The sequence below is a fragment of the Corynebacterium sp. MSK195 genome (assembly GCF_030228885.1).
Taxonomy (GTDB): Bacteria; Actinomycetota; Actinomycetes; order Mycobacteriales; family Mycobacteriaceae; genus Corynebacterium.
This window is the reverse complement of the sequence record NZ_JASPGT010000008.1, coordinates 56,152-102,937: the sequence shown is the minus strand read 5'-3', so window position 1 is coordinate 102,937 and position 46,786 is coordinate 56,152. Positions and strand designations below refer to the sequence as shown.

The window sequence follows — 46,786 nt, the reverse complement described above, 5'->3', positions numbered from 1 at the left end:
CATGCGCTAAACCCCACCAACACAAAATGTCGTTTAGCCCGACACGCCGCAAAACAACACATTCTGTCGTTTAGGCCGGACTGGAGTAAGTGGAAAACGAAAAATCGCCCACCTGAACGATGGGCGAAAAATGGAGGGAATGACGGGAATCGAACCCGCGTCTTCAGCTTGGAAGGCTGAGGTATTAGCCACTATACGACATTCCCACAGCGCGCTATTGAACGCTGCGCCATACTTTAGCGCACGCGGGGGCAAAAATGAAAATAGGGAACTAGGGTGGCGCTTGAGCCGTTGTTATAAGAGGAATGGCCCTACCAATAGAAAGCGATGATCGTAGTGGAAATTTTGCTCCTTGTGCTGGCAGTGGGCGGAGGCGCGTGGTTTATGTCTTCGCGCAACTCCCAAAAACGCCGCGAGGAACGAGAAGCGCAGCAATTGGCTGATGCACAAGCTGACGCTCGCCGGTGGATTGAACGCCTGGGTGGCCAAGTAATGCAGATTTCAGGCACAGACTCTGCCTCCCAACAGGCAATGGCCGATGCGTCCGAGCGTTTCACGGCAGCTAACTCGGCGATTTCACGCGCCACCACCGCAAAGCAGGCGAACCTAGCGCGTGAGTCCGCTTTGGAAGGCATGCATTATGTGAATGCCGCGCGCGAGATTATGGGCATGAACCCGGGCCCAGAGCTGCCACCGCTCGAGGGGCAGCGCGCCGCCGGCAAGGTGACGGAAAAGCGCACGGTGGAAGCGAATGGCCAGCAGATCACTGCTTCGCCGTACGCCTCCGCGGATACCCCGAACTACTACCCAGGCGGAACCGTGGCCGGCCGTCCGGTTCCGGCGGGTTGGTATTCCCGTCCGTGGTGGGCGGATGCTTTGCAGACCGGCGTGTGGATGGTGGGCTACTCCATGATGTTTAATGCCCTATTCTCCGGTATGTCTGGCATTGGCTATTCCGCGGCCGCTGCTGAAAGCGGCGACTGGGGTGGCGGTGAAGGCATGGGCGATGCTGGCGACATGGGTGGTGACGCTGGCGATGCTGGCGGCGCCGGTGACATGGGCGGCGGCGATGACGGCGGCGGCCTGTTTGATGGCCTTGGCGATGGTGATGGCGGCGGATTCTTTGACGGAATGTTTGATTTCGATTTCTAGCCGCATGGCTGTCAAAAGTGGCCTCTGTGCTGCGTTGATTCCATTAGGTGGGGGTCCGTTTAGGAGATTTAAAACGGACACGGTACACTGTCTCAGGTATGCAACGCAGCCAAGGCAACTTGGTGGCCTACATACGGGGCGTGGCGCAGTTTGGTAGCGCACCTGCTTTGGGAGCAGGGGGTCGCAGGTTCAAATCCTGTCGCCCCGACGTATGGGGGTCTGGAAATGCCCTAATAAGGATTTCCGGACCCCCTTTAAGTTTATGTACGTAAAACAATGAAGCCAGGGAGATTCACTCGTGAAGACCACCGTAGACAAGCTGAGCGATACCCGCGTTAAGCTCACCGTCAACGTTCCGTTTGCGGAGCTGGACCAGGAAATCGATCAAGCTTACGCGGCAATCGCGCAGCAGGTTTCTATTCCAGGTTTCCGTAAGGGCAAGGCACCGCGCCAGCTTATTGATGCTCGCTTCGGCCGCGGCCCCATCCTGGAGCAGGTTGTCAATGACATGCTGCCTTCCCGCTACGAGCAGGCAGTCAAGGAAAACGATCTGAAGGTCATCGGCCAGCCGGACGTTGACATTTCCAAGATCGAGGACAAGGACTTCGTGGAGTTCACCGCAGAGGTTGATATCCGCCCTGAGTTTGAGATTCCGGACTTCTCCAAGATCTCCGTTACCGTCCCAGCCCTAAAGTCTGACGAAGAGGACGTCGACAAGGCTCTGGAGGAGCTGGCAGAGCGCTTTGGTGAGCTCAAGGACACCAAGCGCAAGATGAAGACCGGCGACTACGCCATCATCGACATCACCGCTGAAATTGACGGCGAGAAGATCGAAGACGCTTCCACCGAGGGCCTGTCCTACCGCATTGGCGACGATGACCTTATCAAGGGTCTGGATACCGCCCTGCGCGGCATGAAGACCGGTGAAGATAACGAGTTCACCTCCACCATCCAGTCCGGTGAGCACAAGGACGAAGAGGCCACCATCAAGGTCCATGTCCAGCAGTCCAAGGAGCGCAAGCTGCCGGCTATGGACGATGAGTTCGCTCAGATGGCTTCTGAGTTCGACACCATGGACGAGCTGCGTGAATCCACCAAGACCCAGGTGGAGGAGACCAAGAAGGCTGAGCAGGCTGCACAGATCCGCGATGAGGTTCTGAAGTCCGCACTGTCCGAGGTTGAATTCGAACTCCCGCAGTCCGTAGTGGACGAGCAGGCTCACTCCCAGCTGCACCAGATCCTGGGCCAGCTGGCTCACGATGAGAAGGCACTGGCTCAGCTCCTTGAGGCACAGGGCACCTCCCGCGAAGAGTTTGATAAGCAGACTCGCGAGCAAGCAGAAGAGTCCGTCCGCACCCAGCTGTTCCTTGACGCCGTAGCCGAGAAGGAAGAGCCGGAAGTTTCCCAGCAGGAGCTGACCGACCACATCCTGTTCACCGCTCAGTCCTACGGCATGGACCCGAACCAGTTCATCCAGCAGCTGCAGTCCAACGGCCAGATCGCAAACCTCTTCTCTGACGTGCGCCGTGGCAAGGCACTGGCTGCCGCTATCTGCCGCACCACCGTCAAGGATGAAGAGGGCAATGACGTAGACGTTGACCAGTACTTCGGTGAAATCGAAGAAGAGGACGCTGCAGAAGCTTCCGAGGAGAAGTAATCTCCCACTTGTAACGCGCTGCTGCCACATGTGTGGTGGCGAGCGCGCATGAAACCCCGGATTCAGGTAACTCAAGGATGAGCCTGAATCCGGGGTTTGTGTCATTGTGGACGCCCTCTAGGAGTCTTTGAGTACTTCGAAGAGGGCGTGATGTGATGTGTGTTGGCTGGGGATACCGCTAGCCGTTCTTGGCTCTAAAGGCCTCGTCGGTCAACTGCAGGAAGCGCATAACGTAATCCTTGACAAAGTCTGCGGTACGTTGATTGAGATGTCCGGACTCTTCGAAAAGGGTGGGGGATTGGCCCAGAAATACTTCGGGCTGACCAGGGAGCGGCATGTCGAAGTAGGACAGAGCGAGGCGAAGGTTCTTCTGTGAACTGTAGCCGCCCATGCGGCCTACAGAGTGGCTAATGATACCTGCGGGAAGGTTCTTCCACGCCACATCTGAGTTGGGTTTAGAGCCGATGTCCACTGCGTTTTTGAGGCAGGCAGGGATAGTGCGGTTGTTCTCTGGCGTAATGAAGAGGATCCCGCTCGAGTTCTTGATGGTCTCGCGAAAGGTGGTGTACTCAGCCGGAGTGGGCTTGTCCGTGACGGCGGGGTCATCGTAGTCGAAGTCATAGAGCGGCAAGTCACGGATTTCCACGATGTTTGCCTCGTAGCCTTCAGGGATCATCGTGAGCACCTCGTGTGCAATCTTGCGTGCAAATGACTCTCGGCGCAGGCTGCCGACGATAACGCTGATACGTGGGGTGGTCATGGTAAACCTTCTTTCTTAGTTGGGTGTAGGGAGACGTGGTCAAGGGAGAAAAGGCTTGCAGCCAAAGGCCGGTGGTGGGCCGGCAGCGTGGGCGGCGGTGAGGAAGCCATCTACTTTGTTTCCTTCTTCATGGCGGAAGTACAGTTCGATGAGTCCTAGAAGCCCCCCGAGGACGGCCTCTCGTGCGGCGGATGTATTCAACAGCCGCATGGCTGCGGGTTGGTTTCCTTCGCGGATGGCTTCAAACAGCGCGATGGTCTCAAGCCAGCTTCCTTGGTCCGGTCGCGGAAAAGGTTTAGAAATCCCAGTCATCATCACTCGTTTCTTCAGCAGTACCAATGACATAGGAGGAACCAGATCCGGAGAAGAAGTCATGGTTCTCATCTGCTCCGGGGGCTAGGGCCGCGAGGATTTCTGGGTTCACTTCCGTTTCTTCGGGCGGGAAATAATCCGGGTAGCCCAAATTCATGAGTGCCTTATTGGCGTTATAGCGAACGAACACGGCTACATCATCCATGAGTCCCAAAGGCTCATATAGCTCGCCGGAATAGTCCAGCTCTAGTGCATAAAGCTCTTCGAGCAAAGAAATGGTGAAATCATGCATCTCCTTCTGCCGTAGCGGGGTCGTGGATTCCAGACCGCGCTGATATTTGTAACCCGAGTAGTAGCCGTGCACTGCCTTGTCACGCAGAATGAGGCGGATCATGTCTGCCGTATTTGTCAGGGTGGCGTGGACAGAAAAGTGCAAGGGAAGATAGAAACCCGCGTAGAGAAGCAGCGAGGAAAGCAACGTCGATGACACCTTGCGTTTGAGTGGATCCGGCCCAAAATAGTGCGCGAGAACTTTCTTAGCGCGTGCCTGGAGAAGGTCATTATTCACCGCCCAGCGGTATGCTTCATCAATTTCCTTTGTACTGCTCAGGGTAGAAAACACTGAAGAGTATGAACGGGCATGGACTGACTGCATGAAGGCGATGTTGGTATACACGGCCTCCTCGTGTTCGGTGCGGGCATCTTGAATCTGACAGATTTCACCCACGGTGGCCTGGACAGTATCCAGGGTGGTGAGTCCCGTGAACACCCGCATGGTGAGGTTGCGTTCCTCGGGTGTCATCTTCTGCCACGCCGGGAGATCATTAGAAAGCGGGACCTTCTCTGGCAACCAAAAGTTGGCGGTTAGACGGTTCCACACTTCAAGATCCTTGTCATCGCTCACCCGGTTCCAATTGATGGCGCGGATGCGGGCTGAAGGATCATGCCGGTAGCTCGGCGGAGTAACTGAAATGCTGGTTAGTTCAGCACTATTCGATGTTGACGACATAGCTTCTTTCTTTCTGAGTGAATGGTTGTGGACAAGGGGGAGGACCGTGCTCCTACAAAGCACAGGAGACGCAGCCTTCGACCTCGGTTCCTTGGAGCGCGGATTGGCGTAAACGGATGTAGTAGAGGGTCTTGATTCCGGCTTTCCAGGCATAGATTTGTGCCTTGTTGATGTCCCGCGTGGTGGTATCAGCGGTAAAGAACAAGGTCAGGGAAAGCCCTTGGTCCACGTGTTGGGTGGCCATGGCGTAGGTGTCGATGATTTTTTCGTATCCCACGGCGTAGGAGTCATCGAAATACTCCAGGTTGTCGTTGGTCATTTCCGGCGCGGGGTAGTACACGCGCCCCAAGCGGCCTTCCTTGCGTATTTCAATTTTGGAGGCAATTGGGTGGATGGACGCGGTGGAGTCATTGATGTAGGAAATTGATCCAGTGGGTGGAACTGCCTGCAAGTAGGCGTTGTAGATGCCGTCTTGCATCACTTGATTCTTGAGCCGTAGCCAATCCTCGCGTTGAGGGATCTGCACGCCTGCTTCGTGGAAGAGCTGTTTTACGTGTTCAGTGGCTGGCGCCCAGTCTTGGTCGATGTATTTGTCAAAGTAGGCGCCAGTGGCATAGGTGGATTCTTCGAAGCCTGTGAATCGTTGACCTTTTTCAACCGCGAGTGCATGGGATGCGCGGAGCGCATGGTAGGTCACCGTGAGGAAATAGATATTTGTAAAGTCCAGTGCCTCGGCGCAGCCATAAGGAATACGCTGTGAAGCAAGGAAGCCGTGGAGATTCATTTGGCCCAGACCAATGGCATGCATGGAAGCATTTCCGTGAGCGATGGAGGGAACAGCTTCGATATTCGTCAGGTCTGAAACCTTCGTGAGGGCACGCACTGCGGTTTCGACGGTCTCCCCGAAGTCCGGCGATTCAAAAGCCTTCGCAATGTTGAGCGAACCTAGATTGCAGGAAATATCCTGGCCAACGGTGGTGTAGTCACCCGAAGCTCCGTAGGTCGATGGCGTGTTGACCTGGAGGATTTCGCTACACAGGTTGGACATATTGATATGTCCTTTGAGGGGATTAGCGCGGTTGACCGTATCCTCAAAGAGGATGTAGGGGTATCCGGATTCAAACTGAAGCTCAGCCAGCGTGGTGAAAAACTCGCGGGCCTTAATGGTCGTGTGAGAGATTCGCGGATTGGCAACCAGCTCGTCGTAGTACTCGGTGATGGACATGTCAGACATGGCTACGCCGTACTCGCGAGCGATGTCATACGGGCTAAAAAGATGCATATCCTTGTTCTCTTTGGCCAGACGGAAGGTTATATCTGGAATAACAACCCCCAGCGAAAGAGTCTTGATGCGGACTTTCTCATCGGCATTTTCCCGCTTGGTATCCAGGAAGCGAAGAATATCTGGATGGTGCGCATGCAGGTAGACGGCTCCAGCGCCCTGCCGGGAGCCCAATTGGTTGGCATAGCTGAAGCTATCTTCGAGAATCTTCATGACTGGGACTACGCCGGAAGCCTGGTTCTCAATCTTTTTGATCGGGGCTCCGGATTCGCGCAGATTGCTCAGCAACAGGGCCACTCCACCACCGCGCTTTGATAGTTGCAGTGCAGAGTTCACGCAGCGGCCAATGCTCTCCAAATTGTCTTCGATTCGCAGGAGGAAGCAGGAGACCATTTCGCCGCGCTGGGCTTTGCCTGCGTTGAGAAAAGTAGGGGTGGCGGGCTGGAAGCGTCCGGTCATGATGTCATCCACCAGCTTTTCTGCGAGCTCTTCGTCGCCCTGTGCAAGGTATAAAGCTGTGGTGGCGACGCGTTCTTCGTAGCCTTCTAGGAATCGGGAGCCATCAAAGGTTTTCAGTGCATATGAAGTGAAGAACTTAAATGCGCCGAGGAAGGTGCGGAACTGATGCTTAACTCGATGTGCTCTGTCGTACATGGCGCACAGAAAGGCGTCATCATAAAGCTCAAGGAAATCCCGCTCGTAGTACTCGTTATCAACCAACCATTCCAAGCGTTGCTTGGTGGAATCGAACTGATGCATGCGGGGAGCGACATGGTGCGTGACATAGTCTTGTGCTGCCTGAATGTCCTTGTCAAACTGGATTTTTCCAGAAGCGTCGAACAAGTTCAGCTGCGCGTTGAGTGCGTGGTAGCTCTTGCGCTTGCCGACACCGCCGGCATTGTCTGCTGAAGCGGTGCGGGGCGTAGCGCCAATAGTCTGTGTGGGGGTGGCATCAAGAGGCCACATTGTGTTTTCCAATCTGTGTGATGCGGATGTGTTCTTCATCTTGTGGGGGATTAATGGGGTGTCATCGTTAGCTGCTTTTGCTGCTCCCAAAACTTCTGAAGGCCCTGCTTTACGGCGGCGATGTCCTTCTGGGTGCCGAGAAGCTCGAAGTGATACAGCTCCGGTACGTGGCACTTGGCGGAAATGATGCGTCCGGCGACGCAGTAAGCACTTCCGAAGTTGGTATTCCCTGAGGTAATAACGCCCCGGATAAAGGAGCGGTTGATTGGGTCATTGAGGAAGTCGATGACCTGTTTGGGGACTGCGCGTTTGAGCGAGCCGCCGCCGTAGGTGGGAACGATGAGTACGTACGGGTGTGAAACCTGGATCATCCCGGTTTTCTTGGGGCGCAGTGGAATGCGCACCGCGGGTCTATCTAAGCGTTCGACGAATCTTTTCGTGTTCTCTGAAACGCTGGAAAAGTACACCAAATCTGGTGAGTCTGACATGGCAATCCTGCTCATCCTGGCCTTAGCCATAAGTGGGGTAGGTGATATTCGAAAAGACTAACTACGCAATGCCGTAGTTGCAACTACGGTCTAACGTAGTTTTGAAAAGGGCAGGTGAGAGCAGGATTAATGCAAAGGGGAATGTCTAAAGGTTGTGGTGTGCTACAAACACTGCGTCGGTAGCTGGGCGTCCAAGTACTACCCACTGAGTGCCGCCGGCCACCTGTATTTCGAGAGAATCTGAAAAGGGCGCTCCCTCGCGCGTGCTAAGAACAGCCCCAGTGACAATGCCGCGCTCTTCAAGGAACTTCAGCAGTTGTGGGTCGGAATCAGAAATGCGTTCCACGGTCACCTGCGATTGTGCACCGCTGTCGGTGAGGCGATGCGCACTGGGGATGGTGATCTGTCCATCAACCGTAGGGATAGGATCGCCGTGCGGATCCCTAGTGGGGTAATCAAGGAACTTATCCACACGTTCTATGAGCATGTCAGACACCGCGTGTTCGAGATTTTCGGCTTCATTATGGACTTCGTCCCAGGTGTAGCCCAATGCTTGAACCAAAAAAGACTCAAGCAATCGGTGACGGCGCACCATGACCAATGCGTACTGCCTGCCAAGTTCGGTTAACTCCACAGAGCCATAGGGCGTGTGTGACACGAGCCCTTGCTTCGCCATTTTGCGCACTGCATCGGAAACCGAGGAGAGCTTGAGTCCCAGCTGTTTCGCTATAAGCGTGGCGGTAACGGGCTCGGATGACCATTCCTTTAGCCCCCAGATAGCTTTCAAATAGTTCTGGGTACTGGTGGACAGCTCGGAAACAGACATGAGTAAATGTTAACCCAGCTTCCGTGTGCGCCTTTGGCGCTGTGGCCCAACGCTCATAGCGAACAGAGGCCAAGTTTGAGAGGAATGCCGGTAAGGTGGGGCCAGTTAAAGCATTCTTCACTTGAAGGAGAACCACTAATGTCTGAGAAGATTTCAATGAACTCGTCGTCTACGGGTATGAATCTGAGCGATAGCGTGTACGAGCGCCTGTTGCGCGAGCGCATTATCTTCCTGGGAACCCAGGTCGATGATGAGATTGCGAACAAGCTGTGCGCCCAGATCCTCCTGCTGTCCGCCGAGGACCCCACTCGCGACATTTCGCTCTACATCAACTCCCCGGGTGGCTCTGTCACTGCGGGCATGGCTATTTATGACACCATGAAGTACTCGCCGTGCGATATTGCCACGTACGGCATGGGCCTGGCTGCCTCCATGGGTCAGTTCCTGCTTTCCGGCGGCACCAAGGGCAAGCGCTTCGCGCTGCCGCACGCACGCATCATGATGCACCAGCCTTCTGCCGGTGTTGGCGGTACCGCTGCGGATATCGCCATTCAGGCTGAGCAATTTGCTCAGACCAAGCGCGAGATGGCCGAGCTCATTGCCGAGCACACCGGACAGACCTTTGAGCAGATCACCAAGGACTCCGACCGTGACCGTTGGATGACCGCCCAGCAGGCCAAGGACTACGGCATTGTTGACCACGTCATTGAGTCCGTCAACGGCCCGCTGAGTAACTAGGGAATAAGGAGAAAATCACTATGAATCAGTCCCAGATGCCAAGTTCCCGCTACGTTCTGCCGTCCTTCATTGAGCAGTCCGCACAGGGCACTAAGGAAACCAATCCATATTCCAAGCTTTTTGAAGAGCGCATTATCTTCTTGGGCACCCAGGTGGATGACACTTCCGCAAATGACATTATGGCCCAGCTGCTGGTTCTGGAGAGCCAGGACCCAGACCGCGATATCACCATGTACATCAACTCGCCCGGTGGTTCCTTCACCGCGTTGATGGCTATCTATGACACCATGCGCTACGTTCGTCCCGATGTGCAGACCGTGTGCCTGGGTCAGGCTGCTTCCGCCGCCGCTGTGCTCTTGGCTGCGGGTGCGCCGGGTAAGCGTGCCGCGCTACCTAACTCCCGTGTGCTCATTCACCAGCCGGCAACTCAGGGTACTCAGGGTCAGGTTTCTGATCTGGAGATTCAGGCCGCCGAGATTGAGCGCATGCGCAAGCTGATGGAAACCACCCTGTCTGAGCACACCGGTCGTACCGCTGAGCAGATCCGCATTGATACGGATCGCGATAAGATTCTGACCGCTCAGGAAGCCGTTGAATATGGCATCATCGATACGGTCTTTGATTACCGCAAGCTCAACGCTTAATTTGGAATAACTCATTCTAGGTAGCCCCTGCCGCTCAACCGAATTCCGGTTGTGAGGCAGGGGCTTTCAGCATTGTAGGGCAGGGAAGGGGCAATGCCCGGTAATTCTTGCTGCACCCGAATGGGGTAAGTCTCTCTGCGCAATATCTGCAGGTCGTTAGGTTTATTTCTATCGTGCGACACTAAACTTATAATGACTGATTTGTGATTTAGGCCTCCAAGTGGTCAGATATTTTTATGGAGAAACACACATCTGACGCGGTGGCCCAGGCTGCTACGCCCACGCCGCAGAGCGGCGAACGTACATTCTTTGGCCACCCATGGGGCTTGGCCAACCTCTTTGGCGTGGAAATGTGGGAGCGATTTAGCTTCTATGGCATGCAAGCTCTTGTCTTGCTTTACATGTATTACTCCACTACCGATGGTGGTCTCGGCCTCGACCGAGCGGACGCGACGTCTATTGTGGGAGCCTACGGTGGCTTGGTCTACATGGCCTGCTTATTGGCTTCTCTTGTTGCTGACCGTGTCTTGGGTGCAGAACGCACACTGTTTTACTCGGCCAGCATGGTGATGCTTGGCCACATTGCTTTGGCATTTGTTCCCGAAATAACTGGTTTGGCTATTGGCCTCGTCCTTATTGCCATCGGCTCCGGCGGTGTTAAGACCACCGCGCAGGTCGTGCTTGGTGCTATGTACAGTCGCGATGACCCGCGCCGCGATGGTGGCTTCTCCATCTTCTATATGGGCGTTAATATCGGCGCGCTTGTTGGTCCGCTGCTCACCACCGCGCTGTGGGGCTGGCAGGGTTTCCATTGGGGTTTCGGTATTGCAGCAATTGGCATGGCGCTCGGCCTGATCCAGTATTCGCTCATGCGCAAGACCACCATTAAGGATGCGGGGCACGAGGTTCCAAACCCGGCTAGCCGGAAGCAATTGCTCATGGGTGTGGTGGTAGTTGCAGCCATCATCGTGGTTATGGTGGTGGCATTGGCTACCGGCGCTATTCAGGTTGATTGGCTGTCCAATATTGTCACCACGGTTGCTCTGGTTGCAGCAATCTATCTGTGGGCACAGATGTATACCTCGAAGTTGGTGACCCGGGAGGAAAAGAACCGCCTGTTGGGGTTTATTCCGATGTTTATTTCCGGTGTTTTGTTCTTCGGAATCTTCCAGCAGCAGTTTACGGTGATGACGATTTATTCGGATGTGCGCCTGGACCGCCACATGTTTGGCTGGGAAATCCCGCCATCACTGGTACAGTCCATTAACCCGATCTTTATTGTTATTTTCTCCGCTGTCTTCGCAACGATGTGGACGAAGCTAGGGGATAGGCAGTGGTCCACCCCAGTAAAGTTCGGCGTAGCCAATATCGTCATCGGCATCTCCTTGTTCTTCTTCCTTCCTTTCTCGGGTGCGGAAGCGAACTCCACCCCGATGTTTGTCATCGTTTTCATCCTCTTCCTTTTCACCATGGCGGAGCTCCTTCTTTCGCCGGTGGGCAATGCGCTTGCCACCAAGGTGGCGCCGGTGGCATTCCCGTCCCGCATGATGGCGGTGTGGATGATGGCGGTGGCTATGGGTACCTCGCTGGCCGGCTCCTTGGCTAGCTTCTATAACCCGGATGATGCAGGCGCGGAGAATACCTTCTTCATCTCCCTTGGTGTTGTATCCATCGTGTTGGGTGCCATCCTGCTTGTTCTAAGCCGCTGGGTGGTAAAGAAGTTCTCTACCTTCCGCTAGATGCTGTAAAACACCCTTAAATGGGAGGTATGTCGGCGTGATGTTGGCATAACTCCCTAAGTGGTTTTTATCACTCGGGTTAAGCAGGGGAGGTGGGGGCATTTAATTGGCATTAGCTGGGGAAATTTTATCCCTTTGGAATTCTCTTGGGCTCGATTCTGAGCCCCAGCAGGTTAACAAAAGGTTAACCAAAGGAAATGTTAAAGAAAAGCAATTGTCTGCGGATAGGTGCAGGAGTAATCTGCATTTCGTCCGCGACGTGTGAAGGCGCCGCAGATGCGTACCGTGTTCATCTTTTCTTTCCAAGGGGCCAACGCTGTGACAGCGACTCTGATTATCCTCGGCATTGTGGTGGTGACCGCCCTTGCCTTTGACTTTACGAACGGATTTCATGACACTGCCAACGCGATGGCTACGTCCATTGCCACTGGTGCTTTGAAGCCTTTTACCGCGGTAGCCATCTCCGCAGCGCTTAACCTTGTGGGTGCCTTCCTTTCGGTCAATGTTGCTGCGACCGTGGCAAAGGGCATTGTTAACCTTGATTCCTACGACCTGTCTGGCGCCGCCGCTGATACCGACGGCCAGGCACTGTTGATGGTCGTCTTCACTGGCCTTATCGGCGGCATCATCTGGAACCTGTTCACCTGGTTGCTGGGTATGCCGTCCAGTTCCTCCCACGCCTTGTTCGGTGGCCTTATTGGTGCCGCCTTCGCTGCGATGGGCTCGGCTGGCGTGGAGTGGTCCTCCATTGCCGGCAAGATCATTATCCCGGCCGTTGCCTCGCCTATCATCGCGGCGCTGGTTTCGGCGTGTGCCACGTTCCTTATCTACTGGGTAACCAACACCATCCCGAATAAGGCTAAGAACGAGCACTTCCGCCACGGTCAGATCGTCACTGCGTGCCTGGTGTCCCTGGCGCACGGCGCTGGCGATGCACAGAAGACCATGGGCGTTATCTTCCTGGCGCTGGTTGCCTCTGGGCATGCGGTTGCAGACGCCCGCATTCCAACCTGGGTTATCGTTTCTTGTGCTGTGGCTATCGCGGCCGGCACTCTGTCCGGCGGCTGGCGCGTTATCCGCACCCTGGGCAAGGGTCTGGTGGAGATTGAGTCCCCACAGGGCATGGCCGCTGAAGCTACTTCTGCAGCCATCATCCTCACCTCTGCTACCGGTGGTATGGCACTGTCCACCACCCACGTGTCCACCGGTTCCATTCTGGGTACCGGCCTGGGGCGCCGCGGTGCTGAGGTTCGCTGGGGTGTTGCCATGCGCATGGTGTCCGCATGGCTCATCACCTTGCCGTGCGCTGCGTTCGTGGGCTTTGCTACCTGGTGGTTGGCACACGGCGTCTCCTCCTTCACCAACGTCGCAACCGGTGCCATCGTGGACTTCGTCTTGCTGCTGGCAATGGCCGCGCTCATTGTCATCCGTTCCCGCATGAACCCGGTGGATGCTTCCAACGTCAACAACGACTGGGAACCAAACTCCGAGTCCGTGGATTCTTCCATGGGTGCGGGCTCTGACCGCAAGGAGCCAGTTGCTGCCGGCGCCGCACCAGTGTCCGCTACCAATGCGGAGGATGCCTCCGCGCCGTCTACTGTTCAAGAGGAGCGCTAAACCATGACTGCTGCAGAAATCTTCCAGTCCCTCATTCACGTTGCAGGCTTGGCGTTGGTCTTCGGCGCTGGCATTCCGCTACTTTTCTCCTTGGGCATGCGGTGTATGACCGGTGACCCCATTCGCGACGACAACGGCGTCGTTGTTGGCGATACCCCTGCAAGCCCTCAGATGAAGGTGCTTGGCTGGACTGTCTATGCGGTGCTGGCCGTAGTTATCCTGGTGGCCATCATGTGGATTGCCCGCGATACGCTGGACCACTACTTTGGCTTCACGCCGTTTGGTGACCTCTAAGTCATTGTCCTTCCTTGGGGGTAAACCTCTAATGTGGCGTGCGACACACTTTCTTTAAGTTAACAAAAGGTTAACTTAAAGCGACCAAAGGGTTGCCTAACGAGGGTATGTCGCGTATATTCCTCTGTATCAAACAGAGAGAAAGCCACATGGAGGTGTGAGAAATGAACATGATGCGTTCTTTGATGGACGGCATCGCTGATGCGTTCAAGAGCTCCACCACTGGTACCGGCCTGGACACCATTTCGGAAGCTCCAGTTCGTGCTTTGGTGGCAGAAACCCTGCTTGACGCTGATAAGACTCCTGCTACGACCAAAGACGTTGCAGAGGCACTAGAAACCGTTACCGGTCATGCACCGGATGAACTTGAGATGCTCGATGCAGAACTTTTCCTGCTCGACTTCGACTGGCTGCAGTAAGCAGCAAATGAATGAAATCCCCACGAGGCCCCTTGCCGCACACTGTGTAGCAAGGGGTCTCGTGCTTTGTGTACATGGGGGCGTCGGCAAGCGCGGCTAATCGCGCGGCGGCAGTATGGCCTCGGGGGTCTCGGGCAGGATCTGGCCGCCATCGATGACCAGGGTTTGGCCGGTGATGTAGCCTGCCTCTTCCGAGGCCAGGAAGGCTGCCGCAGTGCCAATATCGCGCGGGGTGCCCAGGCGGTGCAGCGGTACTGACCGCGTCATTTGATCGAGGTACTCCTGGCCTTGGGCCGCGAGGCCCTCGGTGAGGATATTGCCTGGGAGGACGCCGTTAATGGTGATGCCATCGCGGGCCACTTCCAGCGCGGCTGAACGCATAAACCCCTGCTGGGCGGCCTTGGAGGCGCCGTAGTGGGCCCAACCCGGAAAGCCCGTGTGTGAGCCGGTGATAGATGTGGTGATGACGATGCGCCCATAGCGGCGTTGCTTGAGGTAGGGGAGTGCCTCTTGGACCACCTTGAAGGTGCCGTGGGTGTTGATGGCAAACATCGCCTCCCACTTTTCATCGGTCATCTCTGCCAGCGGACAGTTGGGAAAGACCCCGGCATTGGAGCACACAATGTCGAAGCCGCCGTGCTCGGCAGTGACCTGGCGATACAGGTCCTTAACCGAAGCGCGGTCGGTGACGTCCACACGAATGGCGCTGGCACCCAACTCCTTAGCGGTAGCGGTGGCGTGGTCGAGGTCTATATCGGCGATGACAACGGTGGCGCCGGCCTCACGCAGCGAGGCGACGATGCCGCGGCCAATGCCGGAGGCGCCGCCGGTGACGATGGCTACCCGGCCTGTGAGATCGAACATGATCCTCCTGTTCCTAAAAGGGGTGGGATGAGGGTGATTTCACCTTCTAGTTTAGGCCGCAGGAGCAGGAAAGGCCTGGGAAATTCGCCACGCGGGAGGGAATGAATGAAGGGCCTGTCGGGTTGATTTACTAAGGTAGAAACAGATGAAGATTAAGCCGCTCGGAAGGGTAGAATCGTCCTTCCAACTGTGGATAGCGGTACGAAAAGCGAGTGTGAAAGAACTTAATGGCACGTATGCAAGAAAGCGCTGACCTGCTCAAGTGTTCCTTTTGTGGCAAGAGTCAGAAGCAGGTGAAAAAGCTCATCGCCGGCGGCGGTGTCTACATCTGCGATGAGTGCATCGAGCTATGCAATGAGATCATCGAAGAGGAACTGGGCCAAGAGCAGGCGCAGGAATCCTCCGATGCGGAGGTGCGCCTGCCTCGGCCCTCGCAGATTTCCGCCTTCCTTGATAAGTACGTCATCGGCCAAGACAAGGCCAAGCGCGTCTTGTCTGTGGCAGTGTATAACCACTACAAGCGCATCAAGGCCGAAGAGTCGGCCGCATTGGAGGCCCGCCGCAAGAAGGCCGAGGGCGATGAGGTGGAGATTTCTAAGTCCAATATCTTGATGTTGGGCCCCACCGGTTCCGGTAAGACCTACCTAGCGCAGACCTTGGCCCGGCTTCTCGATGTCCCCTTTGCCATCGCCGATGCCACCAGCCTCACCGAGGCCGGCTACGTGGGTGAAGACGTGGAAAATATCCTTCTGAAGCTGCTGCAAGCCGCGGATTTTGACGTGGAGCGTGCCCAGCGCGGCATCATCTACGTCGATGAGGTGGACAAGATTTCCCGCAAGTCCGAGAACCCGTCCATTACCCGCGATGTCTCCGGTGAGGGCGTGCAGCAGGCGCTGCTGAAGATCCTAGAAGGTACCGTGGCGGCCATCCCGCCGCAAGGTGGCCGCAAGCACCCGAATCAGGAGTTTATCCAGCTGGATACCTCCAATATCTTGTTCATTGTTGCCGGCGCATTCGCGGGCTTGGATCAGGTCATTGCGGATCGCGTGGGCAGGAAGGGCGTGGGTTTCGGCGCCAACTTGGATACCAAGGACGAGCGCGAAAAGGTTGACCTCTTCTCCCAGGTACGCCCCGAGGATCTGGTGAAGTTCGGTCTTATCCCAGAGTTCATCGGCCGCCTGCCGGTCGTGGCCACGGTGGATAACCTGGACCGTAAATCTTTGGTCAAGGTGCTCACCGAGCCCAAGAACTCCCTGGTTAAGCAGTACAGCCGCCTCTTCGAGATGGATGACTGCGAATTGGACATCGAGCCGGCGGCATTAGACGCCATCGCGGAGCTCGCCTTGGAGCGCAAGACGGGTGCGCGTGGCCTGCGCGCCATCATGGAAGAGCTTTTAGTCCCGGTCATGTACGACCTGCCGGACCGCGAGGATATTGCCACGGTGCACATCACGCCGGAGTGCGTGACCGAGGGAGCGGATCCGCAGTTTAGCTATACGGATGAGGCAAAAGAATCTGCCTAGGCCTTAGCTGCCACAGCGCCTACTGGCGGGCTGTGGCAGGGTAGGGCGTGGACCGGAAGGCCCGCGCTATTACTCCTCGTTGTAGATATCCTGCGGGGAGGCCTCGTCGCCTTCCTCTGTATCGAACGAGGACGAGGTGAGGTAAGACTCGTGGCCAGAGTCCGGAATATTGGCGGTCAAAAAAGCCAGCACAGCATCGACGGTGAGCCTATGCATGCCATCGATATTTTCTTGGGTATTGAAGTTCACACCCAGCATGTTTTCCACCATCACCTGGTTGGTCACGCGGTAGACCGTCAACGAGGAAATCAGGGTGAAGATGTCATTGGCGGAAATGCCCGGGCGGAAGGCGCCGGCGTCTTGGCCCAAGAGCAGCAAGCGGTCAAGGTGGAGGGCCACCCCGGCGACGTCGGCAATAGCCTGCTGTGCTGGGTCCACAATCTGCTGGTTAGTTTCCCATACCAGCATGCGGATGGCCTCCGGGTTGGCTACGCGCTCGCGGAAAAGCCAATCCACCAACTTGCGCACGCCTTCGACCGGAACTGCGGTATCGATTTCCAGGGCATCCTCAGGCGGATTGAGGCGCTGCGCGGCGGTGCTCAGCGCACGCAGGTACAAGCCCTTCTTATCGCCAAAGTGGTAGTGAATCATGCGCTTGGACATGCCGGATTCTTGGGCGATGGTCTCTAGCTTGGTTTCTGTAAAGCCGAAACGGGAAAACTGCTTGATCGCAACGTCCACCACGGAGTCAATGCTGACGGATTCCGCGTGGGCAGCGTGAGGAGAATCCGCCTGTTCTGCAGCCTGCAGTGGGTCAGTATTCTCAGTGCTCATTGCGTAAGTCCTTAATCCTTGCGGCGCGGCGGTGGCGCGGTGAACTGATGTCTAATAGTGCGGGAGTAGGCAATCCCTCTGCATTCTGGGTGTGCAGCGCGGGGGAGTATCCCGCATTTCCTTTTCCCATCATGCCCGATTAATCACCCCGTGCGGGAGTTTCTGGCCCATTGGGGGCGCTAATTTGGAGGTAAATGGGGGTATTTTAACGCAAGTGTCCTAGATTTTCCCTCCAAAAGAGGGGGCCAGATTCACAGCGCGGATGCTGGCGGTGGGGCTAAGCTCGGTGGTGGATTACATTCCGTGGCGGTGCGAGCAATCTGGCTCGCGTGTGCCGCCCATGTCGCAGCCATTGAGGAGGCTTTACATCATGACTCAGCCCGTCAAGATCACTGTCACCGGCGCCGCCGGCAACATCGCGTATTCGCTGCTGTGGCGCATCGCTGCCGGCGATGTGTACGGAAAAGACACCCCGGTAGACCTAGCATTGCTGGAAATTCCCGCTGCGGTGGACAAGGCCCAAGGCGTAGCCATGGAGCTCAATGACTCCGCCCTGCCGTTGGTTAACTCCATTACGGTTACTGATGATCTCAAAGAAGCCTTCGAGAACACCTCCGCCGCCTTTCTTGTAGGTGCTCGCCCGCGCAGCAAGGGAATGGAGCGCGCCGACCTGCTGGAGGCTAATGGCGCCATCTTCACCAAGCAGGGCAAGGCCATCAATGACTACGCCGCGCGCGATGTCCGCGTGCTCGTAGTGGGTAACCCGGCTAATACCAATGCCCTCATCGCTGCGAATAATGCGCCGGATTTGGATGATTCCCAGTTCAACGCTTTGATGCGCTTGGACCACAACCGCACCCTGAGCCAGCTAGCACTGAAGACCGGAAAGTCCACTACCGATTTCACCAAGGTGGCGGTCTGGGGCAACCATTCTGCTAGCCAGTTCCCGGATATCACCTACTCCAACGCCGAGGTGGACCAGGACTGGTACCGCGAGGAAATGATCCCCAAGGTGGCCAAGCGCGGTGCGGAGATTATTGAGGTTCGCGGCAGCTCCTCGGCTGCTTCGGCGGCGTCGGCAGCCGTGGACCACATGCATGACTGGATTCATGGCACCGAGGAGTGGCGCACCGCGGCGGTGCCATCGGACGGATCCTACGGCGTCGACAAGGGTCTTATCTGCGGATTCCCCACAGTCAGCCGTAATGGCCAGTGGGAGATCGTGCAGGGACTCGAGCTCACTGAGTTCCAAAAGGAGCGCATCGAGGCCTCCGTGGCCGAGCTGCGTGAGGAGCGCAAGGCCGTGGCGGACCTGCTCTAGAACCTGCTCGGTGCGCACCTCATACTCGGTGCGCACCCTGCCTGGCTGAGCCGGTTGACGTGCAAGGTAGAATCGGCCAGGTGACTGAGCAAAATAATGAGCAATTAGTTGGTACCAACCGCGCCGATGCGCTGCCTAAGTCCTGGGAGCCGCAGGCCGTAGAGAAGGACCTCTATGAGGGCTGGGTAGAAAAGGGCTACTTCACCCCGGATGCGAATTCGGAGGCCGAGCCTTATTCCATCGTGCTGCCGCCGCCAAATGTGACCGGCCAGCTGCACATGGGCCACGCCCTGGACCACACGCTGATTGATTCCATTATCCGCCGCAAGCGCATGCAGGGCTACGCCACCCTGTGGCTGCCCGGTGCCGATCACGCCGGCATTGCCACCCAGACCAAGGTCGAGGCCAAGCTCAAGGAGACCGAGGGCAAAAAGCGCTGGGACTATGAGCGCGAAGAATTCATTGACAAGGTCTGGGAGTGGAAGGAGCAGTACGGCGGCACCATCCAGAACCAGATGCGCGCCATCGGTGACTCCGTGGACTGGTCCCGCGAGCGTTTCACCTTGGATGATGGCCTCTCCCGCGCCGTCCAGACCATCTTTAAGAACCTCTACGATGAGGGCATGATCTACCAGGCCAACCGCCTGGTGAACTGGTCGCCGGTGCTAGAGACCGCCGTCTCCGATATCGAGGTGGTGTACAAGGACGTCGAGGGCGAGCTGGTCTCCATCCGCTATGGCTCGCTGAACGACGATGAACCGCACCTCATCGTGGCCACTACCCGTGTGGAGACGATGTTAGGTGACGTTGCCATTGCCGTTCACCCAGACGATGAGCGCTACGCGGACTTGGTGGGCAAAGAGCTGCCGCACCCGTTCCGCGATGACCTGACGCTCAAGATCATCGCCGATGATTACGTGGACATGGAATTCGGTACCGGCGCGGTGAAGATCACCCCGGCGCACGACCCGAATGACTACGCAATGGGCACCCGCCACAACCTGGAGATGCCCACGGTCATCGATACCACCGGCCACATTGCCAATACCGGCACCCGCTTCGACGGCCTGACCCGCGAGGAAGCACGCGTGGAGATCCGGGAGGCGCTGCGCGAGCAGGGCCGCATCGTCAAGGAAATCCGCCCGTACGTCCACTCTGTGGGCCACTCGGAGCGCTCCGGCGAGCCCATCGAGCCGCGCCTGTCCCTGCAGTGGTTTGTGGACGTAGCCAAGATGGCCAAGGCCTCTGGCGACGCCGTGCGTGAGGGCGATACCATCCTGCACCCGCAGTCGCTCGAGCCGCGCTACTTCGAGTGGGTCGATGACATGCACGATTGGTGCATCTCCCGCCAGCTGTGGTGGGGCCACCGCATTCCTATCTGGTATGGACCAGAAGGCGAGGACGGCCAGCGAGACATCGTCTGTGTCGGCCCTGATGAGGAGCCGCCGGCAGGATACGAGCAGGATCCGGACGTGCTGGATACCTGGTTCTCCTCCGCGCTGTGGCCATTTTCCACCCTGGGCTGGCCAGAAAAGACCCCGGATCTAGAGAAGTTCTATCCCACCAACGTGCTGGTCACCGCCTACGACATCTTGTTCTTCTGGGTGGCCCGCATGATGATGTTCGGCACCTTTGCCGGCACCCACACCCCGGAGCTTTTGGGTGAGGGCACCGATGGCCGCCCGCAGGTGCCGTTCAAGGATCTCTACCTGCACGGCCTGGTCCGCGATGAGCAGGGCCGCAAGATGTCCAAGTCCTTGGGCAACGGCATTGACCCGATGGATTGGGTACGCGATTACGGTGCGGACGCCCTGCGCTTTACCCTGGCGCGCGGCGCTAACCCGGGCGTCGACTTGCCGCTGGGATCCGACGCCGCTGCGGCCGCCCGCAACTTTGCCACCAAGTTGTTCAACGCCACCAAGTTCGCGCTCATGAATGGCGCGGGTGTGGCTGCGCTGCCGAACCGCGAGGAGCTTAGCGACGCCGACCGGTGGATCCTTGACCGCGCCGAAGAGGTTCGCGCCAAGGTGGATGCCTACCTGGATGACTTCCAGTTTGCCAAGGCCAACGAGCTGCTCTACCACTTCACCTGGGACGAGCTGTGTGACTGGTACTTGGAGATTGCTAAGACCCAGATCCCGCGCGATGGTGTAAGCGAGCAGGGCCGCAATACCCAGATCGTATTGGGCCGCGTGCTCGATGTCGTCCTGCGCTTGCTGCACCCGACCATGCCTTTCGTCACCGAGGTGCTCTGGAAGGCACTGACCGGCGGCGAGTCCATCGTCATTGCACCGTGGCCTACCGTTGCCGATACCAATGGTGGCGCCACCAAGGATGAGGTGGCCGCCCGCCGCATCGAGGACGCCGATAAGCTCATCACCGAGCTGCGCCGCTTCCGCTCGGACCAGGGCGTAAAGCCTTCCCAGAAGGTGCCGGGCCGCCTTGACTTTGCCGCAGCGGATCTCGCCGGCCAAGAGGAACTGGTGCGCAATCTGGCCAATACCACCGCCCCGGGCGAGGATTTCGATCCTTCCGCCTCCATCGAGGTGCGCCTTTCCCAGGCCACCGTGGAGGTCACCCTGGATACCCACGGCGCGGTGGACGTAGAAGCCGAGCGCAAACGTCTGGAGAAGGACCTGGCCAAGGCCAATAAGGAACTGGAGCAGACCGGCAAGAAGCTGGGCAACGAGAACTTCTTGTCCAAGGCGCCGGAAGAAGTGGTCAATAAGATCAAGGAGCGCCAGCAGGTCGCCCGCGAAGAGGTCGATCGTATCACCAGCCGTTTGGAGGGCCTGAAGTAGTGGCGGACAAGGACAAGGAGACAGAGGACTTCGAAATCGTCGATGCCCTCAAAGAAGGCACCGACGGTGGCCCGGTGGAAATCACCGAGTCCGGCCTGACGCTCAACTTGGGCATGGGCAGCGAGGACGAGTACAACGAGGCCGCACCACAAGAGGTGTCGGCCGAAGAGCTGCGCGCCCTCGCGGAGGTAGAAGAAGAGCTCAATGAGCGCTGGCCCGAGACCAAGATTGAGCCTTCCCTCGATCGCATCGAGATGCTCATGGATCTGCTCGGCCATCCTGAGCGTTCCTTCGACGTCATCCACATTGCCGGCACCAACGGCAAGTCCTCTACCGCGCGCATGGTGGATTCGCTCCTGCGCGCCTTCCACCGCCGCGTCGGCCTTGTCACCAGCCCGCACCTGCAGCGCGTCACCGAACGCATCGGCATCGATGGCCAGCCCATCCATCCGCGCGATTATGTGCGCATCTGGCACGAGATCAAGCCCTTTGTGGAGATGGTCGATGCCCAGTCGGACGTCCCCATGTCCAAGTTCGAGGTTCTCGTTGGCTTGTCCTATGCCGCGTTTGCCGACGCCCCCGTGGACGTCGCCGTCGTTGAAGTCGGCCTCGGCGGCCGGTGGGATGCCACCAACGTGGTCAACGCGGATGTCTCCGTTATTACCCCGGTGGGCTTGGACCACACGGACTACTTGGGCGATACCCTCGCAGAGATTGCCGGTGAAAAGGCCGGCATTATCAAGCCGCGCGAGGATGCTGATGACCCGTTGACCCCGAATGAAAACATCGTGGTCATCGCCGAGCAGGATCCGGAAGCAATGCGGGTTATCCTGCAGCAGGCCGTGGACGTGGAGGCGGGCGTCGCCCGCTCCGGCTCTGAGTTCGCTGCCCTCGAGTCTCGCATCGCCGTCGGTGGCCAACAGGTCACTATCCAGGGCCTTGGCGGCCTGTACGAGGATATTTTCCTGCCCTTGCATGGCGAGCACCAAGCCAAGAATGCCGCCGTGGCTCTTGCTGCGGTGGAGGCATTCTTCGGCGCCTCGGCCGGCCACCCGCTGGATGTTGCGACCGTGCGCAATGGCTTCGCGCAGGCAATTTCTCCTGGCCGTCTAGAGCGCGTGCGCACGTCGCCGACGACGTTTATTGACGCCGCCCATAATCCACATGGCGCCAAGGCCCTAGGTGCTGCATTGGACCGCGATTTCGACTTCGCCCGCCTCATCGGTGTGCTGTCCATCTTCGCGGATAAGGATTCCACCGGCATCCTCACCGCACTAGAGCCTTACCTCACCGAGGTAGTCATCACCCAAAACTCCTCGCCGCGCGCCCTCGATGCCTACGACTTGGCAGAGACCGCCCGCGATATCTTTGGCGAAGAGCGCGTGCACGTAGCCGATAACCTGCCGGGCGCCTATGCCCAGGCCGTGGAGCTTGCCGAGGACGCCGAGGTCCAATCCGGCTCCGGCATCATCATCACCGGCTCGGTCGTCACCGCTGGTGATGCCCGCGCGATGTTTGGAAAGGAACCTGCATGAGCCGCGACAATCACCACCCAGGCGGAGAGCGCCAACCCCGCCCGCCCCGCAGCAGCCGCGCCCGCGGCCACGAGGAACATATCCCTGAAAGTGAGATCGGACCCCTCGGCATGGGCCAAGCCCCAGTCAAGGACCCACTTAAAAGCTTCAACGGGATGGTCATTGCCAGCTCCCTGACCATGGAGGCGCTCGCCCTATCCTTCGCACTGCCGATGCTGTACAAGCTGTATGACGGCACCTTGTGGACCCCCTTCAACTACGGCTTTGTCATCGCCGCAGTGGTATTCCACCTCGTGATGATCGCGTTCATGAATAAGAAGTGGGCGCTGTCTGTCATCGTATGGGCGCAGCTGTTGTGCGTCATTGTGGGCTTTATGGTCCACTGGGCCGTGGCCGCCATCTTCATCATCTTTGGCATGGAGTGGCTGTTGGCCGTCTACCTGCGCAGCAACCTCATCGCCCGCATGAAGCGTGGTTACCTCACCACGCAGCACCTCAACGAGAAATAGCACGGTAGCCTTGACGCCTTCGGCGAGTGGGCAAGACGCGATAGACTGGCGGCCATGCGCACTCTCTATCTCGTCCTTGCCGCACTCGCCTGCGTCGCCGCGGTGGTAGCCCGCGCCGCGACGGGAACGCCGTGGCTACCGCTAGTCGCCCTCATTATTGGCGGCGTTTTTCTGGTTTTGGCGCTGCGGAGCAACTTCGAACCGGCCAAAGAAGCCACCTTCGAGGATTTGGATAAGGAACAGCGAGCGGAGCTGCAACGCCTGCTGGCCAATGGCCAGTTTGGCGCCGCAGTAGGCCAAGTGCGCCTGTGGTTTCGGGGCACCTCGCAGGAGCGCGCCGAAGAGATAGTTAAACAACTCGCATAGCCCTGGACCCCATACTTTTACCCCAAAGGAATACCCCAGCGCGCGACGCATGCGTGCGGTTTCGGTACAGTGTGGGACATGACTGAACGTACACTGATTCTCATCAAGCCGGACGGCGTAAAGAACGGCCACGTAGGCGAAATCATCTCCCGCATCGAGCGCAAGGGCCTGAAGCTGGCCGAGCTCGATCTGCGCGTTGCTGACCGCGAGACCGCGGAGAAGCACTACGAGGAGCACAAGGATAAGCCATTCTTCGGTGACCTCGTCGAGTTCATCACCTCCGCACCGCTTATCGCTGGTGTTGTTGAGGGTGAGCGTGCCATCGAGGCATGGCGTCAGCTGGCCGGTGGCACCGATCCAGTTTCCAAGGCCACCCCGGGCACCATCCGCGGCGACTTTGCTCTGACCGTTGGCGAGAACATCGTGCACGGCTCTGACTCCCCTGAGTCTGCAGAGCGCGAGATCGCTATCTGGTTCCCGAACCTTTAAGTCTTACCAGCGTTTCGTACGCACTTAAGCCCGAGCCACCGGCTCGGGCTTTATTCATAGCGTCACCTGGTCTTCCGACATATCGGCAGCGGGCAGGAGCGCAACATGCCTACACTGGTGCGGCTAAGAACTATTTTCAACAAGACGTAGGGAGGCGCATATGCGCGGCTACGCGGTCGTAGACATTGAGACCACCGGATTTTCCTATAAGCACGGGCACCGCATCGTTGAAATTGGCGTCGTGGAGCTATCGCCGGAAGGAGCAGTGCAGGATTCCTGGGAGACGCTCATTAACCCGCAACGCCATATCGCGGACACGGAAATTCACGGCATTTCCGCCTCTGATGTTCTTGGCGCGCCCACCTTTGCGCAAGTAGCGGACAAGCTGGCTAATTCTCTCGAAGACCGCATATTCGTTGCTCACAATGCGGGATTCGATCGGACCTTTGTTCAGTCCGAGCTGCTGGCTTGTCGCGCCTGTTCTGAAGAGGCGTTGCCGGCGATCGATACGGCCGTGTTGGCACGCAGGTATCTTGGTCTTCCCAAGGTGAAGCTGGGGGATTGCTGCGCCCATCTGGGAATTCATAATGAGTTGGCACACTCCGCATTGGCGGATGCGATGGCCACGGCCCAACTATTCCAGCATTTCCTAGCCAATACCCCGGCAGCCCAAGAGGACTATATGAGTGAGCGCTTGGCTGAGCAACAGCTGTATCGCAGCCTGGCACCCCACCCGGGTTGGGCGGAGCCGGCACTTCTCAGCCGCGCAGCTGCGGAATCCGCCAAGCAAGCGGCACAGTACGGCGGCTGGTTCGCTGGGCTCGTCGCACAACGTGAGACGCCATCGAATACGGCTGCGGAAGACTATTTCAAGCTTCTCGATGCCGCCTTGCTTGACCGCCGCCTCTCCGCCACCGAGCAAACCCAATTGCTGGCCTTTGCTCAAGCACATGGGCTCGATGAACATGGTCTGCGCGAGCTGCATGAAGCCTATATCACGCTGCTGATTGAAGAAGCCTGGGCTGATGGTGTTGTCACGGCTGAGGAACGTGCCATCCTGGCTTCTGCCGGCCGCGCCTTGGGGATCCCGGCTGCTGATATCGAGGCTGCCGTAGACCCCGATACCGCTCCACAGGCAGAAGGTCGGCATGGTGCCCCTAGTGAAGAGGCACCGCAAGGTTCTGAAGAGGACGGCAGTATTGGCGGACTCGCCAGCATGGGCGGCATTGTGGTGAGCGCTGGCGAGCGAGTAACCATTACCGGCGCTAAGACCTACTCGACTGCGGAATGGGAAGAGTATTTTGCCGCGCACGGCGTGGAAATTGGCGGCCTAGCCAAAAAGACCAAGGTGCTCATCGCTGGTGACCCGGACTCGCAATCGGGCAAAGCCAAGAAAGCGAAGCAGTACGGCATTCCCATCGTTGCGGAAGACGTTGCCCGTGAGGTCATTCACTTCGCAGACTAGGACTGGAGTTCTTCTAATCGAAGGAGAGTAACTGGCGCAGTGTGCGGAAGGTTTCCTTTTGCACTCGATGGGTAACGGTGCGGCCCGATTGTTGCTTGATTAAAAGACCGGATTCCCTCAACTTGCCGAGGTGATGAGATACCGTCGGTTGGCTCAGGCCGGAAAGCGCGGTCAACTCCGTAACACTCATCGGGCCGCAGCCCTCGTCGCACAATATGGATAGCAGGCGCAGGCGGGCTGGGTCAGCAAGTACTTTAAATTGCTGGGAAAAGCGGAGGGAGTCGCCCTGGCTGAGTGGGCCACTACTCAGGGAACAGCACTGTGCATCCGGGGAGTTATCGGCATTGCTAGGGGAGGAGTCCATGCACACAGTATAAGGAGTCTGTCTCCCATTCCGTTATATTGACGAGTATCAATATGGGTGATTAAAGTACTGTTCGAAAGTTGAATTCCTCGTCGCACAAGGAGAGCCATGGCCGTTACGCAACGCCCAAAGTTGTCATTTCTCGATAGATTCCTTCCCGTGTGGATCATCATGGCCATGGCTGTGGGGCTATTGATAGGCCACTTCCTGCCAGGCATTGGAGAAGCACTGTCTGCTCTAGAGGTTGGCGGTATTTCTCTTCCAATTGCGCTGGGCCTGCTAGTTATGATGTATCCGCCCCTGGCTAAAGTCCGCTATGAAAAGACCCGAGATATTGCTGCCGATGGCCGGTTGATGGTGGTATCGATTGTGTTGAACTGGCTGGTGGGGCCTGCATTGATGTTCACCCTGGCGTGGATATTTCTTGCCGATCAGCCGGAGCTGCGAACCGGCCTGATTATCGTTGGGCTAGCCCGTTGTATCGCAATGGTCCTAGTGTGGTCCGATCTCTCCTGCGCCGATCGGGAGGCCACCGCCGTTCTTGTCGCCATAAACTCTGTATTCCAGGTAGCCATGTTCGGTGTGCTGGGATGGTTCTATTTGCAGATTTTGCCAGGGTGGTTGGGGCTAGATACCACCTCTGCTGATTTCTCTTTCTGGTCCATCGTCACCGCGGTTCTCGTATTTTTGGGAGTCCCCCTGCTGCTTGGTGTGCTCTCACGGGTGTGGGGAGAAAAGATCAAAGGACGCGAATGGTTCGAAGACCGTTTTCTCCCGGCAGTCTCGCCTTTGGCGATGATTGGTTTGCTCTACACCATCGTGCTGCTGTTTTCACTGCAAGGCGAGCAGCTGGTAGCCCAGCCGACAGCCGTGGTGAGAGTGGCGATTCCGCTGGTTATTTACTTCGTTGGAATGTTTTTCCTAGCTTTGGGTGTAGCAAAGGTCGTGGGAATGAACTACGCGCAATCCGCTTCCGTAGCATTTACCGCAGCTGGTAATAATTTCGAACTAGCCATCGCGGTTTCCATTGGCACTTTTGGGGCGGCGTCGGCACAGGCTCTCGCCGGTACCATCGGGCCGCTTATTGAAATTCCGGTACTTGTCGGACTCGTGTACGTAATGCTCTGGATAGGGCCGAAGCTTTTCCCCGGAGACAAAAGCTTGCCAAATTAACGCCGGCCCACTTGATACAAACAGCGAACCCCAGTCGGCGTGATGGTGATGGTCCACTTTGCGGGCGCGGTGCGCAGGCCCATTCGGCTTAGCTTCACCAGGTCCGCCTTTGCCAAAGCATCGAGGTGTTCGCATAGAGGGTCGAGGTCTACCCGCATGAACTTCGAGAGGGCAGTGGAATTAATCGTGTTTCCCTGCACCGCGCCGGTGGCGACGAGGGCGGTGAGGATGTCCGAGTGGGCGTCGGCAAGCTGCAAACGAGCCTCCGTAACCCCGTCGAGCGGGTCCTTTTCCAAAATCTTGTTGATGCGGCGCCGGCCGATGCGGAAGGACTGAGAAAACATGCCCCATATGCCCAGCGGCAAGCCAAAGGCCCACCATGCCCCGGACAGAATTCCGGCAACGGGCGGGGCCAGCTCTACCTCTGGAAGCAGGTTGGCCGCGCTCAGTGGTGCCATGATCAATGGCGCAGCTATCGGGATAAACGGGGCGATATAGGCAATCGTGGGATAGTCGCCATCGCGGAATTCCTCTTGCGCAGCGTTGATGCCGCGCGGGTAATTGCGGATGAGGTGCACCAACCCCAGCACCGCAAAAATGGCAAAAACACCGGCTCCCATCAACATATAATCCACGCCCGTGTTGGCGAAGCCAATGGCAAAGCCGGCCGGCACGCCAAAATAGAGCGCCGAGCGCACCGGGACTTCATTGCGCTGCCGATGCTGCGCCAGTTCGCGAGCGGGGATTCGTGCTAGTTCTGCCACCCCGCCAACATAACACCGCCTGCCAGCTTGGCCGCGGTTCTGTGACACAATGGGGGATAGCGCGTACGAGACGCGGCATAACTTCATATCCCACAAACTTTTATAGCGCGCACTATGCCTCGTGCGGCGGCGGTACGGTCTTCGGCCGTGCCTGCGCCCGAGGCCGCGCCAAATACAGACGATGTACAGGAGTAAGCCCGAACATGGTGGCACAGAACTCTCAAGAAACAACTGAAAGCCTCAAGGCAGCGGCGTCTTTGGCCCAGAACCTGGATCGCAGCCAGCTCAAGGACAAAACCCGCGTGTATTCCCTGGCCAAGCAGCTGGGGCTTTCCTCGCGCGAGCTGGTGGCACAGCTTAAAGATATGGGCCTGAAAAAGAGCGCGCAGAGCTCCCTTTCCCGCGAGGAAGCAGGCCAGGTGCTGGACGCTGTAGCGAACGCCGCCGCGGTTGCCGACGCCCCCTCGGGCGACCCCACCGCAACCTCCACCGGCGCGTCCACCGCAGCACCGGCTGAAGATCCCGAGGACAAGGCCGCTGCGCAACCGGAAGAAACCCCGGACGAGGAACAGGAAAAGAAGCCAGCTAAGAAGCGTGCCAAGCGCGCCCGCAAGGCCACCCGTAAGTCCGCCGCTGTAGCGCCTGAAGAGCCGGCAGATGCCGCCGAGTCAGGGGAAGGGGAGCAGTCCGCGGAAGACGAAGAGCACCTGCGCCACCGCGTGCGCAAGAACGTGGACAATGAGATCTCCCAGATCGAAGACAAGGTAGAGGCATCGCTGGCCCAGGCCGCAGCCGAAACTGGCGCAGCCGCCGAGGGCGCCGAGCACGCTGAAGCGGTACAACCCGAAGCAGCAGTACCTGCGGATGAGGCGGACGAAGCACCGGCTAGCGCGCTCGATACCGGAACGGTTGATGCGGCGAAGTTGCACGAGGCGCTGGCCGAGGCCGGCGAGGACTTCGAGGATGACTACTACGCCCCGCACATCGTCCCGCGCGCTGAATCCGAGGAAGACTCCGGGCACTATGACTTTGCGCCGATCTTTATGGCCCCGCAGCAGGACGAGGCAGCGGCATTCGCACCGGCAGTAGATGCAGCAGAGGAGGACTTCACCACCGACGATGCCGCACGCGATGACAATGAGGACGCGGCGGATTCCGCCGACGAAAGCCGTGAGCGCTCCGGCTCCGGCTCCGACCGTGGTTCCGGAAAGTCTGAGGGCCGCCGCCGTGGGCGCCGCGGCGCATCCCGTGGACGCGGCGCGGGTTCGAAGCGTGAAGGGCAGGCAGACGAGCCCGAGCACATTGAAGAGCCGAAGGCGATCCGCGGCTCCACGCGCATCGAGGCGCAGAAGCGCCGTCGTGCCGAGCTGCGCGAAAAAGGCCGCACCCGCCAGCACATCGTCTCCCAGGCGGAGTTCCTTGCCCGCCGCGAAGCCGTGGAGCGCACCATGGTGGTGCGCGATAAGGAGCGCGAGGACGGCGCCGGCATTATCACCCAGGTGGGTGTGCTGGAAGATGACCTGTTGGTCGAGCACTTCGTGACCACCGAGTCCCAGGCCTCGCTCATTGGCAATATCTACTTGGGCCGCGTTCAAAACGTGCTGCCGTCCATGGAGGCGGCCTTCGTGGATATTGGACAGGGCCGAAATGGCGTGCTTTACGCCGGTGAAATCGACTGGCGCAAGACCAAGCTGCACGGGCGCGCCCGCAAGGTCGAAAACGCCCTGAAGTCTGGTGACCAGGTGCTGGTGCAGGTGGCTAAGGATCCTATCGGTCACAAGGGCGCGCGACTGACCACCCAGATTTCCCTTGCCGGCCGTTACCTGGTCTACGTACCAGGCGGACGCAGTGCCGGCATTTCCCGCAAGCTGCCCGCTCCGGAGCGCAAGCGCTTGAAGGATATCCTCGGCCGCGTGGTTCCAGGCGATGGTGGTGCGATTATCCGCACCGCCGCCGAAAACGTCCCAGAAGAGGCAATCGCTACCGACGTCAACCGCCTGCACAGCCGGTGGGAGGACATCGTGGCACACGCTAAGAAGGAGAAATCCTCCAAGGGTGCCAAGCCGGTGACCATGTATGAAGAACCAAACATGCTCATCAAGGTGGTGCGCGATCTCTTCAACGAGGACTTCACCGAGCTTATCGTCGATGGCAAGCGTTCCTTCAATACCGTCCGCGCCTATGTGGATTCCATGGCGCCGGACCTTGCAGACCGCGTGGTGCGCTACCGAGCCAAGGATCACGGCGGCCAGGATGCCTTCGAGGCCTACCGCATTGATGAGCAGCTGCATAAGGCGCTCTCCCGCAAGGTATGGCTGCCCTCGGGCGGCACACTGGTTATTGACCGCACCGAGGCCATGACCGTCATCGACGTCAATACCGGCAAGTTCACTGGTTCCGGCGGCAACCTGGAAGAAACCGTTACCCGCAATAACCTCGAGGCGGCCGAAGAAATCGTGCGCCAGATGCGCCTGCGCGATCTTGGCGGCATGATCGTCGTGGACTTTATCGATATGGTCCTGCCAGAAAACCAGGATCTGGTGCTGCGCCGCCTGAAGGAAGCCTTGGGCCGCGATCGCACCCGCCACCAAGTTTCCGAGGTTACCTCGCTGGGCTTGGTACAGATGACCCGTAAGCGCCTGGGCACCGGCCTGGTGGAGACCTTCTCCACCGAGTGCGAGTGCTGCAACGGCCGTGGCATCATCATTCACCAGTATCCGGTGGACGAGGCCGAGGACGATCAGCGCTCCAAGCATTCTGGCCGCAAGTCCAAGGGGCACAAGAAGCACCACCATGATCCGCAGCAGCACCCGACTGCGGTGGCGATGCATAAGCACGAGCTTGACGACGCCCCCGAAAACTCCTCCAAGCCTAAGCGCTTCAAGAAAACCCAGGCGCCGGTCTACGGTACCGAGAGCGAAGAGGCCGCACGGGCATCTGCCAAGACGTCGTTAGAAGACCTCGTAGCTAACGTCGTTGTGGACGAGCGCGGTCCGGCCCAGTCCCACGCTGGATCGGAAGAGCAGAGTGGAGACCACGACCGCAACAAGGATCGCGGACGTGGACGCGGTCGCCGCCGCGCGCGCAAGCGCACTCAGACTGAGGTATCCGATATCGAGGCTATCGCGTATGCCGCGGCGGATAATGCTGCCGAGAGCGATGAGGTGCAGGAATTTAATTCCTACGTCCCCGATGCGGATACGGACGCGGACTCGGGTGCCGTTGCTCAGGCACACCCTGGTGCAGGGGCCGGCTCCAAACGTGGCAAGAAGCCGCGCCGAGCGACGCGCCGTTCGAAGGTAACCCGCGCGGCTACAGGCGGCGAGCAGAAGGCACCGGAGAAGGAAGTCGCTCCGGAGAAAATAGCTCCGGAGAAAGCAACTGGAAAGACCTATGACGAGGCAGTAGCCGAGTTTGAGGCTTCCCCGCGCCGCAAGCGCCGCACCCGCGGAAATTCGCGCTCCGATAGGCGCCCGCAGCCGCAGGATTTCGCGGTCTCTGGTGAGCAGGACTCTGCCGACGCCGACGGTAATGCCAGCGGCACCGAATCCCAGCACGGACAGAAGACCTCGCGCGAAGAGCGCAAGGGACGCGGGCGTGGCCGCCGTCGTTCGGTGCGCACCCAGCAGGCCAAGCGCCGGAGCACCTCGCGCGTGCCGCACGAGGTCAAGGAAAAGGCACAGGAGCACGAACACAAGCAGGCGGGCGGATCCGCCGAGCAGCGTCATGAAAAGGCCGCTGGCGCCGCGCGTGCGGGACATGCCGGCGGCAAGGGCCGTGGGCGTCGCCGTGCCGTGCGCCAGGCTGCTCCTAAAAAGGCAGTAGCAGAGAATCCGAAGGTAGCGACGTCCACCCACGGCCGTTCGACGCAGCCGGATGGCTCGCCGGATCGTACCGGTGCTGGCCAGCGGGCTACCACGGGCGATACCAAGGTGCTGCGCCGCGGAAAGAAGAGGGCGGTGCGCAAGAAGGGGGCGTCGGCAAGCGCCAAGGCCCCAAAGGCGCAGGATAACGCCGCTCAAAAGCAGTCTTCCGCAAGCGGCGCACACCAGGAAAAAGCGCGCGCTAAGTCTGGGCGTGGCCGACGCCGCGTAGCACGGCGAAGCAAGTCTTAGGGCTACGCCACGCGGGCACAAAAAGCGTGGTTTGTATTTTGTGCCCGCTACGGGGTAGTCTTTGACAGTCGCTGTTTAGTACTCACGGCGCTGGATCAGTCTGACACTCACTTAGTGAGCTGTGCGGGCATGTTCGCGCGGGAACTAAACGCAATGTGTAAGTGTCCATTCGGAACGCGGCCTCCCCGGTTGCTTCCGAGCGAGTTTAGATAAGGGGTAACCCTCTATGTACGCGATCGTCAAGACCGGCGGCAAGCAGTACAAGGTTGCTGAAGGTGACCTCGTCAAGGTCGAGAAGATCGAGGGTGAGCCAGGCTCTGCCGTAGCTCTCACCCCGGTTCTGCTCGTCGATGGCGCCGATGTTAAGTCCAAGGCTTCCGACTTGGAGAAGGTTTCTGTCTCCGCAGAAATCGTTGAGCAGGGTAAGGGCCCGAAGGTCGATATCCTGAAGTACAAGAACAAGACTGGTTACAAGAAGCGTCAGGGCCACCGTCAGCCTGTGACCACCTTGAAGATCACCGGTATCAAGTAAGCCTTAACCGGCTGTAATTATCCCTAAAGGAGGGAAAACCACATGGCACACAAGAAGGGTGCTTCCAGCTCCAGCAACGGTCGCGATTCCGAGTCCAAGCGTCTCGGTGTCAAGCGCTTCGGTGGTCAGCAGGTTAATGCCGGCGAGATCATCGTGCGTCAGCGCGGCACCAAGTTCCACCCAGGTGAGAACGTAGGCCGCGGCGGCGACGATACCCTGTTCGCGCTTGCAGCTGGCTCGGTTGAGTTCGGTATCAAGCGTGGCCGTCGCATGGTCAACATTGTTCCGGCTGAAGAGGTTGCTGCAGAAGCAACTGCCTAACTTCAGGCCGATGAGGCTAATCCTCGAGTCTGTCCCCACATTAGTGTGAGGGTGGCTCGAGGATTTTCTGGTTTTGTGGATACCGAAACGAGGCTCCACCCGGGTAATAGATACACCACGCTAGCGGACACAGCCGATGGGATGGCCGACTAGGTAGGCGGATTCAATCCGGTTGCGGTTGGAGTCCAGCCCAAGACACGCATTACACTGGCGGGGACAAAGATTTAACTTACGGAGGGTTTGACCATGGCACGTTTTATTGACCGCGTTGTCCTGCACCTGCAAGCAGGCGACGGTGGACACGGCTGTGTGTCTGTCCACCGCGAGAAGTTTAAGCCCTTGGGCGGCCCAGATGGCGGCAATGGCGGCCACGGTGGCGATATTGTCCTCGAGGTCTCCGAGCAGATCCATACCCTGATGGACTTTCACTACCGTCCGCACATTAAGGCCCAGCGCGGCGGCAACGGTGCCGGCGATATGCGCAACGGCGCCCGCGGAGAGGATTTGATTCTCGAGGTGCCCGCCGGCACGGTGGTGCGCAATGAAAAGGGCGATACCCTGGCTGACCTGACGGTGCCTGGCACCCGCTTTGTTGCTGCGGAAGGCGGCTTCGGTGGCCTAGGCAACGCGGCGCTTGCCTCCAAGAACCGCAAGGCGCCCGGCTTTGCTTTGCAGGGCGAGCCGGGCCAAGCGCACGATTTAATCCTCGAGCTGAAGTCCATGGCGGACGTCGGGCTCGTGGGTTTCCCTTCGGCGGGTAAGTCTTCGTTGATTTCGGTTCTTTCTGCCGCCAAGCCAAAGATCGGTGATTATCCCTTTACCACGCTGCAGCCGAACCTTGGCGTGGTGGATATGGGAGATAGCTCCTTTACTATCGCGGACGTGCCCGGGCTTATCCCGGGCGCGGCCGATGGCAAGGGGCTCGGCCTAGACTTTTTGCGCCATATTGAACGCACGGCGGTGCTTGCCCATGTGGTGGATACCGCCACCATTGAGCCCGGCCGTGATCCGGTCTCTGATATTGAGGCGATGGAAAATGAGTTGGCAAAGTACCAGGAGGCTTTGCAGGAAGATACTGGTTTGGGGGATCTGCGTGAGCGCCCCCGCGTCATCATCTTGAATAAGGCAGATGTGCCTGAGGCCGAAGAGCTGGCGGAATTTGTCAAGGATGATCTGGAAGAGAAGTTTGGCTGGCCTGTCTTTATTATTTCGGCAGTCGCTCGCAAGGGTCTGGACCCGCTGAAGTTCCGGCTCATGGATATGGTGACCGAGCACCGCAAGACCCAGCCGTTGCCGAAAAAGGATAAGAACCACACCGTTATCCATCCCAAGGCGCAGGGCCATAAGAAACATACCGGCGCGTTTGCTGATTTCACCGTGAAGCCCGATCCTGAGGTCGAGGGTGGCTTCATTGTTGAGGGCAAGAAGATTGATCGCTGGATTACCCAGACTGACTTTGAAAATGATGAGGCAGTGGGCTTCTTGGCGGACCGCTTGGCCAAGGCCGGCGTGGAGGATGAGCTGCGCGAGCAGGGCGCAGTGGAGGGCTGCCCGGTAACCATCGGTGGCATCACCTTCGAGTGGGAGCCGATGACCGGCGGTGATCCGACAATGGCAAGCCGTGGCGAGGACGCCCGCCTGAAGGGCACCGGCCGCGTTTCCGCCGCCGAACGCAAGCGCGCCTCGCAGGCGCGCCGTGGTCTTGTCGATGAGTATGATTACGGCACCGATGAAGAGGTCACCCGCGAGGGCGCTAACCGCGATAGGTGGCAGGGCTAAAGCCGCCCCGCCGCCGCGGGCCTTGTGCGCTGCGCCCCCAAAGTCGGGGTGCTGGGCTCGGAACCTTTGTAGACTATGAAATTATGTCTTCTGATCAACAGAATGAGCCCATCCTTCCGCTTCCGGTAGAACCTTTTGCCGGTCCTACCGCTGATACCCCTTTCCCGGAACCTCGCGTTGAAAACCCCACTGCTTCAGGGTTTGAGTCGGATCTCCGCCACGAAATCGCTCAGGCTAAGCGCGTAGTGGTCAAGATTGGTTCCTCTTCCCTCACGGATGAAAATTTCCGCGTTTCCCAAGAAAAAATCGATCACATCGTTGATGCCGTCCATGCGCGCATGGGCCGCTCCGATGTCATCATCGTCTCCTCCGGTGCGGTTGCCGCCGGTATGGGCCCGCTCGGCCTGCACCAGCGCCCCACCGATTTGGCTACCAAGCAGGCCTCTGCGTCCGTAGGCCAGGTGCACTTGGCCTCTGTGTGGGGCCAGTCCTTTGCGCGCTATAAGCGCACCATCGGCCAGGTTCTCCTCACCGCGTCCGATACCGGCCACCGCGACCGTGCCCGCAATGCGCAGCGCACCATCGATCGCCTGCGCCAGTTGCGCACCATCCCTATCGTGAACGAGAACGATGCGGTGGCGACCTCCGAGATGCACTTTGGCGATAACGACCGCCTTTCGGCGCTGGTGGCCAACCTGGTGGGCGCGGACGCGCTCTTCCTCTTCTCCGACGTGGACGGCCTCTACGATAAGAACCCGGCCGAGCCGGATGCCAAGTTCATCGATGAGGTGCGCACCGGCAAGGACTTGAAGGGCGTTGTTGCTGGCGATGGCGGCAAGGTCGGCACCGGCGGAATGGCCACCAAGGTCTCCGCGGCCCGCCTGGCTACCCGCGGCGGCATTCCAGTGCTGCTGACCTCCACGGACAATATTGGGCCCGCGCTTGCCGACGCCTCCGTGGGCACCGTCTTCCACCCCCGCGAGGAACGCCAGCTGTCTGCCTGGAAGTTCTGGGCTCTCTACTGCGCCGATACCGGTGGAGCCGTCCGCCTCGATGAAGGCGCCAAGGAGGCCGTCACCAAGGGCGGCACCTCGCTGCTCGCCGTTGGTATTACCGATGTGCAAGGCGAGTTCAACAAGGGAGAAATAATCGACATCCTGGGCCCGAATGGTGAGGTCATCGGCCGCGGTGAAGTGCGCTTCGATTCCGAGGAGCTGCACGCCATTAAGGGCAAGAAGATGGAAGAGCTTCCTGAGGAGCAGCGCCGTTCCGTCGTCCACGCGGATTACCTCTCCAATTTCGCCTCCCGCATCTAAACCCGAGTCCGAGATTCCCCGTATGGTTGGGGCATGAAGTATTTCATGGGACCGGAAACCTGGCAGCCGATGGTAGAAGACATCGAGGCTGCCGGGCACCAACGCGTAAGCAGCATCGAGGACGCCGAGGTCTATATCAATAATGCGCCCAACCCGCGCCGCATCCCGGAGATGCCGGCGAATATCGGCTGGGTGCAGCATTGTTATACCGGCGTCAACCAGCTCATCGATGCAGGCGTCATTACCCCAGACGGCGTGCCATGGTGCAACTCCGCCGGTGCCTTTGCCCAGCCTGTGGCCGAGTCCGCACTCGGGTTGGCCCTTTCCCAGGCACACCACCACAAGGCCTTCGCCCAAGCCGCTACCTGGTCGGTGGCCAAGGAGCTGGATGAATCCCAGGCCTGGCTCTATAACCAGCAAGGGCCGAAGAGGGTAGCGATCTTTGGCGCTGGGGGCATCGGCAAGCAGCTCATTAAGCTCCTGCAGTCCTTTGGCGTGCACATTACTGCGGTCAATCGCTCCGGCCGCGCGGTGGAAGGCGCCGATGAGGTCGTTCCCATGGATAAAGCCCAGCACGTGTGGGGCGAGGTGGATTTTATTTTCTGCATTCTGCCGGCGACCAAAGACACGGAGGGGCTTATCGATGCCGCCACTTTCCGCGCCATGAAGCCCTCCGCCATCTTCATCAACGTCGGCCGCGGCAGCACCGTAGTAACCGATGACCTCGTGGAAGCCTTGCGCAGCGGCGACATCGCCGGCGCCGGCCTAGAGGTTATGGATCCCGAGCCGCTGCCCGATGGGCACCCGCTTTATGACCTGCCCAATTGCACCATGACCCCGCACATGGCCGCCTCCGCGCACGTGGCGCAGTACCACCTGGGCGCTATCTTCAACGCCAATGCTGCGGCGTGGGAGAGGGGAGAGGCCATGCCCACCCGCGTCGATGTGGAGGCCGGATACTAATGAAGTACGCGATGCTGCCCACCCCGTGGGAGGAAACCCTGCAGGCCCTCGATGCCGCCGGGCACGAACGCGCCCCACTGGAGGAGGCCGAGGCCCTCATCTTCAACGGTGGCCCGGATGATTTCCCGCAGCCGCTGCCGCCAAGCGTAGGCCTAGTCCAAGTTCCGTTTGCTGGTGTGGACCACCTGCTCGACGTCATGCGAAATACCTCCGCCCGCTGGTCGAACGCGGCAGGGCTATATGATGCCACCGTGGCCGAGTCCACCATTGCGCTCCTGCTCGCCCAATTGCATGCGCACAAGCGCGTGGGGAACAGCTGGGATAACCGCGATGAGGTCGAGGCCCACACCAGCTTCCTTTTTGAGGATAAGACGGTGGCGGTGGTGGGTGCCGGGGGCATCGGCAAGCGGCTCATCCGCATGCTAGAAGGCTTCGGCCCACGCATTATTGCGGTCAATCGCTCGGGCAATCCGGTGGAAGGCGCCGATGAAACCTTTGCCACCTCCGATATCGAGCGCGTGTGGCCGGCCGCCGATTATTTCGTGGCGCTCGCTCCGCTCACGGAACAGACCTGCCAGCTTTTCGATGCCGCTGCTTTCCGCGCCATGCCTAACCACGCCGTGATTATTAACGTTGGCCGTGGGCCATTGGTAGACACCGACGCGCTTGTCGAAGCCCTGCGCGCTGGCCAGATCGCCGGCGCCGGCCTGGACGTCACCGACCCCGAGCCACTGCCTGATGGCCACCCGCTGTGGGACATGCCCAACGTAGTCATTACCCCGCACCTTGCCAATCCGCCGTATTCGGTGCGCCACCGCATCGGCGCGCATGCAGCAAAGGTCATGGAGCGCTTTGCCACCGGTGAGACAATCCCTACGGAAGTAGATACTGAAGTCGGCTACTGATGGATAGTCCCGGTAGCCGCGCTGATGATGGCCAGCTCAACCCCACCGCGGCTGAGGTCGCTGAAAAGCGCGTGGCCTTTCGTTAGGCTGGTATGGCATGAGCAACACTGAACGCGAAGAAGTTCTGTCCAAAGCCCGTGCTGCCAAGGATGTTGCGCCCGTCGTGGCGCAGCTTTCCACGCCGCGCAAGAACGAAATCTTGCAGCGCGCAGCCGAAAACCTTATCGCCCACACCGAGGATATCCTCGCCGCTAATAAGCAAGATATCGATGCTGGCCGCGAGCGCGGCATGTCCGAGTCCCTCATTGACCGCCTATCCCTCGACGCCGCCCGCGTGGAGGGCATCGCTGGCGGCCTGCGCCAGGTAGCCGGCCTCCAGGACCCGGTAGGGGAGATCCTGCAGGGCCGCACCATGGACAATGGCATCCAGATGAAGCAGGTGCGCGTCCCGCTCGGCGTGATGGGCATGGTCTATGAGGCCCGCCCGAACGTCACCGTGGACGCCTTTGGTTTGGCCATCAAGTCCGGCAACGTGCCGCTGCTGCGCGGTTCCAAGTCTGCCCGCAACTCCAATGCCAAGCTGGTAGAAATCCTGCAGGATACCCTCGCCCAGTTCGATCTACCGCGTGAGGCCGTGCAGCTCCTGCCGTGCGAGACCCACGATTCCGTCCAGGACCTCATCACCGCTCGTGGCCTGGTGGACCTGGTCATTCCGCGTGGTGGCGCCAAGCTTATTGAAGCCGTGGTCACCGGCGCCACCGTCCCGGCCATTGAGACCGGCACCGGCAACTGCCACTTCTATGTGGATGCCTCTGCGGACCTGGACAAGGCTATCGACATGGTCATCAACGGCAAGACCCGCCGCACCTCCGTATGCAACTCCACGGAGTGCGTGCTTATCGACGCCGCCTTGGACGACTCCGCCAAGCTCCGCATCATCACCGCGCTGCAGGAGGCAGGCGTGACTATCCACGGCGACGTCGCTGAGCTCGAGGCCTTCGGCGTCAAGGATGCCGTACAGGCCACCGATGAGGACTGGCGCGAGGAGTCGCTGTCCATGGATATCTGCGCCAAGGTGGTCGACGGCGTCGACGGCGCCATCGCCCACATCGCCGAGTTCACCACTGGCCACACCGAGGCCATTGCCGCGCAGGATGCCGACGTCCTAGTGAAGTTCGGCAACGAAGTGGATGCCGCCGCAGTCATGCTCAACGCCTCTACCGCCTTCACCGATGGTGAGGTCTACGGCATGGGTGCGGAAATCGGCATTTCCACCCAGAAGCTGCACGCCCGCGGCCCGATGGCACTTCCGGAGCTGACCTCTACCAAGTGGATCCTGCAGGGTACCGGTCAGACCCGCCCCTAGTAGTGCGACTATAATCACCACCCATGACTAGCCCACAGCGCATCGGCATCATGGGTGGCACTTTTGATCCCATCCACAACGGCCACTTGGTAGCGGCCAGCGAGGCTGCACACCGGTTTGCCCTCGATACCGTCGTCTTTGTTCCCACCGGCCAGCCGTGGCAAAAGTCCCACCGCGACGTTACGGCGGCCGAGCACCGCTATCTGATGACGATGGTGGCCACCGCATCCAACCCGCGCTTTACCGTCTCGCGCGTAGACATTGACCGCGAGGGGCCCACCTATACCATCGATACGCTGCGCGAACTGCGCGAACTCTTCCCGGAGGCGGAGTTTTATTTCATTACCGGTGCCGATTCGCTGGCTTCCATCATGAGCTGGCATAACTGGGAAGAGATGCTGGAGATGGCGCACTTTGTGGGCGTGACCCGCCCCGGCTATGAGCTAAGCGCAGATATGCTGCCCGCCGATGCGCAGGAGGATATCGATCTTATCGACATTCCCGCGATGGCTATCTCTTCTACCGCTTGCCGCGAACGCGCCGCTCATGGCCAGCCCGTGTGGTACCTCGTTCCGGATGGGGTGGTGCAGTACATCACCAAGAACAATCTCTACGGGCCCAACCCAGATAAGCCTTTGTAGAAACTTCCGCGGCCTTCCCCAGATTTTGGGCACGGGCCTGCTAAACGTGCAAGAATAGACTCTCAATAGAGATAGTTCATACCGAATATACTCAGACGCGAAAAGGGAATTTTTACACATTGTCTACTTCTGATCTCGCCCGCCGCATGGCAGAAACCGCGGCCCACGCCGCGCAAGAAAAGCTGGCCACCAATATCGCGGCCATTGATGTCTCCGATGTTCTCGCTATCACCGAGGTCTTCGTACTCGCTTCTGCAGACAACGAGCGCCAGGTGGGCTCCATCGTGGATGAAGTCGAAGACGAAATGACCAAGCAAGGCTTCGAGCCGCAGCGCCGCGAAGGCAACCGCGAGAACCGTTGGGTGCTGCTGGATTATGGCAATATCGTCGTCCACGTTCAGCGCAATGACCAGCGCGAGTTCTATGGTCTGGATCGCCTGTACCACGATTGCCCGGCACTGGAGATCGAGGGCATCGAGGCCCCAGAGCGCCCCGGCGAATGGACCAATGGCGTTAACCCGCGCGAAGTTGATTCCATCGACGAGCTCCCACTGGCCGATAAGGTCCCTGGTGAGGACGAGGAGCTTTAAACCCGCATGAGCCGCCGCCTGATCCTGATCCGCCACGGACAAACTACCTATAACGCCACCGGCCGCATGCAGGGCCACTTGGACACTGAGCTGTCCGAGCTGGGCTATGAGCAGGCCCGCGCCGCCGCGCGCCTGCTGCAGGATCAGGGAGTGTCTAAAATTGTCGCCTCCGACCTCATCCGTGCGCGCGAAACCGCGCGCGTGGTCGCCGATGCCCTTGGCATGGACTTCACCATGGATGCCCGCCTGCGCGAGACCCACCTAGGCCGGTGGCAGGGCAGGACCTCCGCCGAGGTGGATGAGGAGTTTCCAGGCGCGCGCGCCATTTGGCGCCACGACCCCACTTGGGCCCCGCCGCAGGGCGAGTCCCGCGTGGATGTGGCCGAGCGCGCCCGCCCCGTCATCGATGAGCTCATGGCAGACTTCGCCGGCTGGGACCAAGGCCCCGTCCTCATCGTGGCCCATGGCGGCGCTATCTCGGCGCTGACTTGTCACCTGCTGGGCCTTGACCACGCGCAGTACGGCATCCTTTCCGGATTGAAGAATACCCACTGGTCGCAGCTGACCGCCCGCCCGGACTTTAACCCGGAAACGCCGTTATCTTCCTTGGAGTTCACCCCAGACAATGTGGGCAGCGCCCAGTGGTATTTCGACGGCTGGAATATGGGCGGCGAGGTCACCGGGGACGGCGGGGCGGATATCTAGTGACGGTTCGCGTCATTACGGATTCCTCCGCGGGCCTGCCGCCGGAGCTGGCGGAACAGCTATCCATCACCGTCATTGACCTGCACCTTATGGAAAGCCACGGCAAGGATGGCCTGGAGCGCTCCACTTCGGGGTTGAGCGCGCTGGAGCTGGCCGCCGCCTACGGCCGCGAAATGGAGCGCGCCCAGGATGAGGGCGTGGTGGCCATACATCTGTCTAAAGAGCTATCTTCCACCTATTCTGCGGCGGTATCCGCCTCCGGCGTCTTTCCGCACACGGTGCGGGTGATCGACTCCGGTTCGGCCGGTATGGCCATGGGCGCGGCCGCCATGTCCGCGGCTAAGCTCGCCTCCCGTGGCGCCAGCTTGGACGAGTGCTATGCCGCGGCCATCGATACCCTCAAGCGCGCGGCCACCTGGGTCTACCTGCATTCCACGGAGGACTTGCGCCGCTCTGGCCGCCTTTCCCCGGCCACGGCAGTGCTGTCTACGGCGCTGTTGGCCACCAAGCCGATTATGTCGATTACCCGCGGCAAGCTGGAGCTGGTGGGCAAGACCCGCACCCAGACCAAGGCTTTTACCAAGCTGGTGGACCTCATCGCCTCCCGCGCGGACGGCGAGCCGGCCTTCGTCGCCATTCAGCACAACCAGGCCGAAGATGCGGCTGCCAAGCTGGAGGCGCTCCTTGAAGCGGCGCTGCCGCAGGGGTCCTCCTTTATCTGCACTCCGCTTAACGACGTCCTCGCTGTCCACGCCGGTCCCTCCGCCATTGGCGTCTCCGCCGTGTTTAGCTCCGAGCCGCCCGCGGAACCTGTGCATTCTCACACACGTGGTCGACCCCGCGCCTTCCCGCCGCGCCGATCTGTGGATAACTAGGCCCACCGCGCCGGGTTCGTTGACACCCACAACAAGTTATCCACAGCCCACCTCCGCCCGACCTTTCACTGGTGTGCGCCCGCGCTTAGCCTCAGCGCCATGGCGGCACCCAAGATCAGCGAACGACTCCGCGAATTTACCCAACCCACCGGCGAGGAAGAGCTCCTCGCCGTCGATTACCCGCGCCCGCGACTGCGCATCAGCTCCTGGCAAGCCTGCGCCATGGCTGTCCTCCTTGTCATCGGCGTGGTGGTCTGGCTCGGCATCAATGCACGCTCGGACGAATCCTCCGGCATGCCCGAGCCCGCGGCATTAAGCGATGCCCCTAGCGAGGAGCCCAGCGAAATCATCGTCTCGGTCATCGGCGAAGTTGCAGAGCCCGGGCTGAAAACACTCGAGCCCGGCGCGCGTGTGGCCGATGCCCTCGACGCCGCCCAGCCGCTACCAGGCGCCGAGACTATGGCTCTCAACCATGCGCAGCGGCTTTCCGACGGCCAACAGCTCCACATCCTGCCCTCCGGCGCCGCTCCACCTCCCTCACCCGGCGAACCGGCCCCAGCCAGCGACAACTCCAGCAGCCCCGGCGGCATCGCTAGCGGCAGCGGCGTGAGTCTCAATAGCGCCACCGCCGAAGAGCTCATGGAACTCAAGGGCGTCGGTGAGGTGACCGCGCACGCCATCGTGGCCTACCGCGAGGAGCACGGCGGTTTCAAGGACGTGGAAGAGCTCCTAGAGGTCTCCGGCATCGGGCCGGCGAAGCTGGCGCAGCTTAAAGACCAAGTCCAGCTCTAGTTCGTATTCGAGCGTGCGATGCGAGAACTGCGGCTCGTTCCCGGCGCGGCTACCGCTTGGCTGGCCGTCATCGCCGTACTGCTTGCCGGCCGCGGCTGGGCCATCGCACTCATCGCGGTCGTCGTCGCGCTGTGCCTCGTTGCCCGTCAGTGGGGCCAAGCGCTCTTTTGCGGGGCGGTCGCTGGGGGTGCGGCGTTCGTCGCCGCGGTGCGCCAGACTCGTGCTGCCGCCTTCGACCTCGGCACCGAAGTCACCGGGCGCCTTGTCACTGCACCAACGCAGACGAGTACGGGTGGCTGGCTGCTCAAGCTCAAGGTTCCGGGATACCCCACCCAGCTGCCGGTCTTTAGCCCGGAACCAGTCCCGGCGGCTGCTGGCGCCGAACTTACGGTCGGGGTGCGGGTAGGGGAGTCGGATAGGGCGGGCGTCGGAAAACTCAGCGCCAATGCCACCGAGGTGCAGGTGACCGCCGAGCCCGAAGGCCTGGACGGCTGGGCGGCCAGCGTGGCCGAGAATTTCCGCGCGCTGGTCCTTGATACCGTCGGTCCTTCCAGCCAGGGCCTTATCCCCGGCATGGTGCTCGGCGATACCGCGCTGCAAGATTCCGCCGAGCGCGACCTGTATATCGCCACTGGGCTCTCGCACTTGAGCGCTGTATCTGGCGCCAATGTGGCCATCGTCTGCTCCGCCGCGGCCGTGGTCTGCGCCGCCTTCGCGCTCGGTCCCCGCACCCGCGTGGCCGCCTCCCTGTGCGCCCTTGCTACCTATGTTCTGCTTGTGGGCTTCGAGCCCTCCGTCCAACGCGCGGCCGTCGCCGGGGTAGTAGGCCTGCTTGCCGTGCTCAATTCCACGCGCATGGAGCCCATCCATGCGCTCAGCCTCGGCATCATCGCGCTGCTCTTTGTGGATTCCGACCTCGCCGTGCACTTCGGCTTCGCCCTATCCTGCGCGGCGACGCTCGGCATCGTGGCGCTGAGCCCGCTCATCTATAAGCACTTAGCCGTGACCGGCTGGCCCGCCATCTTTCTGCGCGCGGTCGCCGTGGCCATCGCCGCCGATATCGTCACCCTCCCGCTGGTCGCGCTCATGTCCGGTGAGGTCTCCGTCGTTTCCGTGCTGGCTAATATCCTCGTCGAGCCTGCCACCGTGCCGATTACCATCGTGGGGCTCATCGCCACCATCTTTGCCCAGCTCGGCCCGCTGGACGTGCTGGGCGCCGGCTTGCTGCGCCTCATTGAGCCCTTCTCGTGGTGGATTAACACCGTCGCCCACGGCGTGGCCCACCTGCCCGTGGTCACCATCCCCGCCAACCCGCTTTTTACGCTGCTTGCCTACGCCTGGATCATCGCCGGCCTCCTTTATCACCGCCCGTGGCTCACCTTGGCGCTGACGCTGGCGGGCATCGCCTGGCTCGGCCTGGCCGCAGGCTAGAATGGCGGGCATGCCACCAGTACACCTCATCCTCGGCGACGATGAATTCCTCACCGAACGCGCCCGCCTGCGCATCCAGCGCGCCGCGGCCGAGGAGAGCGGACCCACCGGTGCCCGCCCCGAGCTGACGAAGCTAAAAGCCTCCGAGGTCTCTGAGGGCGAAATCCTCGAGGCCACCAGCCCGTCGCTGTTTGGCGATAACCGCGTCATCGTCATCAGCGACTGCGAGCGCGCCGGCAAAGAAGTAGTCGATATCATCTTGCGCGCCTGCGCCAATCCCGCGCCGGGCATGACCATGGTCATCATCTACTCCGTGACGGCCAAGACGCTGAAGAAAAAGAAGAAACAGCCCGAGCTCGTGGCCAAGCTGCGCAAGATTGCCGAGGTCCACGAGGTCTTTTCGCTCTACCCCAATGAGCTGGGCCAATGGGCCACCCGCGAATTTTCCAGCCACGGCGTGCGCCCCACCCCGGACGTTATCCACGCCGTGCTCGAGGGAGTGGGCTCTGACCTGCGCGAGCTGGCCTCGGCCATCTCCCAGCTGGTCTCCGATACCGGCGGCAATGTCACCCGCGAGGCGGTGCAAAACTACTACGTCGGCGTGGCCGAGGTGGCCAACTGGGACATTGCCGACGCCGCCGTCGCCGGCCGCGTCGAAGCTGCCGTATCCACCTGCCGCCGCGCCCTCCAGCTGGGCGCGAGCCCCGTAGCGATTGCAGCCGCGCTGGCCAATAAGGTCGGCGCCGTCGCCCGCCTCTACTCCGCGCGCGGGGACCAGTACTCGCTGGCGAGCCAAACCGGCCTGGCGCCCTACGTGGTCAAAATGACCCAACCGGTGGCCCGCCGCTGGTCCGCCGATAATGTCACCAAGGCCGTCATCCTTGTCTCCGAGCTCGATGCCGCCGTCAAAGGCCAAGGCGGTGAGCCCGAATTCGCCATAGAAGCGACCGTCAAACGCGTCGCGGAACTGGCGCGATAAGCTAGAAACCATGTCTGAGACGCAAGCGCAAGAATTCGCCGGTCGGCTCTTTGACATGGCGCGCGAGGGCAACCTGGACCTCCTCGCCTATATCGACCACGGCGTGAATATCGACCTCGTCAACCACGAAGGCCAGTCCTTTATCATGCTCGCCGCCTATCATGGCCACGCCGAGCTAGTTGCCGCACTTGCCCGCGCCGGCGCGGACGTCAACCTGCTCAATGATCGCGGCCAGTCCCCGCTGGCCGGCGCCATCTTCAAGAAGGAAGACGCGGCTATCGACGCCCTCCTTTCCGCCCACGCCGACCCCACCGCCGGCCAGCCTTCCGCGCTGGATTCCGCCCGCCTGTTCGGCCGCGAGGACCTCATCCCGCGCCTCGAAAGCGAGGCGGGGGAGTGACCTGGACATCCTTCTTCACCCTCTTGTTGATGAACCTGGTGGGCGTCGCCTCGCCGGGACCGGACATCATTTTGGTGACCCGCTACGCCACCCGCTCGCGCCGCCATGCCATTGCGGCGGCCGCCGGCATTCAGATCGGCGTGCTCTTTTGGTGCGCCGCCACCGTTTTCGGCGCCGCCGCGCTGCTGACGGCCTTCCCGGAAATTTTGGGCGCGGTCCAAGCCGTCGGCGGCTGCTTCCTGGTATTTATGGGTTCGCGCGCGCTGCGCAGCGGCATCGCCCAGCGCGCCAACCCGCCCGTGGACTTAGAAGACGCCGCCGCCCAGCTCGGCCGCCTGCGCACCGCCTTCAAGGTGGGGCTAGCCACGAATATGTCCAACCCGAAAATCGTGCTCTTCCTCGCCGCGATGATCGCCCCGCTGCTTCCCGCCAGCCCACCCGCATGGTTGGCCATCGCGCTCACGCTCTCGTTATCGCTGTCGGCCTTCCTCTTCTTCCTCGTCGTCGCCACGGTAATTTCCACCAATGCCGTGCGCCGCAAGCTCATCGCCGCCGGCCCGTGGATCGACATCGGCTCTGGCCTCTTCTTCATCATCGCCGGCATCGTCCTTATCATTTCCGGCGGGCAGAACCTGCTGGCTTAAAACAGGCGCGGCGTGCCCTCGGCCACCGTGTCCAGCACCCACTGGGTCCAGCGGGCGACGGTGGAGGCGCGTCGCCGGGACGTCGCCAAGCTGAGCCCCAGCCCCTCCATGGCCGCACAAATCTCCGCGGTGCTAGCCACCGCGCCGCGGGCCAGGCTGAGCTCAAGCACCTCGCGGAAAACCCGCCGCGCTGCCAGCACCCGTATCAGCGCTGCATTCCGGGCGTCGCGCTGCGGCTGCTCGATAACCCGCCGCCCGTGCTCCGTCGGCTCCCACGTGTCCTCCACCGGCTCCGCCAGCCCCAGGTAGCGCGCGGCATTGGCATAATAATCCGCCTGCCGCGGGTCGAAATCATAGCGCTGGGTAATCTCCGCCTTGCTTAGCGGCTGCAGTGCGATGAGCTCGAGAAGGTTGACCACCCGCTCGAAGCTATTGGCCTGCGGGAAGGGCACGGCCGGCTCGGGTTCGGGCTCTACCGCCCGCACAATGTCGAACGCCGCCTGCGCGTCCAAATGCGAGGC

Annotated in this window: 45 protein-coding genes and 2 tRNA genes (1 of these 47 cut by a window edge); 35 read left to right on the top strand and 12 right to left on the bottom strand. The window is 59.9% G+C overall.

Annotated features, from left to right (window positions below):
- Window positions 1-131: 131 nt before the first annotated feature.
- Window positions 132-206: transfer RNA gene (locus QP909_RS08965), tRNA-Gly, on the bottom strand.
- Between the two features lie 121 nt (window positions 207-327).
- On the opposite strand from QP909_RS08965, the gene QP909_RS08960 reads away from it, so the two are divergent.
- The 3 genes from QP909_RS08960 (at window position 328) to tig (ending at window position 2,809) form a co-directional block, all read left to right on the top strand.
- Complete coding sequence (locus QP909_RS08960; RefSeq protein ID WP_284766979.1) at window positions 328-1,152, top strand: DUF1542 domain-containing protein; 825 nt, start codon at window positions 328-330, stop codon at window positions 1,150-1,152.
- 134 nt (window positions 1,153-1,286) lie between these two features.
- Window positions 1,287-1,360: transfer RNA gene (locus QP909_RS08955), tRNA-Pro, on the top strand.
- 90 nt (window positions 1,361-1,450) lie between these two features.
- Window positions 1,451-2,809, top strand: a complete 1,359-nt coding sequence (gene tig / locus QP909_RS08950) for a trigger factor (RefSeq protein WP_198491945.1) — start codon at window positions 1,451-1,453, stop codon at window positions 2,807-2,809.
- Between the two features lie 178 nt (window positions 2,810-2,987).
- On the opposite strand, the gene QP909_RS08945 is transcribed toward tig, so the two are convergent.
- From QP909_RS08945 to QP909_RS08920, 6 genes are all read right to left on the bottom strand, one after another.
- Entirely contained in the window at window positions 2,988-3,569 is a 582-nt protein-coding gene (locus QP909_RS08945; RefSeq protein WP_005324045.1) for an NADPH-dependent FMN reductase, read from the bottom strand.
- A gap of 39 nt (window positions 3,570-3,608) precedes the next feature.
- Window positions 3,609-3,779, bottom strand: coding sequence for a hypothetical protein (locus QP909_RS08940; protein ID WP_162837278.1), 171 nt, complete (start codon window positions 3,777-3,779; stop codon window positions 3,609-3,611).
- 85 nt (window positions 3,780-3,864) lie between these two features.
- The gene (gene nrdF / locus QP909_RS08935; RefSeq protein ID WP_023020918.1) at window positions 3,865-4,890 is read right to left on the bottom strand and encodes a class 1b ribonucleoside-diphosphate reductase subunit beta; all 1,026 of its coding nucleotides are present in this window, start codon (window positions 4,888-4,890) and stop codon (window positions 3,865-3,867) included.
- Window positions 4,891-4,942: 52 nt separating this feature from the next.
- Window positions 4,943-7,138, bottom strand: a complete 2,196-nt coding sequence (gene nrdE, locus QP909_RS08930; protein ID WP_005324048.1) for a class 1b ribonucleoside-diphosphate reductase subunit alpha — start codon at window positions 7,136-7,138, stop codon at window positions 4,943-4,945.
- Between the two features lie 50 nt (window positions 7,139-7,188).
- Complete coding sequence (gene nrdI, locus QP909_RS08925; protein ID WP_005324049.1) at window positions 7,189-7,656, bottom strand: class Ib ribonucleoside-diphosphate reductase assembly flavoprotein NrdI; 468 nt, start codon at window positions 7,654-7,656, stop codon at window positions 7,189-7,191.
- A gap of 115 nt (window positions 7,657-7,771) precedes the next feature.
- Window positions 7,772-8,452, bottom strand: coding sequence for a metal-dependent transcriptional regulator (locus QP909_RS08920; RefSeq protein WP_005324050.1), 681 nt, complete (start codon window positions 8,450-8,452; stop codon window positions 7,772-7,774).
- A 138-nt stretch (window positions 8,453-8,590) separates the two neighbouring features.
- Here QP909_RS08920 and QP909_RS08915 point away from each other — a divergent pair, with 138 nt between their 5' ends.
- The 6 genes from QP909_RS08915 (at window position 8,591) to QP909_RS08890 (ending at window position 13,903) form a co-directional block, all read left to right on the top strand.
- Window positions 8,591-9,190 (top strand): ATP-dependent Clp protease proteolytic subunit, encoded by a 600-nt coding sequence (locus QP909_RS08915; RefSeq protein ID WP_049377226.1) that lies wholly within the window; start codon window positions 8,591-8,593, stop codon window positions 9,188-9,190.
- 20 nt (window positions 9,191-9,210) lie between these two features.
- Window positions 9,211-9,834: an ATP-dependent Clp protease proteolytic subunit gene (locus QP909_RS08910; RefSeq protein WP_005324052.1), complete on the top strand. Its 624-nt coding sequence runs from the start codon at window positions 9,211-9,213 to the stop codon at window positions 9,832-9,834.
- A 236-nt stretch (window positions 9,835-10,070) separates the two neighbouring features.
- Window positions 10,071-11,573 (top strand): peptide MFS transporter, encoded by a 1,503-nt coding sequence (locus QP909_RS08905; RefSeq protein ID WP_284766978.1) that lies wholly within the window; start codon window positions 10,071-10,073, stop codon window positions 11,571-11,573.
- Between the two features lie 318 nt (window positions 11,574-11,891).
- Window positions 11,892-13,190 carry an inorganic phosphate transporter gene (locus tag QP909_RS08900; protein WP_049377284.1) on the top strand — a complete coding sequence of 433 codons (1,299 nt, stop codon included), beginning with the start codon at window positions 11,892-11,894 and terminating at the stop codon, window positions 13,188-13,190.
- Between the two features lie 3 nt (window positions 13,191-13,193).
- Window positions 13,194-13,484 (top strand): hypothetical protein, encoded by a 291-nt coding sequence (locus QP909_RS08895; protein ID WP_049377224.1) that lies wholly within the window; start codon window positions 13,194-13,196, stop codon window positions 13,482-13,484.
- Between the two features lie 164 nt (window positions 13,485-13,648).
- Complete coding sequence (locus QP909_RS08890; RefSeq protein ID WP_049377223.1) at window positions 13,649-13,903, top strand: hypothetical protein; 255 nt, start codon at window positions 13,649-13,651, stop codon at window positions 13,901-13,903.
- Between the two features lie 96 nt (window positions 13,904-13,999).
- On the opposite strand, the gene fabG is transcribed toward QP909_RS08890, so the two are convergent.
- Window positions 14,000-14,767: a 3-oxoacyl-ACP reductase FabG gene (fabG, locus tag QP909_RS08885; protein ID WP_284766977.1), complete on the bottom strand. Its 768-nt coding sequence runs from the start codon at window positions 14,765-14,767 to the stop codon at window positions 14,000-14,002.
- 227 nt (window positions 14,768-14,994) lie between these two features.
- Between fabG and clpX the strand changes: the two genes are divergently transcribed.
- Window positions 14,995-16,290: an ATP-dependent Clp protease ATP-binding subunit ClpX gene (clpX, locus tag QP909_RS08880; protein WP_284766976.1), complete on the top strand. Its 1,296-nt coding sequence runs from the start codon at window positions 14,995-14,997 to the stop codon at window positions 16,288-16,290.
- 69 nt (window positions 16,291-16,359) lie between these two features.
- On the opposite strand, the gene QP909_RS08875 is transcribed toward clpX, so the two are convergent.
- Window positions 16,360-17,124 (bottom strand): TetR/AcrR family transcriptional regulator, encoded by a 765-nt coding sequence (locus QP909_RS08875; protein ID WP_284766975.1) that lies wholly within the window; start codon window positions 17,122-17,124, stop codon window positions 16,360-16,362.
- Between the two features lie 370 nt (window positions 17,125-17,494).
- On the opposite strand from QP909_RS08875, the gene QP909_RS08870 reads away from it, so the two are divergent.
- The 7 genes from QP909_RS08870 to QP909_RS08840 all read left to right on the top strand — a co-directional run bounded on the left by QP909_RS08870 (window position 17,495) and on the right by QP909_RS08840 (window position 25,610).
- Complete coding sequence (locus QP909_RS08870) at window positions 17,495-18,445, top strand: malate dehydrogenase (protein WP_284766974.1); 951 nt, start codon at window positions 17,495-17,497, stop codon at window positions 18,443-18,445.
- A gap of 80 nt (window positions 18,446-18,525) precedes the next feature.
- On the top strand, window positions 18,526-21,246 hold the full coding sequence (locus tag QP909_RS08865) for a valine--tRNA ligase (protein ID WP_284766973.1): 2,721 nt from the start codon (window positions 18,526-18,528) through the stop codon (window positions 21,244-21,246).
- Window positions 21,246-22,781 (top strand): bifunctional tetrahydrofolate synthase/dihydrofolate synthase, encoded by a 1,536-nt coding sequence (folC, locus tag QP909_RS08860; RefSeq protein ID WP_284766972.1) that lies wholly within the window; start codon window positions 21,246-21,248, stop codon window positions 22,779-22,781. Before QP909_RS08865 ends, folC begins: the two co-directional genes overlap by 1 nt.
- Window positions 22,778-23,290 (top strand): DUF4233 domain-containing protein, encoded by a 513-nt coding sequence (locus QP909_RS08855; protein ID WP_284766971.1) that lies wholly within the window; start codon window positions 22,778-22,780, stop codon window positions 23,288-23,290. Before folC ends, QP909_RS08855 begins: the two co-directional genes overlap by 4 nt.
- Before the next feature lie 54 nt (window positions 23,291-23,344).
- The gene (locus QP909_RS08850) at window positions 23,345-23,656 is read left to right on the top strand and encodes a hypothetical protein (protein WP_225746550.1); all 312 of its coding nucleotides are present in this window, start codon (window positions 23,345-23,347) and stop codon (window positions 23,654-23,656) included.
- 78 nt (window positions 23,657-23,734) lie between these two features.
- Window positions 23,735-24,145 (top strand): nucleoside-diphosphate kinase, encoded by a 411-nt coding sequence (ndk, locus tag QP909_RS08845; RefSeq protein ID WP_005324068.1) that lies wholly within the window; start codon window positions 23,735-23,737, stop codon window positions 24,143-24,145.
- 160 nt (window positions 24,146-24,305) lie between these two features.
- The gene (locus QP909_RS08840) at window positions 24,306-25,610 is read left to right on the top strand and encodes an exonuclease domain-containing protein (RefSeq protein ID WP_284766970.1); all 1,305 of its coding nucleotides are present in this window, start codon (window positions 24,306-24,308) and stop codon (window positions 25,608-25,610) included.
- Between the two features lie 13 nt (window positions 25,611-25,623).
- Here the strand turns inward: QP909_RS08840 and QP909_RS08835 are convergent, their stop codons facing one another.
- Window positions 25,624-25,974 (bottom strand): metalloregulator ArsR/SmtB family transcription factor, encoded by a 351-nt coding sequence (locus QP909_RS08835; protein WP_284766969.1) that lies wholly within the window; start codon window positions 25,972-25,974, stop codon window positions 25,624-25,626.
- Window positions 25,975-26,082: 108 nt separating this feature from the next.
- On the opposite strand from QP909_RS08835, the gene arsB reads away from it, so the two are divergent.
- Entirely contained in the window at window positions 26,083-27,147 is a 1,065-nt protein-coding gene (arsB, locus tag QP909_RS08830) for an ACR3 family arsenite efflux transporter (RefSeq protein WP_284766968.1), read from the top strand.
- On the opposite strand, the gene QP909_RS08825 is transcribed toward arsB, so the two are convergent.
- Window positions 27,144-27,911 (bottom strand): hypothetical protein, encoded by a 768-nt coding sequence (locus tag QP909_RS08825; RefSeq protein ID WP_239278316.1) that lies wholly within the window; start codon window positions 27,909-27,911, stop codon window positions 27,144-27,146. The genes arsB and QP909_RS08825 overlap by 4 nt on opposite strands.
- A 203-nt stretch (window positions 27,912-28,114) precedes the next feature.
- Here QP909_RS08825 and QP909_RS08820 point away from each other — a divergent pair, with 203 nt between their 5' ends.
- The 17 genes from QP909_RS08820 to QP909_RS08740 all read left to right on the top strand — a co-directional run bounded on the left by QP909_RS08820 (window position 28,115) and on the right by QP909_RS08740 (window position 46,265).
- The gene (locus QP909_RS08820) at window positions 28,115-32,026 is read left to right on the top strand and encodes a translation initiation factor IF-2 N-terminal domain-containing protein (RefSeq protein WP_284766967.1); all 3,912 of its coding nucleotides are present in this window, start codon (window positions 28,115-28,117) and stop codon (window positions 32,024-32,026) included.
- 226 nt (window positions 32,027-32,252) lie between these two features.
- Window positions 32,253-32,558 (top strand): 50S ribosomal protein L21, encoded by a 306-nt coding sequence (gene rplU / locus QP909_RS08815; RefSeq protein WP_005324077.1) that lies wholly within the window; start codon window positions 32,253-32,255, stop codon window positions 32,556-32,558.
- Between the two features lie 42 nt (window positions 32,559-32,600).
- A complete protein-coding gene (gene rpmA / locus QP909_RS08810; RefSeq protein ID WP_005324079.1) occupies window positions 32,601-32,879 on the top strand; it encodes a 50S ribosomal protein L27 in 279 nt (92 codons plus the stop codon).
- A 246-nt stretch (window positions 32,880-33,125) separates the two neighbouring features.
- Window positions 33,126-34,658, top strand: a complete 1,533-nt coding sequence (gene obgE / locus QP909_RS08805; protein ID WP_239278313.1) for a GTPase ObgE — start codon at window positions 33,126-33,128, stop codon at window positions 34,656-34,658.
- Between the two features lie 83 nt (window positions 34,659-34,741).
- Window positions 34,742-35,974: a glutamate 5-kinase gene (gene proB / locus QP909_RS08800; RefSeq protein ID WP_284766966.1), complete on the top strand. Its 1,233-nt coding sequence runs from the start codon at window positions 34,742-34,744 to the stop codon at window positions 35,972-35,974.
- 33 nt (window positions 35,975-36,007) lie between these two features.
- Entirely contained in the window at window positions 36,008-36,937 is a 930-nt protein-coding gene (locus QP909_RS08795; protein WP_284766965.1) for a D-isomer specific 2-hydroxyacid dehydrogenase family protein, read from the top strand.
- Complete coding sequence (locus tag QP909_RS08790; protein WP_284766964.1) at window positions 36,937-37,842, top strand: D-isomer specific 2-hydroxyacid dehydrogenase family protein; 906 nt, start codon at window positions 36,937-36,939, stop codon at window positions 37,840-37,842. Before QP909_RS08795 ends, QP909_RS08790 begins: the two co-directional genes overlap by 1 nt.
- Before the next feature lie 97 nt (window positions 37,843-37,939).
- Complete coding sequence (locus QP909_RS08785; RefSeq protein ID WP_284766963.1) at window positions 37,940-39,208, top strand: glutamate-5-semialdehyde dehydrogenase; 1,269 nt, start codon at window positions 37,940-37,942, stop codon at window positions 39,206-39,208.
- 23 nt (window positions 39,209-39,231) lie between these two features.
- Complete coding sequence (gene nadD / locus QP909_RS08780; protein WP_284766962.1) at window positions 39,232-39,849, top strand: nicotinate-nucleotide adenylyltransferase; 618 nt, start codon at window positions 39,232-39,234, stop codon at window positions 39,847-39,849.
- Between the two features lie 146 nt (window positions 39,850-39,995).
- Window positions 39,996-40,439, top strand: a complete 444-nt coding sequence (gene rsfS / locus QP909_RS08775; protein ID WP_179387589.1) for a ribosome silencing factor — start codon at window positions 39,996-39,998, stop codon at window positions 40,437-40,439.
- Between the two features lie 6 nt (window positions 40,440-40,445).
- Entirely contained in the window at window positions 40,446-41,144 is a 699-nt protein-coding gene (locus QP909_RS08770; RefSeq protein ID WP_284766961.1) for a histidine phosphatase family protein, read from the top strand.
- On the top strand, window positions 41,144-42,019 hold the full coding sequence (locus QP909_RS08765; protein WP_284766960.1) for a DegV family protein: 876 nt from the start codon (window positions 41,144-41,146) through the stop codon (window positions 42,017-42,019). The genes QP909_RS08770 and QP909_RS08765 overlap by 1 nt, the downstream gene beginning before the upstream one ends.
- Before the next feature lie 99 nt (window positions 42,020-42,118).
- A complete protein-coding gene (locus QP909_RS08760; protein WP_284766959.1) occupies window positions 42,119-42,811 on the top strand; it encodes a ComEA family DNA-binding protein in 693 nt (230 codons plus the stop codon).
- An 18-nt stretch (window positions 42,812-42,829) separates the two neighbouring features.
- Complete coding sequence (locus QP909_RS08755; protein ID WP_284766958.1) at window positions 42,830-44,242, top strand: ComEC/Rec2 family competence protein; 1,413 nt, start codon at window positions 42,830-42,832, stop codon at window positions 44,240-44,242.
- A gap of 1 nt (window position 44,243) precedes the next feature.
- Window positions 44,244-45,221: a DNA polymerase III subunit delta gene (gene holA / locus QP909_RS08750; RefSeq protein WP_284766957.1), complete on the top strand. Its 978-nt coding sequence runs from the start codon at window positions 44,244-44,246 to the stop codon at window positions 45,219-45,221.
- Window positions 45,222-45,231: 10 nt separating this feature from the next.
- Window positions 45,232-45,621, top strand: coding sequence for an ankyrin repeat domain-containing protein (locus QP909_RS08745; RefSeq protein WP_284766956.1), 390 nt, complete (start codon window positions 45,232-45,234; stop codon window positions 45,619-45,621).
- On the top strand, window positions 45,618-46,265 hold the full coding sequence (locus QP909_RS08740; protein WP_239273945.1) for a LysE family translocator: 648 nt from the start codon (window positions 45,618-45,620) through the stop codon (window positions 46,263-46,265). The genes QP909_RS08745 and QP909_RS08740 overlap by 4 nt, the downstream gene beginning before the upstream one ends.
- Here QP909_RS08740 and QP909_RS08735 read toward each other — a convergent pair.
- On the bottom strand, window positions 46,262-46,786 hold the final stretch of the coding sequence (locus QP909_RS08735) for a type II restriction enzyme (RefSeq protein WP_284766955.1). The gene runs 807 nt beyond the window's last position; only the last 525 of its 1,332 coding nucleotides appear in the window; its start codon lies off the right edge, out of view; the stop codon is at window positions 46,262-46,264. The two genes, QP909_RS08740 and QP909_RS08735, sit on opposite strands and share 4 nt — an antisense overlap.

What these genes read in the sequence shown, in the direction of transcription:
- nrdE (WP_005324048.1), bottom strand. Translation starts at nt 7,138, where the DNA reads ATGTGGCCTCTTGATGCCACCCCCACACAGACTATTGGCGCTACGCCC.
- QP909_RS08945 (WP_005324045.1), bottom strand. Translation starts at nt 3,569, where the DNA reads ATGACCACCCCACGTATCAGCGTTATCGTCGGCAGCCTGCGCCGAGAG.
- QP909_RS08795 (WP_284766965.1), top strand. Translation starts at nt 36,008, where the DNA reads ATGAAGTATTTCATGGGACCGGAAACCTGGCAGCCGATGGTAGAAGAC.
- QP909_RS08770 (WP_284766961.1), top strand. Translation starts at nt 40,446, where the DNA reads ATGAGCCGCCGCCTGATCCTGATCCGCCACGGACAAACTACCTATAAC.
- QP909_RS08905 (WP_284766978.1), top strand. Translation starts at nt 10,071, where the DNA reads ATGGAGAAACACACATCTGACGCGGTGGCCCAGGCTGCTACGCCCACG.
- QP909_RS08895 (WP_049377224.1), top strand. Translation starts at nt 13,194, where the DNA reads ATGACTGCTGCAGAAATCTTCCAGTCCCTCATTCACGTTGCAGGCTTG.
- QP909_RS08785 (WP_284766963.1), top strand. Translation starts at nt 37,940, where the DNA reads ATGAGCAACACTGAACGCGAAGAAGTTCTGTCCAAAGCCCGTGCTGCC.
- QP909_RS08745 (WP_284766956.1), top strand. Translation starts at nt 45,232, where the DNA reads ATGTCTGAGACGCAAGCGCAAGAATTCGCCGGTCGGCTCTTTGACATG.
- proB (WP_284766966.1), top strand. Translation starts at nt 34,742, where the DNA reads ATGTCTTCTGATCAACAGAATGAGCCCATCCTTCCGCTTCCGGTAGAA.
- nrdI (WP_005324049.1), bottom strand. Translation starts at nt 7,656, where the DNA reads ATGGCTAAGGCCAGGATGAGCAGGATTGCCATGTCAGACTCACCAGAT.
- QP909_RS08940 (WP_162837278.1), bottom strand. Translation starts at nt 3,779, where the DNA reads ATGCGGCTGTTGAATACATCCGCCGCACGAGAGGCCGTCCTCGGGGGG.
- QP909_RS08855 (WP_284766971.1), top strand. Translation starts at nt 22,778, where the DNA reads ATGAGCCGCGACAATCACCACCCAGGCGGAGAGCGCCAACCCCGCCCG.
- QP909_RS08820 (WP_284766967.1), top strand. Translation starts at nt 28,115, where the DNA reads ATGGTGGCACAGAACTCTCAAGAAACAACTGAAAGCCTCAAGGCAGCG.
- rplU (WP_005324077.1), top strand. Translation starts at nt 32,253, where the DNA reads ATGTACGCGATCGTCAAGACCGGCGGCAAGCAGTACAAGGTTGCTGAA.
- nrdF (WP_023020918.1), bottom strand. Translation starts at nt 4,890, where the DNA reads ATGTCGTCAACATCGAATAGTGCTGAACTAACCAGCATTTCAGTTACT.
- QP909_RS08875 (WP_284766975.1), bottom strand. Translation starts at nt 17,124, where the DNA reads ATGAGCACTGAGAATACTGACCCACTGCAGGCTGCAGAACAGGCGGAT.
- holA (WP_284766957.1), top strand. Translation starts at nt 44,244, where the DNA reads ATGGCGGGCATGCCACCAGTACACCTCATCCTCGGCGACGATGAATTC.
- obgE (WP_239278313.1), top strand. Translation starts at nt 33,126, where the DNA reads ATGGCACGTTTTATTGACCGCGTTGTCCTGCACCTGCAAGCAGGCGAC.
- QP909_RS08920 (WP_005324050.1), bottom strand. Translation starts at nt 8,452, where the DNA reads ATGTCTGTTTCCGAGCTGTCCACCAGTACCCAGAACTATTTGAAAGCT.
- QP909_RS08850 (WP_225746550.1), top strand. Translation starts at nt 23,345, where the DNA reads ATGCGCACTCTCTATCTCGTCCTTGCCGCACTCGCCTGCGTCGCCGCG.
- rsfS (WP_179387589.1), top strand. Translation starts at nt 39,996, where the DNA reads ATGGCAGAAACCGCGGCCCACGCCGCGCAAGAAAAGCTGGCCACCAAT.
- clpX (WP_284766976.1), top strand. Translation starts at nt 14,995, where the DNA reads ATGGCACGTATGCAAGAAAGCGCTGACCTGCTCAAGTGTTCCTTTTGT.
- ndk (WP_005324068.1), top strand. Translation starts at nt 23,735, where the DNA reads ATGACTGAACGTACACTGATTCTCATCAAGCCGGACGGCGTAAAGAAC.
- QP909_RS08910 (WP_005324052.1), top strand. Translation starts at nt 9,211, where the DNA reads ATGAATCAGTCCCAGATGCCAAGTTCCCGCTACGTTCTGCCGTCCTTC.
- QP909_RS08960 (WP_284766979.1), top strand. Translation starts at nt 328, where the DNA reads ATGATCGTAGTGGAAATTTTGCTCCTTGTGCTGGCAGTGGGCGGAGGC.
- nadD (WP_284766962.1), top strand. Translation starts at nt 39,232, where the DNA reads ATGACTAGCCCACAGCGCATCGGCATCATGGGTGGCACTTTTGATCCC.
- QP909_RS08790 (WP_284766964.1), top strand. Translation starts at nt 36,937, where the DNA reads ATGAAGTACGCGATGCTGCCCACCCCGTGGGAGGAAACCCTGCAGGCC.
- fabG (WP_284766977.1), bottom strand. Translation starts at nt 14,767, where the DNA reads ATGTTCGATCTCACAGGCCGGGTAGCCATCGTCACCGGCGGCGCCTCC.
- QP909_RS08835 (WP_284766969.1), bottom strand. Translation starts at nt 25,974, where the DNA reads ATGGACTCCTCCCCTAGCAATGCCGATAACTCCCCGGATGCACAGTGC.
- QP909_RS08755 (WP_284766958.1), top strand. Translation starts at nt 42,830, where the DNA reads ATGCGAGAACTGCGGCTCGTTCCCGGCGCGGCTACCGCTTGGCTGGCC.
- rpmA (WP_005324079.1), top strand. Translation starts at nt 32,601, where the DNA reads ATGGCACACAAGAAGGGTGCTTCCAGCTCCAGCAACGGTCGCGATTCC.
- QP909_RS08890 (WP_049377223.1), top strand. Translation starts at nt 13,649, where the DNA reads ATGAACATGATGCGTTCTTTGATGGACGGCATCGCTGATGCGTTCAAG.
- QP909_RS08870 (WP_284766974.1), top strand. Translation starts at nt 17,495, where the DNA reads ATGACTCAGCCCGTCAAGATCACTGTCACCGGCGCCGCCGGCAACATC.
- arsB (WP_284766968.1), top strand. Translation starts at nt 26,083, where the DNA reads ATGGCCGTTACGCAACGCCCAAAGTTGTCATTTCTCGATAGATTCCTT.
- QP909_RS08840 (WP_284766970.1), top strand. Translation starts at nt 24,306, where the DNA reads ATGCGCGGCTACGCGGTCGTAGACATTGAGACCACCGGATTTTCCTAT.
- QP909_RS08760 (WP_284766959.1), top strand. Translation starts at nt 42,119, where the DNA reads ATGGCGGCACCCAAGATCAGCGAACGACTCCGCGAATTTACCCAACCC.
- QP909_RS08915 (WP_049377226.1), top strand. Translation starts at nt 8,591, where the DNA reads ATGTCTGAGAAGATTTCAATGAACTCGTCGTCTACGGGTATGAATCTG.